The 57,671-nt window shown below is 34.6% G+C and carries 46 protein-coding genes, 2 tRNA genes and 2 rRNA genes (2 of these 50 only partly in view); 30 read left to right on the forward strand and 20 right to left on the reverse strand.

All coding sequences use genetic code 11. From position 1 onward, the window contains the following. The 4 genes from gldG to CLU83_RS05110 all read right to left on the reverse strand — a co-directional run. On the reverse strand, positions 1–1,470 hold the 5' portion of the coding sequence (gldG, locus tag CLU83_RS05095; protein WP_100430613.1) for a gliding motility-associated ABC transporter substrate-binding protein GldG. Its footprint begins 216 nt before the window's first position; the window shows 1,470 of its 1,686 coding nt (coding positions 1–1,470); its start codon is at positions 1,468–1,470; its stop codon lies off the left edge, out of view. Continuing rightward, positions 1,470–2,195: a gliding motility-associated ABC transporter permease subunit GldF gene (gldF, locus tag CLU83_RS05100; protein ID WP_100430614.1), complete on the reverse strand. Its 726-nt coding sequence runs from the start codon at positions 2,193–2,195 to the stop codon at positions 1,470–1,472. Before gldF ends, gldG begins: the two co-directional genes overlap by 1 nt. 120 nt (positions 2,196–2,315) lie before the next feature. After that, on the reverse strand, positions 2,316–2,612 hold the full coding sequence (locus tag CLU83_RS05105) for a putative quinol monooxygenase (RefSeq protein ID WP_100430615.1): 297 nt from the start codon (positions 2,610–2,612) through the stop codon (positions 2,316–2,318). A gap of 121 nt (positions 2,613–2,733) precedes the next feature. After that, positions 2,734–3,564 carry an S-adenosyl-l-methionine hydroxide adenosyltransferase family protein gene (locus CLU83_RS05110; RefSeq protein ID WP_100430616.1) on the reverse strand — a complete coding sequence of 277 codons (831 nt, stop codon included), beginning with the start codon at positions 3,562–3,564 and terminating at the stop codon, positions 2,734–2,736. 129 nt (positions 3,565–3,693) lie between these two features. Between CLU83_RS05110 and CLU83_RS05115 the strand changes: the two genes are divergently transcribed. The 4 genes from CLU83_RS05115 (at position 3,694) to CLU83_RS05130 (ending at position 7,199) form a co-directional block, all read left to right on the forward strand. After that, positions 3,694–3,966 carry a hypothetical protein gene (locus CLU83_RS05115; RefSeq protein ID WP_100430617.1) on the forward strand — a complete coding sequence of 91 codons (273 nt, stop codon included), beginning with the start codon at positions 3,694–3,696 and terminating at the stop codon, positions 3,964–3,966. Positions 3,967–4,110: 144 nt separating this feature from the next. Then, positions 4,111–5,064: a PhoH family protein gene (locus CLU83_RS05120; RefSeq protein WP_100430618.1), complete on the forward strand. Its 954-nt coding sequence runs from the start codon at positions 4,111–4,113 to the stop codon at positions 5,062–5,064. A 217-nt stretch (positions 5,065–5,281) separates the two neighbouring features. Beyond that, positions 5,282–6,121 (forward strand): Cof-type HAD-IIB family hydrolase, encoded by an 840-nt coding sequence (locus CLU83_RS05125; RefSeq protein ID WP_100430619.1) that lies wholly within the window; start codon positions 5,282–5,284, stop codon positions 6,119–6,121. Between the two features lie 124 nt (positions 6,122–6,245). Then, the gene (locus CLU83_RS05130) at positions 6,246–7,199 is read left to right on the forward strand and encodes a phosphoribosylaminoimidazolesuccinocarboxamide synthase (RefSeq protein WP_100430620.1); all 954 of its coding nucleotides are present in this window, start codon (positions 6,246–6,248) and stop codon (positions 7,197–7,199) included. A gap of 342 nt (positions 7,200–7,541) precedes the next feature. On the opposite strand, the gene CLU83_RS05135 is transcribed toward CLU83_RS05130, so the two are convergent. The 5 genes from CLU83_RS05135 to CLU83_RS05155 all read right to left on the reverse strand — a co-directional run bounded on the left by CLU83_RS05135 (position 7,542) and on the right by CLU83_RS05155 (position 12,005). Further along, complete coding sequence (locus tag CLU83_RS05135; RefSeq protein ID WP_100430621.1) at positions 7,542–7,916, reverse strand: DUF4258 domain-containing protein; 375 nt, start codon at positions 7,914–7,916, stop codon at positions 7,542–7,544. A 35-nt stretch (positions 7,917–7,951) separates the two neighbouring features. After that, positions 7,952–9,145 carry an alanine dehydrogenase gene (locus tag CLU83_RS05140; RefSeq protein ID WP_100433623.1) on the reverse strand — a complete coding sequence of 398 codons (1,194 nt, stop codon included), beginning with the start codon at positions 9,143–9,145 and terminating at the stop codon, positions 7,952–7,954. Between the two features lie 254 nt (positions 9,146–9,399). Beyond that, complete coding sequence (locus CLU83_RS05145; protein ID WP_100430622.1) at positions 9,400–9,876, reverse strand: GNAT family N-acetyltransferase; 477 nt, start codon at positions 9,874–9,876, stop codon at positions 9,400–9,402. 7 nt (positions 9,877–9,883) lie between these two features. Beyond that, positions 9,884–10,291, reverse strand: a complete 408-nt coding sequence (tsaE, locus tag CLU83_RS05150) for a tRNA (adenosine(37)-N6)-threonylcarbamoyltransferase complex ATPase subunit type 1 TsaE (RefSeq protein WP_100430623.1) — start codon at positions 10,289–10,291, stop codon at positions 9,884–9,886. Between the two features lie 160 nt (positions 10,292–10,451). After that, positions 10,452–12,005, reverse strand: a complete 1,554-nt coding sequence (locus CLU83_RS05155; protein WP_100430624.1) for a bifunctional response regulator/alkaline phosphatase family protein — start codon at positions 12,003–12,005, stop codon at positions 10,452–10,454. Positions 12,006–12,363: 358 nt separating this feature from the next. Between CLU83_RS05155 and CLU83_RS05160 the strand changes: the two genes are divergently transcribed. The 5 genes from CLU83_RS05160 (at position 12,364) to CLU83_RS05180 (ending at position 18,306) form a co-directional block, all read left to right on the forward strand. Then, a complete protein-coding gene (locus CLU83_RS05160; RefSeq protein WP_100430625.1) occupies positions 12,364–13,218 on the forward strand; it encodes an EamA family transporter in 855 nt (284 codons plus the stop codon). A gap of 281 nt (positions 13,219–13,499) precedes the next feature. Then, a complete protein-coding gene (gene fabG, locus CLU83_RS05165; protein WP_100430626.1) occupies positions 13,500–14,246 on the forward strand; it encodes a 3-oxoacyl-[acyl-carrier-protein] reductase in 747 nt (248 codons plus the stop codon). 74 nt (positions 14,247–14,320) lie between these two features. Continuing rightward, a complete protein-coding gene (locus CLU83_RS05170) occupies positions 14,321–16,348 on the forward strand; it encodes a hypothetical protein (protein ID WP_100430627.1) in 2,028 nt (675 codons plus the stop codon). 27 nt (positions 16,349–16,375) lie between these two features. Then, positions 16,376–17,272 (forward strand): LysR family transcriptional regulator, encoded by an 897-nt coding sequence (locus CLU83_RS05175; RefSeq protein WP_100430628.1) that lies wholly within the window; start codon positions 16,376–16,378, stop codon positions 17,270–17,272. 71 nt (positions 17,273–17,343) lie between these two features. Then, a complete protein-coding gene (locus CLU83_RS05180) occupies positions 17,344–18,306 on the forward strand; it encodes a YeiH family protein (RefSeq protein WP_100430629.1) in 963 nt (320 codons plus the stop codon). Here the strand turns inward: CLU83_RS05180 and CLU83_RS05185 are convergent. After that, a complete protein-coding gene (locus CLU83_RS05185; protein WP_100430630.1) occupies positions 18,303–19,034 on the reverse strand; it encodes a YoaK family protein in 732 nt (243 codons plus the stop codon). The genes CLU83_RS05180 and CLU83_RS05185 overlap by 4 nt on opposite strands. Positions 19,035–19,129: 95 nt before the next feature. Here CLU83_RS05185 and CLU83_RS05190 point away from each other — a divergent pair, with 95 nt between their 5' ends. After that, a complete protein-coding gene (locus CLU83_RS05190; RefSeq protein WP_100430631.1) occupies positions 19,130–20,131 on the forward strand; it encodes a zinc dependent phospholipase C family protein in 1,002 nt (333 codons plus the stop codon). A gap of 76 nt (positions 20,132–20,207) precedes the next feature. Here the strand turns inward: CLU83_RS05190 and CLU83_RS05195 are convergent, their stop codons facing one another. The 5 genes from CLU83_RS05195 to CLU83_RS05215 form a co-directional block, all read right to left on the reverse strand. Beyond that, positions 20,208–22,307 (reverse strand): LTA synthase family protein, encoded by a 2,100-nt coding sequence (locus CLU83_RS05195; RefSeq protein WP_100430632.1) that lies wholly within the window; start codon positions 22,305–22,307, stop codon positions 20,208–20,210. Positions 22,308–22,582: 275 nt separating this feature from the next. After that, the gene (locus tag CLU83_RS05200) at positions 22,583–23,773 is read right to left on the reverse strand and encodes a DUF3570 domain-containing protein (protein WP_100430633.1); all 1,191 of its coding nucleotides are present in this window, start codon (positions 23,771–23,773) and stop codon (positions 22,583–22,585) included. A gap of 17 nt (positions 23,774–23,790) precedes the next feature. Continuing rightward, positions 23,791–23,973: a DUF4266 domain-containing protein gene (locus CLU83_RS05205; protein WP_304529161.1), complete on the reverse strand. Its 183-nt coding sequence runs from the start codon at positions 23,971–23,973 to the stop codon at positions 23,791–23,793. Positions 23,974–24,020: 47 nt separating this feature from the next. Beyond that, the gene (locus CLU83_RS05210; RefSeq protein WP_100430635.1) at positions 24,021–24,914 is read right to left on the reverse strand and encodes an FAD:protein FMN transferase; all 894 of its coding nucleotides are present in this window, start codon (positions 24,912–24,914) and stop codon (positions 24,021–24,023) included. 34 nt (positions 24,915–24,948) lie between these two features. After that, the gene (locus CLU83_RS05215) at positions 24,949–25,383 is read right to left on the reverse strand and encodes a thioredoxin family protein (RefSeq protein WP_100433624.1); all 435 of its coding nucleotides are present in this window, start codon (positions 25,381–25,383) and stop codon (positions 24,949–24,951) included. 340 nt (positions 25,384–25,723) lie between these two features. On the opposite strand from CLU83_RS05215, the gene CLU83_RS05220 reads away from it, so the two are divergent. The 6 genes from CLU83_RS05220 to CLU83_RS05245 all read left to right on the forward strand — a co-directional run bounded on the left by CLU83_RS05220 (position 25,724) and on the right by CLU83_RS05245 (position 34,398). Then, entirely contained in the window at positions 25,724–26,155 is a 432-nt protein-coding gene (locus CLU83_RS05220; RefSeq protein WP_100430636.1) for a thioredoxin family protein, read from the forward strand. Then, positions 26,152–26,820, forward strand: coding sequence for a response regulator transcription factor (locus tag CLU83_RS05225; protein WP_100430637.1), 669 nt, complete (start codon positions 26,152–26,154; stop codon positions 26,818–26,820). The genes CLU83_RS05220 and CLU83_RS05225 overlap by 4 nt, the downstream gene beginning before the upstream one ends. 4 nt (positions 26,821–26,824) lie before the next feature. Continuing rightward, a complete protein-coding gene (locus CLU83_RS05230; protein WP_100430638.1) occupies positions 26,825–28,204 on the forward strand; it encodes a HAMP domain-containing sensor histidine kinase in 1,380 nt (459 codons plus the stop codon). 150 nt (positions 28,205–28,354) lie between these two features. After that, on the forward strand, positions 28,355–32,689 hold the full coding sequence (locus tag CLU83_RS05235) for a CusA/CzcA family heavy metal efflux RND transporter (RefSeq protein ID WP_100430639.1): 4,335 nt from the start codon (positions 28,355–28,357) through the stop codon (positions 32,687–32,689). Between the two features lie 10 nt (positions 32,690–32,699). After that, the gene (locus CLU83_RS05240) at positions 32,700–33,815 is read left to right on the forward strand and encodes an efflux RND transporter periplasmic adaptor subunit (RefSeq protein WP_100430640.1); all 1,116 of its coding nucleotides are present in this window, start codon (positions 32,700–32,702) and stop codon (positions 33,813–33,815) included. 88 nt (positions 33,816–33,903) lie between these two features. Further along, positions 33,904–34,398 carry a hypothetical protein gene (locus tag CLU83_RS05245; protein WP_100430641.1) on the forward strand — a complete coding sequence of 165 codons (495 nt, stop codon included), beginning with the start codon at positions 33,904–33,906 and terminating at the stop codon, positions 34,396–34,398. Between the two features lie 77 nt (positions 34,399–34,475). Here CLU83_RS05245 and CLU83_RS05250 read toward each other — a convergent pair whose 3' ends face one another. Then, positions 34,476–36,020, reverse strand: a complete 1,545-nt coding sequence (locus tag CLU83_RS05250; protein ID WP_100430642.1) for a hypothetical protein — start codon at positions 36,018–36,020, stop codon at positions 34,476–34,478. 154 nt (positions 36,021–36,174) lie between these two features. Between CLU83_RS05250 and CLU83_RS05255 the strand changes: the two genes are divergently transcribed. The 9 genes from CLU83_RS05255 to CLU83_RS05295 all read left to right on the forward strand — a co-directional run bounded on the left by CLU83_RS05255 (position 36,175) and on the right by CLU83_RS05295 (position 47,952). Then, complete coding sequence (locus tag CLU83_RS05255) at positions 36,175–37,338, forward strand: 2-isopropylmalate synthase (RefSeq protein WP_100430643.1); 1,164 nt, start codon at positions 36,175–36,177, stop codon at positions 37,336–37,338. Positions 37,339–37,371: 33 nt separating this feature from the next. Beyond that, entirely contained in the window at positions 37,372–38,487 is a 1,116-nt protein-coding gene (gene leuB, locus CLU83_RS05260) for a 3-isopropylmalate dehydrogenase (protein ID WP_100430644.1), read from the forward strand. Positions 38,488–38,762: 275 nt separating this feature from the next. Beyond that, the gene (ilvD, locus tag CLU83_RS05265; protein ID WP_100430645.1) at positions 38,763–40,436 is read left to right on the forward strand and encodes a dihydroxy-acid dehydratase; all 1,674 of its coding nucleotides are present in this window, start codon (positions 38,763–38,765) and stop codon (positions 40,434–40,436) included. 81 nt (positions 40,437–40,517) lie between these two features. Then, complete coding sequence (gene ilvB / locus CLU83_RS05270; RefSeq protein WP_100430646.1) at positions 40,518–42,215, forward strand: biosynthetic-type acetolactate synthase large subunit; 1,698 nt, start codon at positions 40,518–40,520, stop codon at positions 42,213–42,215. Between the two features lie 5 nt (positions 42,216–42,220). Next, on the forward strand, positions 42,221–42,742 hold the full coding sequence (gene ilvN / locus CLU83_RS05275; RefSeq protein WP_100430647.1) for an acetolactate synthase small subunit: 522 nt from the start codon (positions 42,221–42,223) through the stop codon (positions 42,740–42,742). An 86-nt stretch (positions 42,743–42,828) separates the two neighbouring features. Then, the gene (gene ilvC / locus CLU83_RS05280; protein WP_100430648.1) at positions 42,829–44,301 is read left to right on the forward strand and encodes a ketol-acid reductoisomerase; all 1,473 of its coding nucleotides are present in this window, start codon (positions 42,829–42,831) and stop codon (positions 44,299–44,301) included. Between the two features lie 404 nt (positions 44,302–44,705). After that, positions 44,706–46,616 carry an acetate--CoA ligase gene (gene acs, locus CLU83_RS05285; protein WP_100430649.1) on the forward strand — a complete coding sequence of 637 codons (1,911 nt, stop codon included), beginning with the start codon at positions 44,706–44,708 and terminating at the stop codon, positions 46,614–46,616. A 339-nt stretch (positions 46,617–46,955) separates the two neighbouring features. Next, positions 46,956–47,333 (forward strand): ankyrin repeat domain-containing protein, encoded by a 378-nt coding sequence (locus tag CLU83_RS05290; protein ID WP_100430650.1) that lies wholly within the window; start codon positions 46,956–46,958, stop codon positions 47,331–47,333. An 82-nt stretch (positions 47,334–47,415) separates the two neighbouring features. Then, positions 47,416–47,952, forward strand: a complete 537-nt coding sequence (locus tag CLU83_RS05295; protein ID WP_100430651.1) for a hypothetical protein — start codon at positions 47,416–47,418, stop codon at positions 47,950–47,952. 72 nt (positions 47,953–48,024) lie between these two features. Here the strand turns inward: CLU83_RS05295 and CLU83_RS05300 are convergent, their stop codons facing one another. The 4 genes from CLU83_RS05300 to CLU83_RS05315 form a co-directional block, all read right to left on the reverse strand. Beyond that, positions 48,025–48,621, reverse strand: a complete 597-nt coding sequence (locus CLU83_RS05300; RefSeq protein ID WP_100430652.1) for a DUF2238 domain-containing protein — start codon at positions 48,619–48,621, stop codon at positions 48,025–48,027. 27 nt (positions 48,622–48,648) lie between these two features. After that, positions 48,649–49,686 carry a cytochrome d ubiquinol oxidase subunit II gene (gene cydB / locus CLU83_RS05305; protein WP_100430653.1) on the reverse strand — a complete coding sequence of 346 codons (1,038 nt, stop codon included), beginning with the start codon at positions 49,684–49,686 and terminating at the stop codon, positions 48,649–48,651. 11 nt (positions 49,687–49,697) lie between these two features. After that, positions 49,698–51,050 (reverse strand): cytochrome ubiquinol oxidase subunit I, encoded by a 1,353-nt coding sequence (locus CLU83_RS05310; protein ID WP_100430654.1) that lies wholly within the window; start codon positions 51,048–51,050, stop codon positions 49,698–49,700. A 182-nt stretch (positions 51,051–51,232) separates the two neighbouring features. After that, positions 51,233–52,321, reverse strand: a complete 1,089-nt coding sequence (locus CLU83_RS05315) for a M42 family metallopeptidase (protein ID WP_100430655.1) — start codon at positions 52,319–52,321, stop codon at positions 51,233–51,235. An 83-nt stretch (positions 52,322–52,404) separates the two neighbouring features. On the opposite strand from CLU83_RS05315, the gene CLU83_RS05320 reads away from it, so the two are divergent. From CLU83_RS05320 to CLU83_RS05340, 5 genes are all read left to right on the forward strand, one after another. After that, on the forward strand, positions 52,405–53,064 hold the full coding sequence (locus tag CLU83_RS05320) for a DUF4294 domain-containing protein (RefSeq protein ID WP_232726987.1): 660 nt from the start codon (positions 52,405–52,407) through the stop codon (positions 53,062–53,064). Positions 53,065–53,941: 877 nt separating this feature from the next. After that, positions 53,942–55,455: ribosomal RNA gene (locus CLU83_RS05325) — 16S ribosomal RNA — on the forward strand. A 199-nt stretch (positions 55,456–55,654) separates the two neighbouring features. After that, a tRNA-Ile gene (locus tag CLU83_RS05330) sits at positions 55,655–55,731 on the forward strand. Positions 55,732–55,866: 135 nt separating this feature from the next. Continuing rightward, positions 55,867–55,940 (forward strand) — tRNA-Ala (locus tag CLU83_RS05335). 206 nt (positions 55,941–56,146) lie between these two features. Further along, positions 56,147–57,671 (forward strand): 23S ribosomal RNA (locus CLU83_RS05340) (it continues 1,359 nt past the right edge of the window). Together the 16S and 23S rRNA genes with 2 tRNA genes alongside form the textbook arrangement of a ribosomal RNA operon.

A 57,671-nucleotide genomic window follows, 5' to 3' on the forward strand; every position in this document is an offset into this window, starting at 1 on the left:
GTTGTCGTATAAATTCCCAGATCGTTGGTCATAGCCTAATTCTACGGACTGCCCTGCTTTATCCAATTGATTTTTTATAATGTCTCCATCCGCAATCACAATCATTTTGCTTTCTTTTCCTTTGACTGCGAATGATTTTTCTTCAAAAGGCAAAACACGGTTCTCAAACATAGAATGAAAAGATCCTTCCAGTAAAACCGCCATAGGAATATTTCCTTTATTGAGGTAATCAGCTGGTGAAGTTTGCTCAGAGACCATATTTAGGCTGATTTGGACAGGAGTTCCTATTTTTTTCGAATAAGGAGAAGACTGCAATAAAACCGTTTTCTTGATTCCGTTTTTCAAAGTATCCATTGCATTGGCAAAATCAAATTTGATGCCTCCAAGGTTTTTTACAATCGGATGTTTGCTGATAGGATACACCTGAGGCGCAAATTTCCAGTTGAAATCCTGATATTGTGTCCCGCTTCCTTGTTCTCCGCTGGCGAGTTTTATAGGGCTTCCTTGCTCGTCTTTTACCAAATCAGGATTGATGCGCACTCCATATTTGAAGAACATATCATTTAGGTTCAAATCTTTTGGAAAAGCTAAAGTTGCTCCAGTTGGGTTGTAAAGACTGTCCATTTCTGCATTGACCTGATCGATAAGCCAGAGGGTTTTTCCTCCATGGATAATAAATTGATCCAGAACCAGTTTTTCTTCATCGGTAAAAGCTTCGGTTGGTTTGGCAATGACGGCCAAATCATAATTCTGCAATGATTTTAAAGTCCCTTCAGGATTTTTTGCAACTGAATCTAAAGTAAAAGGACCTATGAAATAACTTTCGCGCACCTGCATCAGAAATTTGGCAATATGTCTTTCTTCCAGTTCGCCGTTTCCTTTTATGATGGCAACTTTCTTTTGTTTGCCTTTAGAAATTTTATTGATTCCGTCAGATATTGAATATTCAAGATGCTGAACAGAACCAATTACTTTTTGGGTGGTATTAGTTCCCATAATGTTTTTCAGCAATGGGATATTGACTTCTTTGTTGTTGTAAACTGCAATTGCCCAAGGAAAAACCATTGATTGGGATTGTTTCCCTTTATCGTCAACGGTTATGTTTATTGGCGTTAAGCCTTTTCGGTACAATTCCTTAATTTTATCCATGCTTTCGTCCTTGTTCTCTAAAGGATCTACAAATTCGATAATAATATTAGAATTATACGCTTGAAATTCTTCCAAAAGCTGTTTGGATTCCAGCTGTAATCGCTTGAATTCAGCTGGTAATTCCCCTTGCAGATATACTTTTATGGATAAAGGAGCTTTTACCTCTTTGATGATTTTTAAAGTGGTTGGCGAAAGAGTATAGCGATGATCTTGCGTTAAATCAAAACGATGAAAAAAGAAATTGCTGATGATGTTCAAAAGCAAAACTGCTGCAACAGTAATCAATAATGATTTGGCGTTTTTTATGTTAAATGCTTTCATTACGATTTGATAGATTTTAAATTAAAGACTGTGAAAGAAAGGAACAGCATGGCAATACTAACAAAATAGATGACATCTCTAGTGTCTATAACGCCCCGGCTCATACTCTTGTAATGATCCTGCATTCCGAAATGCGAAATGATAGAAGAAAAACCAGGTAAAATAGAAGCCAATCCCTGAAATCCAAAATAGAAAAAGAAGCACAGAAAAACGGCAATGATAAACGATACAATCTGATTCTCGGAAACTGATGAAGTGAAAATTCCAATAGCAGAATATGCCCCGATTAAAAACAATAATCCGAAATAAGAACCAAGAGTACTGCCTAAATCCAGATTTCCTTCAGGCGAACCTAAACTCCAAATCACTTCCACATAAATAAAAGTCGGGATGATCGCCATTATAATTAATAAAAAAGCGCCCAAAAATTTTCCGTTTACAATTTCCCAAAGACTGATAGGTTTTGTAAGTAATAATTCAAGTGTTCCTTGTTTTTTTTCATCAGAAAAACTGCGCATGGTTACGGCTGGAATCAGGAATATTAAAATCCAAGGAGCTAAAGTAAAAAATGGTGTTAAATCGGCAAAACCTGTGTTTAAAATATTATAATCTCCTTCAAAAACCCAAAGGAATAAGCCGTTTCCAATTAAGAAAAGAGCAATTACTAAATATCCGATTGGGGAACCAAAAAAGGATTTTATTTCGCGAAATACGATTGATTTCATTTGTGTCTTTGTTTAATCGTTTATTTGTTCATTTGTTCATTTGCTGCAAAGGCGCAAATATACTAAGTATTTTAATCAGCTTCAGTTTCTGAAGTCTGAAAACTGCGATCTGCCGACAGGTTATTGCAAGCTTACTAATTTATCTACACTCCAAGCCTCCGGTTTTGCATTGAATAATTGTTTGGTAAATGTCCAAACGGTATTAAAAAGTTCAGAATTGCGGTAGTTTTCTAAATCCGCTTCGGTTTCCCAATAACTATAGGTAAAGAAAATGCTTTTATTGTTTTTATCCTGATACAGTTCGAGAAAACGGTTTCCGGGTGCATTCCGTATTTTATCTTTCATTAATTCGAAGTTTTCCAAAAAGGCAGGAATATTTTCCTCATGAAAACTCAGTTTTACTATTCGTACAAACATGTTTATATTATTATTTAATGCAAAAACAATTATACTTTCAATGGGCAATATCAAAAATCTATTTTCTCTTCTCTATATTCTTTTTTCTAAATCCTAAATTGTTAATCAACAATCTAAAATCTTAATTCTTAAATTGTATAGAAACAACATCTCTATAATTAAGCCCTAATAAAGTGCTTGCTGAACCAACGGTTAATGGATTGCTCCTGAAAATGGCAATTTCGAGAAAACCGGCTTCGTTGAAAATGGCTAATTTTTGACCTTCATAATATTTTACAGGATATTTATCAGAACTGGCAATAGCCGAATAATAAGGTAAAATAGTCTTGATGGTCTGGTTTCGGTATACAATTTCATAATCTCTTCCTTTGGCAGACTCTAAAAATTGTTTCTTGGAAATATTAGTCACCACATTTCCAAAATGGTCTATATAAATTACGTTTCCTTTTAGCAGGCTTCCATCTTCTGATAAAATAACCTGCAAATCGGTCACTTGTTTTAGATTATTTATTTCTTTGCCAATAACATTAAGAACGCCACCTTTTGCGACATGACAGGCGACTGTAACAAAAACATCCAAATCGGTAGCTTCGCTATGAAGCCGATCGTGAATGGTTATGGCGACTATTTTTTGCGGCATTATTTTTTGCGAAAGCATACTTAGAATGCCGTTATCAGCCGCAATGAAGAAATGATCGTTCCATTGCATCACAATATGCTGGTTTTCTTTGTTGGATTCTAAATCAACTCCAATAATATGAACAGTCCCTTTTGGAAAACTGTCATAGGAGGCCGAAATAATGTAACTGGCTTCTGCTGTGTTGAATGGGTCGATGTAATGTGAAATATCAACAATTGATACATCAGAATACTCAGACAATATCTTTCCCTTCAGCGCACCGACAAAGTGGTCTTTCAAGCCATAATCGGTAGTAAGGGTAATTATTGACATAAAATTGTTTATAACTATTGGGTTTTGCAGTAACCGAAACTTATTTTTTCTTAAATTTGAGAAATGCAAAGCTAAAGTATTTTATACTTTATTTGAACAGAATTTAATTAGAATTAAAAACAAAAATTTATGCCTAAGTTTATTGTTATTTTATTTTTTTTCTTTTGTAGCCTGCATTGTTTTAGCCAGAACGGTTTGTCAAATACCACAACAGATAAATCGAATTTTTCAGGTAAATCAGGTAAAATTGAAAAAGAAAAAATAAAAGCTGTTACAGTCAGAGACATAAGCGGAACAGAGATTGAGTTGCTTCTTAACAACAATCTTTGTGAGATTTTATCAATTAAGCCTTCTGATTTATTGAGTGAAAAAATGTTAAAAAAATTAAAAGCTAACGTATAATTAGAACTAGAATTGCTCAAATTCTGGAAAAGATGTTTTTTAGTGTTATTTACCTATTTAGAAATTAAAAACTGCGGTATAATAAATTGCAGCGTAAAAATTGATTAGTTTAATATCAATTAATTAACTTAAAAACTTCTTATTTTGAACGAAAGAATCATCGAGCTCATCGACATTGCTCCCAAAGATTTCTGGGGCACACACGACTCTCATTTGGAGTCAATCAAGAAATATTATCCAAAACTAAAAATTGTTGCAAGAGGCACAACTCTAAAAGCATTTGGCGACAAAGATGTTTTAGATGAATTTGAAATGCGGTTTCAGCGCTTGATGTTACATTTTACCAGATACAATACTATAGATGATAATGTAATTGAGCGAGTTATTCAAAGCGATTCCCAAGAAGAAACCCGAGTATTTGGACACGACAAGATTTTAGTTCATGGTGTAGGCGGAAAAATCATTAAAGCTATGACTGCTAATCAGCAATTGCTGGTTGATACTATGGAGAAAAATGATATGGTCTTTGCTGTTGGTCCTGCCGGAACCGGTAAAACCTATACTGGTGTTGCCATGGCGGTAAAAGCTCTTAAGGAAAAACAAGTCAAACGTATTATCCTTACTAGACCTGCTGTTGAAGCTGGCGAGAATCTCGGTTTTCTTCCCGGCGACATGAAAGAAAAACTGGATCCATACATGCAGCCTTTATATGATGCATTGCGGGATATGCTGCCTAATGAAAAACTGGAGGATTTTATCTTGAAAGGAATTATTCAAATTGCACCTTTAGCTTTTATGAGAGGAAGAACTTTAGATCATGCTTTTGTAATTTTGGACGAAGCACAAAACACTACGCATTCGCAAATGAAAATGTTTTTGACGCGTATGGGTAAAAATGCTAAGTTCATGATAACCGGAGATCCAGGTCAGGTCGATTTACCGCGAAGAACAATATCAGGGCTCAAAGAAGCTTTGTTGGTTTTAAAGGATGTAGAAGGTATTGGTATTATTTATCTTGATGATAAAGATATTGTTCGCCATCGATTAGTGAAAAAAGTAATTGATGCTTACAAACAAATCGAAAACAATGATTATTAAAGTTAAAAGACGAAATAATTAAAAATATAAGGAGAAGCTCGCAATTGAGGTTCTCCTTTTTGTATATAATAAATAGAAATTCCTGTTTGTTTTTGCTAATTAAAGTTAACAGATCTATATAATTAAGTTGAATGCATTTCATGAGAAAATGACTTTTTGGGTATGTTATTGAAAAGCAATAAATTTGCAGTGATTAAAATGAAATTGAAATTTGAAAATGCCGAAACAAAAAATAAAAGTAGTAATAAGCGATTTAGACGGAACATTACTCAATTCAGACCACACGATATCAGCCTATACCAAATCTGTTTTTCAAGAACTGCACAAACAAAATTATTTGATTATTGTTGCCACTGGTCGTCATCACTTGGATGCCATGGCAATAGTTAATAATTTAGGTTTTCCTGTTTATCTGGTAACATCAAATGGAGCAAGAATTCATTCCCCGCAAAGAGAACTATTGTATTCTTTTGATATGAATGGGGATTCGGTGAAATCCGTTTTAGCATTGGATATTGACCCAGAGATTACAACCGTTTTATTTAGAGAAACTGTTTGGCAAACTTCCAAAACGAATAATAAGCTCAATGCTTTTCAGAAAGATTTAGTCTATCCGCCTCAAGTTGTAAATTTTGCCGAGCTGGACGATTTTAATGCCATAAAAATATTTTTTACTCATGATAACCATCAAAAATTAGTTGATTTAAAAGAGAAAATTCTAGAAACTCATGCCGATGATTTTCATCACGCCTTTAGTCTGCCTATTTGTTTGGAGTTTATGGACAAATCCGTTGATAAAAGTGCTGCTATTGCTAAGATTTTGGAGCAAGAGGGGTATTCTTTTGAGGAGGCTATATCTTTTGGAGATGGTTTTAACGATGAAAAAATGCTGAATGCAGCAGGAATTGGTTTGATTATGGGGAATGCTCCAGAAAATTTAAAAGAAAAATTGCCTCATTTGGAAGTGATTTCAAGTAATAATGAAGACGGGGTCGCCAGATATTTGTCTTTGAATTTAGACGGAATTGAAACTAAGCTAAAGAAAATAAAAGCATAGGAAAATGACAAAAAATAGTAAGGAAGAGGTTTTTAGCTAGTAAATAGAACTTTTGGTTTTCCTTGCGTTCTCTATTAATTAGTTTTAAATTTGCATTCATAAAAATAACAACAACACACTACTAATGAGCAATACAATTACCACTACCAATTTTAATTTTCCGAATCAAAAATCAGTGTATCGCGGAAAAGTAAGGGAAGTTTATAATATAAATGATGATTTACTTGTGATGATAGCCACTGACAGGCTTTCGGCATTTGATGTGGTTTTACCAAAAGGAATTCCATACAAAGGTCAGATTCTAAATCAGATTGCTACAAAATTCATGGAATTGACTCAGGATATTGTACCAAATTGGTTAATTGCAACTCCAGATCCAAGTGTGGCTGTTGGTCATTTATGTGAGCCTTTCAAAGTTGAAATGGTAATTAGAGGTTATGTTTCCGGACATGCAGCGCGTGAATATGCTCTTGGCAAAAGACAAATTTGCGGCGTTACAATGGTCGAAGGTTTGAAAGAAAACGATAAATTTCCAGAACCGATTATCACGCCAACAACCAAAGCTGATAATGGTTCTCATGATGAAGATATTTCTCGTGAAGACATTTTGGCTAAAGGTATAGTTACCGAAGAAGATTATTTAGTTCTGGAAAAATACACCCGTGCTTTATTTCAAAGAGGGACTGAAATTGCTGCCAGCCGTGGTTTGATTTTGGTAGATACTAAATATGAATTTGGTAAAACCAAAGATGATGTTATTGTATTGATTGACGAAATTCATACTCCGGATTCTTCCCGTTATTTTTATTCAGAAGGGTATCAGGAAAGACAAGACAAAGGCGAAGAGCAAAAACAATTGTCTAAAGAATTTGTAAGACGCTGGCTGATTCAAAACGGTTTTCAAGGTTTTGAAGGACAAAGTATTCCAGACATGACAGATGAATATATTGAAACGGTTTCGGACAGATATATAGAATTATACGAAAATATTCTTGGAGAAAAGTTTGTGAAAGCTGATATTTCGAATATTAATGAGCGTATTGAGAAAAATGTTTTAGCTTATTTGGCACAACGATAATTTGAGTCAAATCGCTAAACAGCGATATTATTTATAAACCATAATTCATTGATTTGAGTTATGGTTTTTTTTATGCGGTTTTTTAATCTATCGTCTCCAATGGTTGAAACCGCTGTCTATGGTAAATTGTCGTTGTTTTTTATTTCCAAAATAGAAACTTTGCTGGCTCTTTTAGCCCCGATAGAAGTGAAAATCCTTTTTATTTTTCCTTTAAAAATAAAAAGATTGAAACGGATAGCGGGAACCCATACTTGCTAAAAAAGCCTATTGCTTCGCTCTTTGTTTTTTATATTGAAAATTTTTTAAGCAAAAAAACTCTTCACGAGGAAGAGTTTAGGATGATTATTTTTTGGTAATGTCTTCAAGAACAGCTTTGTTTTCGTAATTAATCACTTTGATTATGATTTCCTGATTTTTTCTTGTTTTACCTTCGATAACGTATAATTTTCCTTTTTTGAAAGGGACATTACTTTTATCAAAATCAACATCTCCAAGTTTTAGAGTAGTTTTGATATCGGTGGTATCAACCCACTTTTGGGATAAAATAAGGGAAGCTTTATCGGAATAGAAAAAGGGTTTAGTGCTTAAATCATTCAAAACCCTTGCATTTGGGAAATAATTGCAACGGGTATCTTTTCCGCTGAATATAGCGGCTACAATAAATCCTCCCATTATTAAACCTATTAAATAGTAGGCAAAACGCTGTATAAAATTCATATTTATTTTTTCGGCAAAGGTATGGGAAAGTTTAGTTAAAAAACAATTAAATTGATGTCGTTATCGGGTAAATCAAACCAATCGCCAATGGCTTTGTTGGTAAGTATGCCATGATACAGATAAACACCGTTTTTTAGGCCTGAGTTGCAGCGGATAGCGCTTTCAATTCCACCATCTTCAGCAATCTGCAGTAAATAAGGAGTGATAATATTGCTTATGGAAAGAGAAGCTGTTTTTGAATAACGTGACGGAATATTAGGAACACAATAGTGTAAAACATTGCTTTTAATGAACGTTGGTTTTTCGTGAGTTGTAACTTCTGATGTTTCGAAACAGCCACCAGTGTCAATGCTTATGTCAACAATTACGGCACCTTTTTTCATGTGCTCGACCATGGTTTCACTCACTACAACTGGGCATCGTTCAGCTCCTCTCATAGCACCGATAGCTACATCACAGCGTCTTAGTGCTTTGAGTAATGCTTTTTGCTGAATGGTTGAAGTGAAAATACGCTGGTTTAAGTTGTTTTGCAGACGGCGGAGTTTGGTAATTGAGTTGTCAAAAACTTTTACGCTGGCTCCAAGCCCAATGGCAGTTCTGGCGGCAAATTCACCAGCAGTTCCTGCTCCAATAATTACAACTTCGGTAGGTGCTACTCCTGTAATGTTGCCAAATAACAGTCCTTTTCCGAATTCATTGGTAATCATTAATTCGGCGGCAATTAATATGGAAGCGGTTCCGGCAATTTCGCTCAATGCTTTTACGGCAGGGTAGGAGCCGTCGGTGTCTTTCAGGTATTCAAATGCGAGTGCAGTAATTTTTTTACGGGATAAAGTTTCGAAGTATGATTTTTTTCTGGTTTTTAATTGAATGGCCGATAAAACAATTGTTTTGGAATGCATCATTTCGATTTCGGCAATTGTCGGCGGTTCGACTTTTAAGATCATAGGACAGCCAAAAACTTTTTTGGTGTCTTGAGTTATTTCGGCACCAGCTTCACTGTATTCTTTATCGCTGTAACTGGAACTTACTCCAGCCCCGGCTTCAATCATTACTCTATGACCTTGATAGGTAAGGGAATTCACCGCATCAGGTGTGAGACAAATGCGTCTTTCTTGGTAACTGTTCTCTTTTGGGATTCCTATAAAAAGTTGGCTTTTGTGTCTAGCGATTTCTAGTTTCTCTTCTTGAGGCAGTAATTGTTCTTTTGTGAATGGGCTTAGAGACATTGATTTCATGTAATTAGTGGTACAATTTACAAAAAAGATTCTTAATTATTTCGTTAGTTTTTAGTTTTCAGTCACAGTTTTCAGTCAGAAAAGAGTGCTAATTTTAAAAACTGCACAAAAAAGGATTTATTATTTTGCAAATGATTTTAAAAAAGTTAATTACAATATTCATAGTGAATACTGCAAACTGCGACTGAAAATTGGGTATTAATATTTTTAAGAAAGCTACAATTCGATTACTTAAATTATTTGGCTTAAGATAGTATTTTCTCCATTTTAATATCGGCTCTTTCATAAACGCCTGCTTCGACAGGAATTTCGATAAAACCAAAACTTTCATATAAATGTATTGCAGGCTTTAATTTACGATTGGAATACAGAATTAATTTTTGAATTCCTTTTTCTTTTGCCTCATTCAAACAATGTTCCATTAGTTTTTTACCTATGCCTAATCCTTGATTTCCATCTGATACGGCCATTTTTGTTAATTCAAATGTGATGTCGTCGATTTTCAATAAAGAAACCGTGCCTATAATTTGACTGTTGTATTGGGCGTAAAAAATCATTCCGCCTTTGTCTATTATTTCACCTTGAGGGTCAGATAATACTTTTTTATCTTTGGGTTCAATCTTAAAGTATTTTTGAAGCCATTCCAAATTTAAGGTTTTAATAGGTTCTTTTAATTCGATTGTAAAAGGGATGATTTTAACTTTATTGGTTTCTAAGCTCATAATTTTGTTACTTTAATTCCAATAAACGCTCTCTGCTTGGCAGTAATTCAATTGTAATTACGGTATGCTGTTGCGGAATCAAACCTGCAATTTTTTCAGACCATTCGATGAAACACCAATTTCCGGAATACAAATAATCATCAACGCCCATATCCAAAGCTTCTGTTTCTTTGTTTAATCGGTAAAAATCAAAATGATAAACCGTTTGATTTGTGTCAGTTTGGTATTCATTCACCAATGAAAATGTTGGACTGCTGGTTGCATCTTGTACGCCTAGTGTTTTGCAAAGCTGTTTGATTAAGGTTGTTTTGCCTACGCCCATATCCCCATTGAAAAGGATTACTTTATTTGGGTTTTGATCTAAAACTTGTTGAGCAACTTCTGCAAGTTGTTCTATAGAAAATGTGATAGTCATTTTTTTAAATATTCTGTTATGCGTTTTGTTTATTGATTTAGACCTAACAGGTTTTTAAAACCTGTTAGGTCTGTATTAAGCTATAATTATTAATAGTGGTCTGATGTTTATTCATTAGCATAATAACTGCTCAATAAAAACTGAAAACTGACCACTTCTTTTACTTCGGATTGAAAACCAAAAACGGAATGATCATTTCCTCTAATGAGATTCCGCCGTGCTGATAGGTGTTTTTGTAATAACTCACATAATGATTGTAGTTGTTTACATAAGCTAAAAACAAATCATTTTTTGCAAAAATATATGAACTGCTCATATTTATGGCAGGCAAACCGATAAGTTTTGGCTCTTTTACGGCATAAACATCTTTTTGTTCATAAGTTAGACTGCGTCCGGTTTTGTAACGTAAATTCAGACTGGTGTTTTTGTCGCCGACTACTTTTGAAGGGTTTTTTACATTGATAGTACCGTGATCTGTGGTTAGGATTAATTTGAAACCCAGTTTTTGTGCCTGCTGAATAATTTCCAGTAAAGGCGAGTTTTTAAACCAGCTTAAAGTCAAGGAACGATACGCTTTATCATCAGAAGCGAGTTCTTTTACCACATCCATTTCGGTTTTGGCATGCGAAAGCATATCGACAAAATTATAAACTACTGTAACAAGATCATTGTCTTTTAGTGATTTAAAGCTTTCGGCAAGTTTTTTCCCTCCTGCTAAATTGGTGATTTTAAAATAATCTTCTTTTAAATCAAGTCTTAAACGCTTAATTTGAGCCGTTAGAAATTCGGCTTCAAACAAGTTTTTACCGCCTTCTTCGGGGTCATTTTTCCAATATTGCGGAAACTGTTTTTCCATTTCAAGTGGCGTTAATCCAGAGAAAATAGCGTTTCTGGCGTATTGTGTTGCCGTAGGAAGTATCGAGAAATAGGGAACTTCTTTTTCAAGCTTGTAATAATTGCCTACTACACTTTCAAATACTTTCCATTGATCATAGCGCAAATTGTCAATTACGACAAAAAGTATAGGTTTGTCTTTTTTAAGAATCTCAGGAACGACTAACTCTTTAAATAAAGTATGGGATTGTATCGGTTTGTCAGCTTTTGGTACAAACCAATCTTCATAATTACGTTCTATAAATTTTCCAAATTGTGAATTGGCTTCCACTTTTTGGGATTCCAAAATTTCAATCATTCCTTGGTCGTCAATATTCTCGAGTTCCAGTTCCCAGAAAATAAGTTTTTTATATAACTCAACCCAGTCTTCATAGGAGTTGACCATCGCCATTTCCATAGTGATTTTGCGGAACTCTTTTTGGTAATCCAAAGTCGTTTTTTGCGAAATCAGTCTCGAATGGTCTAAGTTTTTCTTCAAACTCAACAAAATCTGATTTGGATTTACGGGCTTGATAAGGTAATCGGCGATTTTGGAACCAATGGCTTCTTCCATAATATATTCCTCTTCGCTTTTGGTAATCATAATCATCGGAATCGAAGATTTTTTCTCTTTCATCTCCGATAATGTTTCCAAACCGCTCATTCCGGGCATATTTTCGTCAAGAAAAACAATGTCAAAATTATTTTCGTCAAAAATATCGATGGCATCTCGGCCATTATTGCAGGTAGTTACGCTGTAATTTTTTTTCTCCAGAAATAATATGTGTGGTTTGAGCAAATCAATTTCATCATCAACCCAAAGTATTTTTATGTTCTCCATTTCAATTTATTTTAGTGCAATTTAGTTTTATAGAACTTAAATAATATTAAAAATAGTATAAAATTGATTAAAAATAATTCGGTGTAGCTATATTTGTTGCTGGGAACAGAATTTAATCCGAATAAGCACATTGGAAAAAAAATAACCGCAGATTCGCAGATTAACTTCTTGAAATGCTAAATTTTCTAATTTTAAAAAAATTAATTTGCGCAAATTTTACTGAAAGTATTTAATTTATTTTGATGAAATATTCATAAAAATCTGCGAATCTGCGGTAAAAATAAAACATATGTTTGCTTTGAGAATTTAATGCGCATTCTAGGTTTAAACAGTATTTTTGCACCAATAAAAAAGAACTATGTTATTTCTTATTCTGTCTGTTATTTGCAGTGTAACTGTTGGGGTGATTTTCAAAATTTCACGTCGTTATCAAGTGATTTCTACACAAATTGTTGGATATAATTATGTATTTGCTTTAGCGTTGTGTTACTTGGTTTTCAGTCCCGATTTAATGGTTTTGAATGATTCTTCGCCTTGGGGAATCTTTATTTTACTAGGTATTTTGTTGCCTGTTGTATTTCTTTTTCTGGCGACTTCCATAAAACATAGGGGTATCGTAAAAACCGATGTCGCCCAGCGATTATCACTGATTATTTCCATTTTGGGAGCTTGGCTATTTTTTGGAGAGCAATTTAGCGGACTTAAATTGACTGCTCTTTTGTTTGGATTTCCTGCAATTATCCTTATTTTGGATAAACCCACCGAAAACAAAGAGAATAAATGGATTTACCCAACACTCGTATTGCTTGGTTTTGGAGTGATAGACCTTCTTTTTAAACAAATTGCGCTGACTTCTACATTGCCTTTTACCACTTCATTGTTTGTTCTTTTCTCGATAGCGCTTGTTATAATGATTCTTTTTAATGCTTATGAAATACTTTTTAGAAAGACCAAAATGGATTTCAAGAGTGTTATTTTTGGAGGTTTGGTTGGGGTTTTTAATTTTGGGAACATCTTGTTTTATCTAAAGGCGCATCAGGCATTTGCCAAGAATCCCTCTACCGTTTTTGCCGGGATGAATATGGGAGTTATAGTGATTGGCAGTCTCGTCGGTATTTTTATTTTCAAGGAAAAAGTAACCAAGCTGAATATAACAGGTCTTTTGCTGGCCTTGATTGCAGTAGTTTTTATTGTGGTTTCTCAATTGAATTAGAAGTTAAAATTTTTGATTGAATTCAAGGCGAAGCAATCTGCGGTTGTTTTTTAACTTATGTATTTGTCTTGTTAATTGAAATTGTAATTTTTTTCATTCCGCATTTTTATTATATATTTGACCTTTGTAAACTAGCCCCGATAGCAGTGAAATCCTTTTTGTGTTTTTTTTAAACACAAAAGATTACTTCACCAATTTAATAATTATTTTGGTGTTCAGTGAATTACATTTGCAACGAATAGCGGGAATAGCTCCTAATAAAAATAAACTAATTTTAGAATATGAAATTACTAGAAGGAAAAGTAGCCATTATTACTGGCGCGAGTCGTGGAATTGGAAAAGGAATTGCAGAAGTTTTTGCAAAAAATGGAGCAAATGTTGCCTTTACTTATAGCTCATCTGTAGAGTCTGCACAGGCTTTGGAAAATGAATTGAATGCTTTGGGAATTAAAGCCAAAGGATACAAATCTAATGCGGCTGATTTTAATGAAGCACAAACTTTTGTTGATGCTGTTTTGGCCGAATTTGGAACAGTAGATATTTTGATAAACAACGCTGGAATTACTAAAGATAATTTGTTAATGAGAATGTCTGAGGCTGATTTTGACCAAGTTATTGATGTTAACTTGAAGTCAGTTTTTAATATGACTAAAGCGATTCAAAGAACATTTTTGAAACAGCGTTCGGGTTCAATTATCAATATTAGTTCAGTAGTTGGTGTGTCTGGTAATGCTGGTCAAACGAATTATGCAGCTTCGAAAGCTGGTGCTATTGGGTTTACTAAATCGGTAGCTTTGGAGTTGGGTTCACGTAATATTCGTTGTAATGCTATTGCTCCAGGGTTTATTGAAACTGAAATGACAGCCAAATTAAGCGAGGATGTTGTAAAAGGCTGGAGAGAAGGTATTCCTTTGAAACGCGGCGGTACTACAGAAGACGTTGCAAATGCTTGCTTGTTCTTGGCTTCTGACATGAGTGCTTATATCACAGGACAAGTATTGAATGTTTGTGGAGGAATGCTTACCTAAAATAATTATGAATTATAAATGATGAATTTTGAATGTAGAAATAATTCAAAATTTATCATTTAAAATATAAAAATATGACAGCAAGCACGATTCTATTACTACTACTTTCTTTATTAATAGCGGGAGGTTTGTCGTTTTTTCAATATTTATACAAAGTCAAAAACAAATCGAAAGTGTATTTGTTTTTGACTTTTTTGCGTTGTTTAAGTGTTTTTTTAATTCTATTGCTTCTGATAAATCCTATTATCACAACTAGTAAGCTTGAAATTATCAAAACGCCGTTGCCTATCGTTGTTGATAATTCAGGCTCAATTTCTTTTTTGAATGCAAAGGGAAAAGCTTTAGAATTAGCTCAAAAATTGACTTCAAATAAAGCTATTCAAGAAAAGTTTGAAGTGCAATCTTATCTTTTTGATTCCGATTTTAAACAATCGGACAGTTTAACTTTTAAAGGAAACCAAACTAATTTGGATTTGGTTGCCAAAAACTTGAAGAGTATTTATAAAAACGCATTTTATCCAACGGTAATCATCACCGACGGGAATCAAACTTCCGGGAATGATTATGTCTATAGCTTTAATGAAAACAATAAAGTTTATCCTTTGGTTTTGGGTGATACGGTCAAAGTTTTGGATTTGAAAATTAATCAGCTAAACGTAAACAGATATGCGTTCCTGAAGAATAAATTTCCGGTTGAAGTGTTTTTGCAATATTCAGGTGATAAAAGCATAACTGCCAATTTTAGCATTGCCCAAGGAAATGAAGTGCTAAGCAAACAAAATGTTTCGTTTTCGGCATCCAAAAGAACAGCAACCTTGAATATGCTTTTGCCTGCGAATAAAGTAGGATTACATGTTTATAAAGCGAAAATTGAATCGAAGGAAAGTGAAAAAAACACTTTCAATAATATTAAGAATTTTGCTGTTGAAGTTATTGATCAAAAAACTACTGTTGCTATTGTTTCAGCAATCAGCCATCCTGATCTTGCAGTTTTTAAAAGAGCTATTGAATCTAATCTGCAGCATAAGGCTGTATTGGTAAAACCAAATGAAGTAAAGTCTTTGCAGGATTACAATGTACTTATCTTGTATCAGCCAACGGCAGCTTTCAAATCGGTTTTTGAAGCCAATAAAAAAGCCAATCTAAATACATTTATCATAACAGGAACTGCTACCGATTTTTCTTTTTTGAATCAGGAGCAGAATAATTTTGTTTTTAAAATGAGCGGTCAGGAAGAAGATTATTTGGCTCATTTTGATTCTCAGTTTAATCTTTTTGCGGTGGATAATTTAGGTTTTGAAAATTTTCCTCCTTTACAGAATAATTTTGGCACAATAACTGCCAATGGAGAAGTGAATGTATTGCTTTCTGCCAAAATCAGAAATATAGATACCAAAGCTCCTTTGTTATCTTTTACTGAAAGTCAAGGAAGAAGATCAGCTTATTTATTTGGTGAAAACAGCTGGAAATGGAGTCTGCAGAGTCATATCGATACACAGTCTTTTGAGAAATATGATGTTTTTATCAATAAAATTATACAATATTTGGCTTCCAATAATGCTAAGAAATCATTGGTTGTTAATCACGAAAGTTTTTATAATTCTGGTGAAACTATTGAAATCATTGCTCAATATTTCAATAAAAATTATGATTTTGATGAGAAAGCGCGTTTGACAATTGCAGTTACTAATGTCAAAACCAAACAGACCAAAAACTTTGATCTTTTAAAAGGAAACAATATTTACAAAGTAAATCTAGACGGACTTGTTGCCGGAAGTTATAATTTTTCGGTAAAAGAATTGAATTCTAATAATACTTATTCCAGTCATTTTGAGATTCTGGATTTTGATATTGAAAAGCAGTTTGTAAATCCGGATGTTCAGAAATTGAAACAATTGGCCGTTCAAACGAAAGGGGTAGCTTTTTACCCAAACCAAATCGATGCGCTGATAAAAACACTTTTGGAAAATGAGGAATACAAAGCCATTCAGAAAGATGTAGTAACCAAATCACCTTTGATCGATTGGAAATGGCTGTTGGTTTTGATTGTTGTTTTCCTTTCTACGGAATGGTTTGTTAGGAAGTATAATGGGATGTTGTAGGTTTTAATTTAGACAAAAATACAAATAATGGATTTTAGACTAAAAGTATTTTTCACTGTCGCAACCCGATTGAGCTTTACCAAAGCGGCTTCCGAATTATTTATTACGCAGCCCGCCATTTCCAAACACATTCAGGAGCTGGAGGAAGAATATAAAATCAAGCTTTTTGAAAGAAACGGTTCTAAAATAGCACTTACGAATGCGGGAGAAGTGTTGTTGAAGCATACCAAAAATATCTTTGAGATTTACAGGGAAATCGACTTTGATATGAGCACGTTTATTAATGAACGAAAAGGTTTGCTGCGGTTGGGGGCAAGTACTACGATTTCACAATATATTATTCCGCCGCTATTGGCTCGTTTTCATCAAAAACTGGAATCCGTCAAAGTAAATTTGTTAAATGGCAATACGGAACAAATCGAAAATGCTTTGCTAAATAAAGAAATTGAAATTGGAATTGTAGAAGGACAATCCAAAAATCAATCGATAAAATATACGCAATTCATTAGAGATGAACTGGTTTTGGTCTGCAGTTCCAATAATCCATTAGTCAGAAAAAAAGAAATTACTCCTGATGATCTAAAATCTTTGCGGTTTCTTGTACGGGAACAAGGTTCTGGAACACTTGAAGTTATTGAATATGCCTTAAAACCTTTCAATATCAAAATCGACCATTTACAGATTGAAATGCAGTTGGGAAGCACCGAAAGTATAAAATCGTATTTGATGAATTCCGATTGCGTTGCTTTTATGTCAATACACGCGGTAGATAAGGAGTTGAAAAGTAAAGAACTGCAAATAATTGACGTTGATAATTTGACAATTGAGCGTTATTTTTATATCATTACGCTACAAGGGAAATCGGATTCCCTTTGCGAATTATTCATAAAAAACATATCAAGCTATTATAACTTAAAGTTATAGTAGATTATTTTTAACGATTAGCCTTTCTAGGCCTTTCAAGCGATCTTTGCTGTGTTAAAAATGATAAAGAAATGAAAACGGATAGTGTTAATGCTCCAATTTTTTTTAGAATCAATACTACAGCGCAGCAAATTATTTTTGTTTTGCTGTTGCTTCTTTGTTTATTCCCGATAATTTCTCCACCTATAGCATTGCTGTTGGGTTTGGTTGTTGCTAATCTTTCGGGACATCCTTTTTTGCATTTAAATCATAAAGCGACTAACATGTTATTGCAGGTTTCGGTTGTTGGACTGGGTTTTGGTATGAATGTTCATAGTGCCGTTGCGGCGGGTAAGGAAGGCTTTATTTTTACAGTTGCTTCTATTATAGGGACAATAGCATTGGGAACTTTATTGGGAAAATGGTTTAAGATTCAAAAGAAAACTTCACATCTTATTTCTTGCGGTACAGCTATCTGTGGAGGAAGTGCGATTGCTGCGATAGCTCCCGTGATACAATCTGATGAAAAGCAGACTTCGGTGGCTTTGGGTGTGATTTTTATTCTTAATTCAATTGCTTTGTTTGTTTTTCCTGTTGTTGGGCATTTTTTGAATATGTCGCAAAACGATTTTGGCTTATGGTGTGCTATTGCGATTCACGATACGAGTTCGGTAGTGGGAGCGGCGAATAAATATGGGGCAGAAGCTTTGCAGGTTGCCACAACGGTAAAATTAGCAAGAGCTTTGTGGATCATTCCTATTGCTTTGATTACGGCAGTCGTTTTTAAAAATAAAACGAGCAAAGTTAAAATTCCTTATTTCATCGGATTATTTATTTTGGCAATGATCTGTAATACTTATTTCTCTCCTGTTGCGAATTTTGCTCCGCATTTGGTTTCAATTGCCAAAACAGGTCTTACTGTTACTCTATTTTTGATAGGAGCAGGGCTGAACCGTTCTGTTTTGAAATCGGTGGGGTTATTGCCTTTGGTTCAAGGCGTACTGCTTTGGGTAAGTATTGCTGTTGGAACTTTATTAGCAATTTTGTATTTCTAAAATGTTTTTTTCTTTCGCTTAATCGCAATGAAATACAATCGGATGTAATCATAATATAGGGCAACCAAAAGAAAAGCCGCAGCGATTAGCAGTGTTTTTAGTGCCAAATATCCGTATATAAATCCGCCGGCAAAACAGCCTAGAAAGAAGAAAGAAATGATAGACAGTCTTAAATAAATACTGGTTTTTAAGGCTTTTCGCTCTTCCGGTTTTTTGTAGAAAAACAATTGGGACAATTCAATCCCTAAATCCGTGAAGAGTCCTGTTAAATGCGTAGTTCTAACGGTTGACTGCGAAATTTTGGTCACCATTGCATTTTGGATTCCCATTGCAAAAAGAAGACCAAAGGCAATCCATTTTCCTTCTAATAAATTAAAATCGGGGTGCATGTCAAAAAGCCCCAAAGTGACTAAAATAAGAAATTCGATGGCTATTGCGGGCAAATGAGAAAGTTCTTGCTTTTTTTCAGAAACCAGTTCGGCCAAAAAATTAGATGTAAATGCTCCCGCCAAAAAGAACAGCGTATAAATTAAAAAAACGATGGCGGCTTGATAGTCTTTTTTTGTTACTTCTTCTGCAAAATAGGCAAAATGCCCAGTAACATTAGTGGTTAATGTTTTTACTGCCAAAACTCCTGTTACATTTACAATTCCGGCTACAAATGATAATAATATAGCAAGCCGTAAATTATGTTTAGAAGTTCTGCTTTTGCCTTGATGTCTAAACATTTTAATTTAATTTCTTTGGATTAACATAAATTTAAACTCAAATCGTTTAAATTATCTTTTAAAAAATACTTTTGTAATTCAATAAAATAAATATAATGAAAAAATTTAAATTAAAACGAACAGCGCTTACTTTTTCGATAATTGGTATTGCTTTTATTACATTGTCATGGGGAATTTTTGGTCATGAGCATATTAATAACGCTGCAGTTATGGCTTTGCCAAAACCGATGCAGACTTTTTTTTACAATCATTTAGATTTTATTACGCAGGAATCGACTGTTCCGGATTTGCGTAAATACACATTACGCGATAAGGCCGAAAATCCGCGTCATTTTATGGATATGGAGAATTTTGGTGCTGTAGATTCTATTCCGCTGCCTTTTGATGAAGCAAAGAAAAAATACAATGAGAAATTTTTAGCAGATAATGGTATTCTGCCTTGGTATATCCAGGAAGTAATGACCAAGTTAACAAAAGCCATGAAAGACAAAAGAAAAACTGAAATTTTGTTTTTGGCAGCTGATTTGGCTCATTACATAGGTGATGCGCACATGCCTTTGCATACTGCTGTCAATCATGACGGACAATTGACTAATCAAAAAGGAATTCATTCTTTATGGGAATCCCGTCTTCCGGAATTGTTTGGAAAAAATTATAATTTTTATACGGGAGAAGCAAAGTATGTGGAAAATGTAGAAAAAGCGACTTGGGATATGCTGAAAGACACACACAGCCAAGTTGAGCCTCTTTTATTGGCTGACAGTAAACTGCGTGCAGCTTTTACTGCTGAGACGATGTTTGAGAAAGATGAAAAGGGAAATGTTGCTAAAAACAAGTTTGGTGATTTGATTTATTCCAAAGAGTATGTGACTCAATTTCATGCAGCATTGAACGGAATGGTTGAAAAGCAAATGAGAAAAGCAATTGTTGCGACAACCAATTTTTGGTACACAGCATGGGTAAATGCTGGAAAACCTAATCTTGATGAATTGGATTCAAAAGAATTGACTGAACGTAATAAAAAGAATTTGAAAAATGATTTGAAACTTTGGAAAACTGGAAAACTTTTTGGTTTAGAAAGTGAGAACGATTTTTAGACCAAATTATAATGAAACACAAAAAAAGCCTGTAAACTCAATATTTACAGGCTTTTTTGTGTTTCTAAATTTAGAATTACTTTAATTTTTGATAGCTCTTTTTCTTTAATATGTCTGAAGCTGTCTGATAATAAGAGATCGTTTCATTAACAAGATCGGTTCTTTCATTTTTTAAGGGAACTTGGTCGTAGTAGATTTGAAACTCCGGAGCCACTTTTTGATCTGGTTTTAATGACAATTGGAATTGTTTTACGGCTTGTTTAGGAGAAATAATGGTCAAAATATTATCTTTTATTAGCCCTAAATCCTGATAAGTAGCAATTAATGCTCTCGGTTTGTAATCGGGTTTCAAAACATCCTGACCATAAAATTTACTTTGGTAATTAAAATTTAATAAACCAAAAAGTGTTGGCATAAGATCGATTTGCGACATTACATTCGTATACTTTTGAGGTTGGATAAATCCCGGACTGTAAATCATTGCAGGAATTCTGTATTTATCCACAGGGAGTTCTGTTTTCCCGGCACTTGAAGCGCAGTGATCAGCAACGATAACAAATACGGTATTTTTGTACCAAGGCTGTTTACTGGCCATATCAAAGAATTTTCTCAAAGCATAATCGGTATATTTTACACCGCCATCTCTGGATTTTGCATCTCCGGGAATATCAATTTTATCGTTTGGATATGTAAATGGACGGTGGTTACTCACGGTCATCCAGTGATTAAAGAAAGGTTTGCCAGTTTTAGCCTCTATATTCATCGTTTTTATAGCTTTATTGGCCATATCTTCGTCACAAACTCCCCAAATATTGGCAAAAGTAATTTCTTCGGGAGTGAATGATTTTTTGTCGACAATGCCATAGCCATTTCCGGTAAAAAAGTCTTCCATATTGTCAAAAAAAGCATCTCCGCCATAAAGATATTTCACGTTGTATCCTTTTTGTTTAAAAATTGAACCGGTAGAAAATTTGTCTTTATTGTCTTTTCGTTTTACAACACTTTCGCCGGCAGTTGGCGGAAAACATAACGTTACGGCTTCAAGTCCGCGAACTGTTCTGTTTCCAACGGCATATAAATTAGTAAACAATAAGCTTTTTTGTGCCAAATCGTCTAAAAATGGAGTGATGTTTTGATCATTACCATACATTTTCATAAAATCGGCACTGTAACTTTCAATAGTGATTAAAACCACATTTTTTGGTGTTTCAGCAACATCACTTTTTATTGATCTTAAAGTCGATACACCAGTAATAGAGGGAATCTGTTTTCCCAGTAAAGCAAAAGCTTCATTCTCGGGTAAAGTTTTATAAAATTTGAAATAATCCAATTCACTGTTCATAAATGCCAAATAGAAACGATACATTCCATTAGATTGCAATTCATTGGTAAAAACATTTTGAGAGTTTTCTTTTTTTGCTAATGAAGGAACTGCGTATAAAGCGATACCAAATAACGCAAGATAAATCACTGATATCTTTAATTTCTCAGGAAATGTCGGAATATCATCAATATAATTTCTAGATTTTCTGACAATAAAATAAGTCACAATTCCAGCAATTAAAAACAATGCCGAAAACAACGGAATCACAGGGTACGATTCCATTATATTCCCGATTACCTCATTAGTGTAAACCAAATAATTTACCGCGATGAAATTATATTTTACCCCAAATTCATTCCAAAAGAAATATTCGCTGATTCCGTTTTGAAGAATAAGAACAACATATAAAAACATCACAAAAGCGAACAGCCAGAATCTGATTTTGTCTCTGTGCTTTGGTAAAAACAGAAGAAGTCCGAACAAAAGCGTTTTAAGCCCCACGAAAATCATTCCGATTTTTGGCAAAGCTCCGCCATATTCATTCAGAATCGTTTTGCCGGAAGCTATATAAAGCAATAATGCCACAAATAATCCAAAAATGATATAACCGTAGGGTTTATAATATTTGGAATTGGATATAAAAATGAGATACAACCACAAGAATCCTGTTGCTACAACAAATACAAAAAGATCTGAAATTAATCCTATAGAGAAGATTTTTAAGCTATCTATAAAAACAAAATTTGTCTGCGTGATAGGATGAAACATCAACACAATTCGCAGAACGAAACTTACAAGGATATAGAAAAATGCTAGATTGTAAAAAGGGGAAAACTTTTTAAGAAAATTCATATTGGATTTATTTTTCGGTAAAAATACAAAAAAGAGATTTACAAAAAAGTCTGTTCAAGAATGTTTTGAATCCTAAATTTGACTTAGGATTCAGCAGTTAATTTATTTGCTATTCTTTCTATTTTTATTCAGGACATGCTTTTAATTTTTTTTTGAATTTCACTTATGAAACACGAGTATAAATGATTGATAGTCAATCATGTATTTTGTGTATTAGCAACAAAAAGAGGCTGTGTGAAAATTAGTTTTCCAACTGCCTCTTTTTAACTTATTTTTTATTTGTATTTAATGTTTAAACTAATAATATCAGAGGTCATATTTGTTGTTCTTGTGTAATGTCCATATCTAATTTCAACAGTATTCCAATGCTTAAGACCAAAGACACCATTAGGCGGTGTGAATTTCATTCCCATTCCAAAGAAACTGCTGTCAAACTTAGATAAATCATAATTACTGGTGTAATACTCATCAGCTGCAGTATGTTCACCGTACGGTTTGAAATATTTGGTTCCTGTCTGTGTATAATATCTGTAAAACGGACTCAAAGAAAATGCCTGTGATAATTTTACAGGGATTTCAATATCGGCGGTATGCGCTTTTAAACTCCAGTCATCAGAATAATATCTATAATAAGCTCTAATAATAAAATTATCGCCTAAAAAATAACTAGCTCTGAATCCAAGAGGAATTTTTAATCTGGTATCAGGCATTTTTTCCTGATGCACAGATCCGTCGGCGAAATATACTCTGTGAAAAGGAAGACTTAAATAACCATTTTGACTGATGATATCACCAACAATCATTACCTGAAGTCTTTGGTTTACAACTTGAGAATAACTTAAAGTTCCTGCAAAAGTATTTCGATTAGCACTGCCATAACCTTCACTTCTATAAGTACGAAGTTCAATAGGTTCAATTAGTTTTAACTGATCTATATAAGTTTGGATTTTAGCGGTAAATTCTCCGTTTTTATTTTTAGTTTTTTGAGAGAAACTTAGATTTCCTCCAAAAGACTGATAATCAAATTCAGATGATGATGAAACGCCCGCGGAAAATGTTCTTCCCTTTTCTTCATTTTCTCTGATATAACTTAAAGATGGGTAAAAACGAATGTCTGAAGATGATGCAGAAGAATTAGCACTCAAATCAATCATATCCGAAGAAGCTGAAGTATAATGATCAATTCCAGCTTCAATGTCAAAGGTGTGTTTGATTCCGTTTTCTCCGTATTTAATCAATTTAACATCGATGGTATTTGCAATATCTGTCAGATGTTCAGAGCCAATACCTCCTGTCACAGCCGAATTGTCTCCATCTTGTTTGTAATAACTCGAAATTAAATTTACTTCTTCAACCTTTAATTTTTTGTTTTGATAGTTGGTAGAATCTGAAACAACATTTTGCGCTCTTAATTGGTATTGAAACAACCCCAATAAAGCAAGTCCTGTAATAAATATTCTTTTCATTTTACTTGTTATAAATGTTAGTTACAGCCACAGCCACCACCGCTTTTTCCTGCATTTGCTCCGGAAGCGCCTTCACGGTAGGATTGAAAACTAAGTTCTGTCTTCTCGATTTTTCTATTTGCCAATACCATTTCAGAATCATTAATTCTTCCTTTTTGATATTCTTTCACAGGAGAACAAGAAGTAAAGAGCATGCTCATAAAAGCAATACTGTATAACACTAAGAAAATTTTTTGTTTGGGCTTTTTCATTTCAAGTTGATATTTTTTGAAGTGTAAATTTTATTGTTATCGTCAATAATAATACAATGTAAATCAGGTATTTGGTCAATTAAATATAAGCCTGCCTTGATTCCCATTACGGCAATTGGAGTTGCCATTGCATCTGCAAATTCGGCATTCGAAGTAATAATAGTAACGCTCTTAATTCCGGTTATTGGCAATCCTGTTTTTGGGTCAATGGTATGCGAATATTTTTTACCATTGATAATTACAAATTTTTCATAGTTCCCAGAAGTAGCAACAGCCTTATTGGATATTTCCATAAAAGAAAATGCAGCAGCAGGGGATTCCGGATCAGCTACTCCGATGGTCCATTTTTTGCCATTTGGCTGAAAGCCCCATGCCGAAAGATCGCCGCTGGCATTAATAATACCGCTTTTTACGTTATGTTTTATAAGTAATTGTTTTGCCATTTCAGCAGCATAGCCTTTTCCGATACCTCCAAAGCCAATTCGCATTCCTTCTTTTTTTAGAAAAACGGTTGTGTTTTCTTTGTTCAGAATTATATTTCTATAATCAATAAGGTGTATCATTTTTAAAGCTGTTCCAGCATCAGGCAGTTTAGTCATTGCTTTGTCAAAATTCCAAAGGCTTTTATCAATACTGCCGTATGAAATATCAAATGCTCCTTGCGTAATTTTTGAAATACCAATACATCTTTCGATGAGATTAAAAACTTCCTGATCTACCTTGACAGGCTGTATCCCTGCGTTATTATTAATCATATTGGTTTGACTGTCATCTTTATAAGTAGTTAAAAGAGTTTCAATTCTTCTGATTTCGGCAATGGCAAGATTAATATTTGCATTTGCAGTCTTCTCATTTTGGGCGACAACAGTTATAGTAAAGTTGTTTCCCATCAGTTTTAGTGACTGCGAATATTTTTGTTCTATGTTATTTTTTGCTATCACAAATTGCTTTTATTTCTGCTGTCCATTGTTCCGGTGTACTCTCTGGTTTTCCCTGCCAGATTTTCAGTACTTTACCATCGGAATCAAGCAGCAAAGTGAGCGGAAAACTTCCTTCTTTATTGTATATTTCGGCAAGTCCTTCGTTACGTTTAACTTGCTCAGGTGTGCTGATGTTTACCTTTTTTCGCGGAAAATCAGCATTAACCATTACTAAATTTTCTTTTGCCATATCTGTGAATGCCTGACTTTCGAGATAATTTTTTCGGAGTACAATACAAGGACCGCACCAGTCAGAACCTGAGAAGTTCAATAAGATTAATTCACTTTTTTCCTTTGCAATTTTTTTTGCATTATTAAAGTCAGGCTCCCATTGTATTGGAAGAACTGCTAGTAACCATATCATTATAATTAGTTTCATCTGCATTCTGTTTTAGATATATACGAAATAACGAATTGTTATACTTCTAATTGCTTTTGATAGCTTAAGATTCGATTAATATTAAACACTATAACGTTTCTTAGAAATGAGCCTGTACTTAAATCTTTGCAATAATGATTTTATTCTTAAATTTGACTTAAGACCTTCTTTTGTATCTAATGCAGCGGGGTATTTTGAGTTAGATTTGTTAAATAATAATCATGACTTTATAAAAAAATAATTTCAGATAAATAGAAAAGTGTTTTTTGAAAGAATATAAAACGACATTAACAGGTACAACTTTTAGTTTTTTTCTTAACACGATTAACAAAATGTAAAAATGAAATATCTAATCTATTTTATATTTTTGATTTCAACTGCTTTTGGATATTCCCAAAACTGGAATACCAATTTCGAGGAAGCAAAAGCAAAAGCCGAAAAAGAAAATAAAAATATTTTATTAGTCTTTTCAGGCTCTGATTGGTGTGGACCTTGTATAAAACTAGAAAAAGTAGTTTGGAAATCTCCAGAATTTCAAGTCGAAGCTGACAAAAATTGGGTTATTTATCGAGCGGATTTTCCAAATAAAAGAAAGAATCAGCTTGCTCCTGATATGGTCGAGACTAATAACAAATTAGCGGAGAAATACAATAAAAATGGGATTTTTCCCCTTGTTATGCTTTTAAATCCAAAAGGAAAAGTAATTGGAATGACAGGTTTTAAAAACGTTTCTGCACAAGATTATATTAAACTTATTCATTCATTCAAATGAAAATTCTAGTAGTTGAAGACGAAATTGGAATTGCCAATTTTCTAAAGCAGGGGTTGGAAGAGGAAGGCTATGAGGTCGTGGTTGCCAATGATGGCAAAACTGGTCTAGGAATAGCTCAGAGCCAAAAAGCAGATATTATTTTGCTGGATTGGATTTTGCCTCAAATGTTAGGGATTGATGTGTGCAAAGAAATCCGAAAGGAAGATTCCAAGACGCCTATTCTATTTTTAACGGCCAAAGATACCATTCAGGAAACAATTGAAGGCCTGAAAGCTGGAGCTAATGATTATATCAAAAAGCCATTTAGCTTTGACGAATTGGTAGAACGCATAAAAATTCATTTCAGAAATGAAAATCAAAATGATGTTCTTTCACTTGGAAAAATTAAAATCATTCCTTCAAAACACCAAGTAATTTCAAGTGGACAGGAAGTTTCGCTTACGCAAAGAGAATACGAATTGTTATTTTATTTAATAAAAAATAAAGGAAGAGTATGCACCAGAAATGAAATTATTAATGATGTTTGGGATATTCATTTTGAGTACGATACGGGTGTAATTGATGTTTTTATGAATGCTATTCGTAAAAAACTGAATTTGAATAAAGATGAAGATCTCATAAAAACCATCCGTGGTGTAGGCTATATTGCAAATGATATAAATTAATTAAATGTTTTCATTCTCATATAGAAACAGAATTGCCTTCAATTACATTCTCAGCACCGCGCTATTGATTTCGGTAGTGTTTTGTACTATATATGGAATCACTTTATTCAGTATTAACAAACATATAAATGATGATATTTTACAGGAATCTAGTGAATATTTGGAGCAGATAGAAGTTGACAACAATAATGCCTATCTGATTCAAGTTGATCAATGGAGAGAAAGCGACAATAATAGAGTCAATGTAAATCCAGTTTTTGTACAGTTTTTTGACAATGATAATAAATTAATTGATAAATCGCCCAATCTGAAAGGATTTCAGCTTAAATTGCACAAACATGAAAAAGACAATCAATTCGTGGATTCCTATTTGAATAAAAAACCAATCAGGCAAATTCAAATTCCGCTTTTTGATAAAAAGAAAAAAGTAGGATATCTTTTTGTAGCGATGTCCTTGGATGAGGCTACATTGATATTGACCAATCTTAGAAATACACTTTTTATAACATTTCCATTAATTTTATTGCTGCTATTTTTTATTGCCAGGTTTATTGCCGGACGAAGTATTAAACCAGTAGCTCTAATTACCGAAACCTCGAGTAGAATTACTACTGACAATTTAAAAGACAGAATAATTTTGCCTCAAAATAAGGATGAATTATTTGTACTTTCCAAAACAATCAATGATTTACTGGATCGAATTGAAAATGCAGTCGAACGGGAAAAACAATTCACCTCCGATGCTTCTCACGAATTGAGAACTCCCTTGACGGTTTTGAAAGGAACTTTGGAAGTTTTGGTGAGAAAACCAAGAAGCCAGTCCGAATATGAAGAGAAAATTAATTTCAGCATTTCGGAAGTGAACCGTTTGAATAATTTAGTGGATCAATTGCTTTTGTTGGCAAGATTCGAAAATCATAAGCAAAGTTTACGGATTGAGAAAATTTACCTGAATGCCATAATTCTCGATGTTCTTACTTTATATTCGAATAAAATAAATGATAAAAATATAGGAATAGAACATAATTTTTCAAAAGATTATTTTATTAATTCTGATAATTATTTAGTGAGTATAATTATTAGTAATGTGATTTCTAATGCGATAAAGTATTCCAAACACAATGGCAAAATTTCAATAAATGTTTCCAAAAAAAAATCGAAAACCATCTGTTCTATATCGGACAGCGGAATTGGAATTGCCACAGAAGACTTAGACAAGATTTTCAACCCATTTTATCGATCAGACGCAACAAGTAATCCCAATATAAAAGGATCTGGATTAGGATTGTCAATAGTGAAAAAGATTTCACAGCTGCTGAATATCAGTATTGATGTTCTCAGTAAAAAAAATGAAGGCACAACTGTAGTTCTGACTTTTGATTAAGATATTATCCCTTATTTGAATGCGGAAAAAACATTTCTTTTTTACTTATTTAAGCACCTTAAATTAAGCTGTTACTAAGATTATTTTAATTTGTTGTTAAGTTTTTCCTTATCATTTTGACTTATTTTTGTTAAAATAAATAAGGTTAAAATGCTAGAAAAAATTATAGCTTTCAGTTTAAAAAATAAAGCAGTTGTTTTGCTTTTTACAGCTTCTGTATTGGGATTTGGATTATTTTCGGTTTTCCAAATTTCTATTGGAGCTGTTCCTGATGTTACCAATAATCAGGTTCAGGTAATCACAACTTCACGAAATCTTTCAACACAAGATATTGAGCAGTTTATTACCTACCCGGTTGAAATTGAAATGGCTAATTTGCCAGGCGTCGAAGAGATTCGTTCGATATCAAAATTTGGGCTGTCGGTCGTAACCATTGTTTTTAATGATGATATCGGAACCTATCTTCCCCGACAATTGATTGCCGAAAAAATTAAATCCGCTTCCGAAAAGATTCCACAAGGTTTTGGTGTTCCCGAGATGGGACCCATTACAACAGGTTTGGGGGAGATTTATCAATATACTTTGGAGGTAAAACCGGAATATAAAAATCAATATTCGGTTACAGATTTAAGAATACTGCAGGATTGGGTTGTAAAAAGACAGCTTTCAGGAATAAAAGGCGTTGTTGAGATTAATACATGGGGCGGTTTCTTAAAACAATATGAAGTAGCTATTGTTCCTTCCCGTTTGAAGGCAATGAATATCACTATGACTGACGTTTTTACCGCATTGGAAAAAAACAACAGTATTGCGGGCGGTGCCTACATCGAAAAAGTGAACCAAAGTTATTTTATACGCGGTGAAGGAAAGGTGAATTCAATTGCTGATATAGAAAATATTGTAGTAAACAATGCTAATGGCATTCCTATTTATATCAAAAACGTGGCTCAGGTTCGTTTTAGTCATGCCAACCGTTTTGGGGCTATTACTGGTAATGGTGAGGGAGAAAAAGTTCTTGGTCAAGTAATGATGCTAAAAGATGCCAATTCAAAACAAGTGATAAGCGCTGTAAAAGAGAGAGTAGTCCAAATTCAAAAAACATTGCCAAAAGGAGTTTATATAAATGGTTTTTTGGAACGCAGCGAATTGGTGGGCAAAACTACTTTCACAGTTGCCGAAAATTTGATTTTGGGCTGTCTTATCGTAATTTTTGTTGTGGTTCTTTTGTTAGGGAATTGGCGGTCAGGTTTGGTAGTTGCATCGGTAATTCCGTTGTGTCTGCTATTTGCGATCTCATTTATGAATGTTTTCGGGATTGATGCAAACTTGATGAGTTTGGGAGCTATTGACTTCGGAATTATTATTGATGGAGCTGTTATTATAGTCGAATTTATTGCTTTTCAAATAGCGGGTAAATCAGGAAGTTTGGTTGGTTTGACAAAAGAAGATCGACAATTGGAAATTGATCAAATCACGTTTAAGAGCGCTTCCAAGATGATGAATTCTGCTATTTTTGGCCAGCTTATTATTTTAATTGTATTTATTCCCATTTTATCTTTAACAGGAATTGAAGGAAAAATGTTTAAACCAATGGCAATGACTTTCAGCTTTGCATTATTGGGAGCTATGATTTTCTGTTTTACTTATGTTCCAGTGATTTCTTCTTTGTTTTTGAAACCTACAAAAGATAATCCAAATTCAATATCCTCAAAATTGATTCAAAAATTAAATTTTTGGTATGTACCTGTAATCACTTGGGCATTGCATAACACCAAAAAAGTGCTTTATGGCTCTGTAGCGCTTTTGGTTTTTGCGATAGCATTATTTTCTACAATGGGAGCTGAGTTTATTCCAACGCTTGATGAGGGGGATTTTGTGATACAGCCCGTTTTGAAAACAGGGACATCTTTGTCTAAAACTATTGCCACAACAACTAAAATAGAAAAAATTATCTTGAAAAACTTCCCAGAGGTGGATCAAGTAGTAAGCAGGATAGGAGCAGCCGAAGTTCCAACAGACCCAATGTCTATGGAGGAAAGCGATATTATTGTAAAATTAAAACCTAAATCAGAATGGGTTTCGGCATCGAGTAAAGATGAACTGGCCGATAAAATAAAAGCAGCAATTACGGCTCAAATTCCAAATATGGAAGTTGAATTTACGCAGCCTATTGAAATGCGGTTCAACGAATTGGTATCTGGAACACGTTCGGATGTAGCTATTAAAGTTTTTGGTGAAGATTTGAATGTTTTGGCTCAAAAAGCACACGAAATTGAGAAAGCAATTAAAAATATAGACGGTGCCTCGGATGTTATTATCGAAAAAACTGCAGGCTTACCGCAAATGTTTGTACAATATGACCGATCCAAAATTGCCCGTTATGGGCTCAATATTGCCGATTTGAATGATATGATTGCATTGAGTTTTGCAGGGAAAACCGTTGGTAATGTTTTTGAAGGGGAAAAACGATTTGATATGGTGGTTCGTTTGGCCGAGTCCAATCGTCATGATATTGAGGACTTGAGAAATTTATATGTTTCGGTTCCAAATGGACAGCAAATTCCATTGAGTGAATTGGCCAAAATCGAATATACTGAAGGTCCCGCTAAAATTTCAAGAGATAATACTAATAGAAGAATTGTAGTGGGTGTAAATGTTAGAAATCGTGATTTGCAAAGTGTAGTAACCGATATCCAGAAAATTGTTGACACAAAAATTAAACTTCCGTTGGGATATTATGTGGAGTATGGAGGACAATTTGAAAACCTGAATAGTGCTAAGACCCGTTTGGCAATTGCTGTTCCTATCGCTTTAGTTCTGATATTTATACTCCTGCATTTTGCTTTTGGCTCAGTTAAAGAAGCTATGATGGTTTATTCTGCGATTCCGCTTTCGGCCGTTGGAGGAATATTATTTTTATGGATTCGAAATTTACCTTTTAGTATTTCTGCTGGGGTAGGTTTTATTGCGCTTTTCGGAATTGCTGTACTAAACGGTATAGTGCTTATTGAACATTTTAAAGAACTCAAACATAAAGGTATGACAGATTTGGATGAATTGATTTTAAAAGGAACTACCGACAGATTACGACCCGTTTTGTTAACAGCAGCGGCAGCGGCTTTAGGTTTTTTACCGATGGCTGTATCGTCTTCAGCTGGAGCCGAGGTTCAAAAACCACTAGCGACGGTTGTTATTGGCGGACTATTCACTGCAACAATATTAACGATGATTGTTTTGCCAATTTTATATAAGGTTTTGGATGAAAAAGAAGGTAAAAAGCCAAAGTTCAAATTACACCATAAATCAACTCTTATACTCTTATTGCTGTTGAGTACTTCAATGTCTTTTTCTCAAAACAATAATCCCGAATTAGATAGCTTGGTAGCAAAAGCCTTGAAAAACAATAAGGATGTTAAAGTTGCCCAACTGCATGTCCAGCGCATGGAGGAGAATACAAGAACTGCATATTCCTTTGATAAAACCAATGTGTACTATAGTTATGACCAAAATAATTTAGCTGTTAATAATGTCCCGTTAAAAGTATTCGGAGTACAGCAAAAATTTGAATTTCCGACCGTTTACGGCGCTCAAAAAAAGGTTTATAATTCGGAATATGAAAAGGAAAAAGCCAGTTATGATATTCAAAAGATGAAACTTTCCTTGGAGGTTTCAAAAGTGTATCAGCATATCGTTTTTCTGCAAAATCAAGCAAAAATGTATGTGTATTTGGATAGTTTGTACCAAAATTTTTCGAATGCAAGCGGAAGAAAGTTTGAATTGGGAGAAACTAATTATCTTGAAAAAATTACGGCCGAATCAAAATTCAGGCATATTAGATCAAAACTTTCCCAAATCGAGAGTGATAAAAGAGCGCAGTATGAAATTTTGTATTCATTGATACAGAATGATGAGAAAATTGAAATTAAGAATAAAAAAATAGAACCGCTTGAAAAACAAACAAACGATGCTGTCAAAAGCTATTACAATACTTATTTGAATAGCGTTACCAGTGTTTATGAAAACCAAGTGAAACTCAGAAAACAAAATTGGTTACCAGACATTAATGTTGATTATTTTCAAGGAAAAAATCGTGGATTAACTCAGTCTTTGTATGGGTTTCAGGTAGGTTTGGCAGTTCCGCTTTTATTTTCCGGCACGGTGTCTAAAACGAAAGTTGCCCAGCTCGAACTGCAAAGCTGGGAACAAAAGAAACAAAACGAAGAACGAAAAATGGGCACTTATATGTCCCAGAAAAATAATGAACTGACAAAACATCAAGAAGCAATTAATTATTATAATCAATACGGAAAAAAGCTATCTGAAGAGATTCTTAAAGTAGCCAATAGAAGCTATAAACAAGGAGAAATTGACTTTTTTCAATACATTCAAAGTTTAGAAAATGCAACCAGCATTCAGATTGAACATCTTGATACCGTTTTGCAGTTCAATATAACCCAATTGGATTTACAATATCTTAATTTTTAAATTTAAATACATGAAAAAAATCATATACGCTCTACTATTTGTATCATTGCTTTTCTCTTGTAAGGAAGCAAAAAAAGAAGAAGAAACATCAAAAGATAATGGATTAATAACAGTAACCAAGCAACAATTTCAATCGTCTGGGATGCAAATCGCTTCACCAGCCGAACAGGATTTCAATGTAGTTGTTAAATGTTCTGGAAAGATTGATGTTCCTCCGCAAAACCGAGCACAAATCACTTCATTTATTGGAGGTTATGTTAAGTCAACCCATCTTTTAGTTGGAGATAAAGTAACCAAAGGACAAGCTTTATTGACTTTGCAGAACACTGAATTTTTGGATATTCAAAAAGAATATCTGGAAGTCGCGGAACAAATCAATTACTTGAAATCGGAATACGAACGTCAAAAAACATTGTATGATGAGAAAATTTCCTCACAAAAAAACTATTTGAAAGCAGAGAGTGATTACCGGAAAACAAAAGCAATGTATCAAAGCTTACGTGAAAAATTACTGATGCTTAACATTAATCCTGTTCAAGTTGAAAAAGGAAAATTAACTTCGGTGATTACTATTTATTCACCAATTTCAGGCGATATTGTCATTATGAATGCAAATGTTGGAATGCCAATTGCACCTTCTGATGTAATATTGGAAATTGTGGATACCCAGCATTTACATTTGGAATTGGCAGTTTTTGAAAAAGATATTCTGAAGATTAAAATAGGTCAGAAAATTGAGTTTACTGTGCCTGAAGCGACAAAAGAAGTGTTTAATGCAGAAGTTCATTTGGTTGGAAAATCTATAGAAGGTAATGACAGAACCATAAATGTGCATGGACATTTGGAAGATAAAATTAGACAAAAGTTATTGACAGGCATGTTTGTAGAGGCAGGAATATTAGTTGACACAAAAAAAGGTTTGGCAATTCCTGCGGAGGCATTAATTACAGAAAGTAATAAAAATTTCGTACTTTTATTAGATAGCTCTAAAAAGGACTATTCCTTCAAAAAAGTCAAGGTTTTAATTGGTGAAAAATCCGAAAAATATATTGAAATAATTCCTGATAGTGAAATTAATGTTTCTTCAAAAATTTTGACCAGAGGGGTTTTTGATATTGCAAATTGATAGTAATCACAACTATATGGCAGAAAAATATTCTGTATTATTCCATATATTCATTTAAATTTTTTTAACCATTAAATCAAAATATATTATGAACGATGCACATTTACACATGGTAGTAAACCATTTTCCAATTATCGGAACCATTTTTGGATTTGGAATCTTAATTGTTGGCTTGGTTTTGAAAAATAAAATACTGATAAATACATCTTATGTGTTATTTATAGTTGCAGGTATTTTTGGAGCAATTAGTATGGGAACCGGCGAGGGAGCAGAGGAATTGGTTGAAGATATGCCAAATATTGGAAAACAGATTATTCACGAACACGAAGAGCTGGCCGAAAAATTAGCAGTTTTACTTTATGTTTTAAGCGGTATGTCTCTTGCGGGCTTGTATTTGAATTTTAAAAATCATGTAAAAGCAAAAGTGGTTTCCTTTTTGATACTTGGTATCGCAACTGCTGGATTGTTTTTAGTTCAAAAAGTTGGTACTTCAGGTGGTAAAATTCGCCATACCGAAATTCGGGCAAATGCGGATGTAACTGTTAATGGTTCTGTAAAACAATCAGAAGAGCATGAAGATTAAGTTTCCGATTTGAAAATTACAAAAGAAAAGCGATTCAATACGAATCGCTTTTCTTTTGACGGGCTTGTATTGAAAAATTATCGATTAATCAATTTTGCTTTTTCTTTAATAATATCGCTTATTTTTCGATTTTCGATTTTGCTTTCCAGCCAAGAAATAATATCAAGATATAAAAAAGCTCTTTTTTCATAAGTGTTTTTCTCTAATTCAATGAAACGCTCCCTCATTTTGATAAACTCTTTCTTAATGTCACTCGGATATAAGTTACTTAAGTTTTTTAGAAAACGAATAATCTCTTTTTGCACCTCATGTAAATCATTCATTTTGATTAAAAATTTATAAGTACTCAATAGCTGACTTTCTAAATTAAAATCTTTACCTGATTCATAATGTGCGATTAAACACAATAATCGTGCAAAACAAGCCAAATCTTCTCGAACATAAAGATTTTTGTTATTGATGATTTTTTCCAAATAAATGATACATTCTCGGTACTTTTCATTTCCGAAATAAATACTCGCAATTTTGTAATAAAACATCATTTCGTGATGCTCATCCAAATGTTCACTGTGAACTTTTATTTTGTTTAAAATCTCAGGAATGAGGTATTCGCTTTCGGCAAAAGTGCCTTCTAAAATATGATAGTTTAATTTGTTGTTATAAATATAGAGAAATGATAGCGAAGCAATGTTGTCATTGACAGGGAATCGAGGATCACTGATGGTTTCTTCTAAAAGATTTAAATATTTTTTAAAATTGGTTTTGTATTTCAACATGAATAGGGATTCCAATAAATAATGATTTCCTTTTAGAAAGAAAACAGGATTTAGGAAAATCATATTCTTATTGTCATAAAATAAAGTTACCCATTTAGTCGCATACTTATAACAGGAAAGAAAGTCCTGCACTAAGAAACTTCTCCATAAGTTAGCGTTATAGAACCAATATTTTTCTCTGAAACCAAATTTTGACTGATCCAAACGCGCAATGTGTTTAACAAAGTAATCATCGATGTATTTGTATTCAGCATCACTTTTTACATATCCTGTTTTAAGCATGATTCCATATAGCTGAAGCGATAAATTGGATAATTTGCTGGAAATTGTATTGCGATAGTTTAATTCTTTGGCTTGAATGACCAATTCATCGGCTCGGCCTTGAATACTCCTTGTAATGTATTGTGATTCAATTAGTTTTTCAAATTCGACAATTTCAAAAGCCATGTATTTTTCATCATTTTCAATGGCTTGCTGTTTTGTTTTGTCAAGTATTTTTAGACTTTGTTTGTAAAGGCCTTTATTGTATAGTATTGCGGCAAAGTCAATTTGTTCGCGGAGCTGATACCTAATGTTTTGACTAGGAATATTCAAGCGAATGCTTACTAAGATTTGTTTGTAGAGGTAGGATTTTAAATTAGACAGCTGTACTTTTTTAATTAAGCCATTCTTAAGTATTAGTTTCTCATCATATACTTCCGATTTATCTAAAATATTAAATAACTCGATAAATTTTGTATTAGAACTAGTCTCTAATCGGCTGGCAAAAATTTTAAATTGTCTTTTTTCAGATTTGGAAAGGGATTTTATTAATACAAATAAAAAATCTTTTTGATGGTTAGCCATTGTATTATAAAAGTATTTAACTTATTGATTTTCAGACTTATGATTTGTTTTTTTTTACTTTATAAATAGTATATTTACCTAAAAGCAGGTTTAGTTTTAAGTAAATGAAAACTATTTTTGTTTTAAGATGTGAAATTACATTAAATAAATTAAAATGAATAGAGAGAAAGTCCAAATTTTTGATACCACTTTAAGAGACGGTGAACAGGTCCCAGGATGTAAATTAGACACCAATCAAAAACTCGTTATAGCCAACCGCCTTGACGAAATGGGAGTAGACATCATTGAAGCTGGTTTTCCTGTTTCTAGTCCAGGTGATTTTTTATCTGTTTCTGAAATATGTAAAATTGTAAAAAACGCAACTGTTTGTGGTCTTACTAGAGCTGTTAAAAATGATATTGATGTAGCGGCACAAGCTTTGAAGCATGCTGTTAGACCTAGAATTCATACAGGAATAGGAACTTCTGATTCTCATATTATCCATAAACTTCAGACTACTCCGGAAGATGTGATTGGAAGAGCGAAATATGCTGTTGCTCACGCTAAATCTTATGTTGAAGACGTAGAATTTTATGCAGAGGATGCTGGTAGAACAGATAATGCTTTTTTGGCAAGAGTTTGTGAAGAAGTAATCAAATCTGGAGCTACCGTACTTAATATTCCAGATACTACAGGATATTGTTTGCCAGAGGAATATGGTGCAAAAATAAAATACCTTAGAGAAAATGTAAAAGGGATTGAGAATGTTATTCTTTCTTGCCATTGTCATAACGACTTAGGAATGGCAACTGCCAACTCAATTTCGGGAGCTATAAATGGAGCTCGTCAAATAGAATGCACAATCAACGGAATAGGAGAGAGAGCTGGAAATACGGCTCTTGAAGAAGTTGTTATGATTTTCAAACAGCATCCTTATTTAAATTTATATACAGACATTGACAGCAAACAATTGAATGAAATGAGCCGTTTGGTTTCTGAAAGTATGGGAATGATTGTACAGCCGAACAAAGCTATTGTTGGTGCTAATGCTTTTGCTCACAGTTCTGGAATTCACCAAGATGGTGTGATTAAAAATAGAGCGACCTATGAAATCATGGATCCTTTGGATGTTGGTGTCAATGAGTCTTCTATTATTCTTACAGCGAGAAGCGGTAGAGCAGCTTTGGCTTACAGAGCTAAGAAAGTTGGTTATGAGCTTACCAAAACACAATTGGATATCGTGTATATTGAGTTTTTAAAGTTTGCTGATATCAAAAAAGAAGTTCTTGATAATGATATTCATCAAATTATTGAAGCCAGCAATATATATGTCAACTAATTTTTAGCAGAAATAATATAAAAAATAAATGATATGAACTTAAAAATAGCAGTACTTTCAGGTGATGGTGTAGGGCCAGAGGTTATCTTACAAGCTAAGAAAGCGCTGTATGCAATTAGTGTTGCCTATGATCATGAATTTATTTTTGAAGATGCTTTAATTGGAGCTGTCGCAATAGAGAAAACGAGAAATCCTTTACCAGAACAGACTTTAAATCTTTGTTTGAATACTGATGCTGTTTTGTTTGGTGCTATTGGAAATCCTAAATATGATAATAATCCTGAATCAAAAATTCGTCCAGAGCAGGGATTATTAAAGTTGAGACAAGAATTAGGACTGTTTGCTAATATCAGACCTATAAAACCGTTCAAAAACCTTTTGGATGCTTCTCCGATAAAAAAGGAGGTAATCGAAAATGTTGATTTTGTAATTTACAGAGAATTAACAGGAGGATCGTATTATGGCGATAAAGTCATAAACGAAGAAGGAACTTTTGCTTCGGATATATGCGAATATTCTGAAAATGAAATTAACCGCATTACACATCAGGCTTTTAAAGCCGCTCAAGGCAGAAGAAAAAAAGTGACATTAGTTGATAAAGCTAATGTGTTGGAAACGTCTAGGTTGTGGAGAAAATTAGTTAAAGGAATTGCTAAGCAGTATCCAGATGTAAAATTAGAATGTCAGTATATTGATAATGTAGCCATGCAAATAATTACTGATCCTAAACAATATGATGTAATCTTAACAGAGAATTTATTTGGCGACATATTGTCAGATGAGGCTTGTGCGATTATGGGATCAATAGGATTGATGGCATCTGCTTCAGTTGGAGAAAACAAAGCTCTTTTTGAGCCTATTCACGGTTCTTACCCACAGGCAAAAGGGAAGAATATTGCTAATCCAATTGCCTCAATTTTATCGGCAGCTATGCTGTTAGATCACTTTGGTTTGGCAAAAGAAGCCAAGAAAGTTTATGAAGCTGTAGAAAAAGCTATTGAATATAAAGTAGTTACTATTGATTTAAATCCGGGTTCAAGATTTGGAACCAATGATGTTGGAGATTTTATTTCAAATGTCATATTGAGTAAAGATGATTTATATTTTAAAAACGATAATGTTCAAATAGGACAGTCGACTATCGTTTAACTAATAAAAATCATAAAATGTTACGTTATATCACTAATTGCTGTTAGTTTGTTGGTAAATTTTTTTTTATTTTAGATTTGTTTTGTACTTTCGCAAAGTCAAAAAAATGAAAAAATGAAACACATTATCAACGTCCTTTTAGTATTAAGTGTCATTGTGATTATCACATATGAAAAGGGATTGGTATAAATATAAGTGAAAGCATATATAAAACCTCCCATAATTTTGGGAGGTTTTTTTTTAAATAAAAAATTAAATACACAAATTAATACAGAATGGAATTAAATAAATACAGCAAGACAATTACACAAGATGTAACGCAACCAGCAGCTCAGGCAATGTTATACGGAATTGGCTTAACTGAAGAGGATTTGAAAAAAGCACAAGTTGGAATTGTTAGTATGGGCTATGAAGGAAATACTTGTAATATGCATTTGAATGACTTGGCCAAAGACGTCAAGAAAGGAGTCTGGAATGCTGATCTTGTTGGATTGATATTTAATACTATAGGTGTTAGTGATGGAATTTCAAATGGAACGGAAGGAATGCGTTATTCATTAGTTTCCCGTGATGTAATAGCTGATTCTATTGAAACTGTTATGGGAGCACAATGGTATGATAGTTTGATTGCTATCCCTGGATGCGACAAAAATATGCCCGGAGCCTTAATTGCAATGGGAAGAGTTAATCGTCCTGCTCTTATGGTTTATGGAGGAACTATTCACTCAGGAAAATGGAAAGGAGAAAGTCTTAATATTGTTTCTGCTTTTGAAGCATTGGGGAAAAAGTTCCAAAATACGATTTCTGATGAAGATTTTAACGGAGTGATTAAAAATTCCTGTCCCGGTCCTGGAGCATGTGGCGGAATGTATACTGCTAATACTATGTCTTCAGCTATTGAAGCTTTAGGAATGAGTTTGCCATACAGTTCATCAAACCCAGCTTTGAGTGAAGAAAAAAGAAGAGAATGTGATAATGCAGGAAAAGCAATCCGAATATTGCTGGAAAAAGATATCAAGCCAAGAGATATTATGACCCGCAAAGCTTTTGAAAATGCTATTGCAATTGTAGCTGTTCTAGGAGGGTCAACAAATGCGGTTATGCACTTAATTGCTATGGCACATTCAGTAGATATTGAAATAACTTTGGATGATTTTCAGGCAATAAATGATAAAACACCTGTTCTTGCTGACTTGAAACCAAGCGGTAAATATATGATGGAGGATTTGCATGCTGTAGGTGGTGTGCCTGCGGTAATGAAATATTTACTGAAAGTAGGTCTTATTCATGGAGATTGTTTAACTGTTACTGGAAAAACAATAGCAGAAAACTTAGAAAGTGTTCCTGATTTACAGGATGGACAAGAAGTAGTATTTGAAATTCAAAAAGCATTAAAATCTACAGGAAATATACAAGTTTTATACGGTAATCTTGCAGAAGAAGGCGCAGTGGCTAAAATTAGCGGAAAAGAAGGGGAATACTTTGAAGGTACAGCTGTTGTATTTGAGAGCGAATTTGAAGTTATTCCGGGTATAGAAAAAGGATTAGTGAAACCGGGTAATGTAGTCGTCATCAGGTATTGTGGGCCAAAAGGTGGTCCAGGGATGCCTGAAATGCTAAAACCTACATCAGCTATTATTGGTGCAGGCTTAGGTAGCAGCGTTGCTTTGATTACTGATGGCAGATTCTCTGGAGGTTCACATGGTTTTGTGGTAGGTCACGTTACACCAGAAGCTTATGATGGTGGTGGAATTGCTTTAGTTGAAAATGGTGATGTAATTACTATTGATGCGGTTAAGAACACCATCAATTTGAAGATTAGTGAAGAAGAATTTGCAAAAAGACGATCCAATTGGGTGCAGCCACCTTTAAAAGCAACAAAAGGTGTTCTTTTGAAATATGCAAGATCTGTGTCAAGCGCATCTACAGGATGTGTTACCGATAAGTAATAAAAATCCACTTTGGTGGGCAGAAAATAGATATAAAGCTATGGCAAAATAAAAATTTGCAAAAAGCTAAAAAAATATAAAATGGAAAATAATAAAATATCAGGGGCAGAAGCCGTTATCAGATGTTTATTGGCAGAAGGAGTTGACTTGGTTTATGGTTATCCGGGTGGAGCTATTATGCCGGTTTACGATGAATTATATAAATTTCAAGATCAACTGCACCATGTTTTGGTGCGTCACGAACAAGGTGCGGCTCATGCTGCACAGGGTTTTGCAAGAGCTACGGGTAAAGTAGGTGTTGCAATTGCAACTTCAGGACCAGGAGCAACTAATTTAGTAACTGGTATTGCCGATGCTCAAATTGATTCTACACCTTTAGTGTGTATTACAGGTCAAGTTGGTAAACATTTATTGGGCTCCGATGCTTTTCAGGAAACGGATATTATTGGAATTTCAACTCCGGTTACCAAATGGAATTATCAAATTACAGAGGCTCACGAGATTCCAGAAATTATCGCAAGAGCTTTTTATATCGCCAGATCAGGCCGTCCAGGTCCAGTTTTGATTGATATAACAAAAAATGCTCAATTTGATGAATTGGATTTTAGTTATGAAAAATGTACTGGTATTAGAAGTTATCATCCAAGACCTGTCTTAGATCTTAAAAAAGTACAAGATGCAGCAGATATAATTAATAATGCCAAAAAACCATATATTATTTTTGGTCAAGGCATCATATTAAGTCAAGCAGAAGAGCAATTGAAAAGATTGGTTGAAAAATCAGGGATTCCTGCAGCTTGGACTATTTTAGGACTTTCAGCTTTGCCAACAGATCATCCTTTAAATGTAGGTATGGTGGGGATGCACGGTAATTATGGCCCGAATCTTTTGACTAATGAATGTGATGTTTTAATTGCTTTAGGAATGCGTTTTGATGACCGCGTTACTGGAAACTTAGCAACTTATGCTAAACAAGCCAAAGTAATTCATTTCGAAATTGATCCAGCAGAAGTTGATAAAAATGTAAAGACCGAAATTGCAGTTTTGGCCGATGTGAAAGAAGCATTGACTGCTTTGATTCCATTAATTGACAAGAAATCACATGAATCTTGGCATAATGAATTCAAAGAAAAATATAAGATTGAATTAGATGCAGTTATCAATGAAGAATTAGCTCCAACGAATGGAAAAGGAATTTCGATGGGTGAAACTATGGAAATGATTAATAAACATTCAAAAGGAGACGCAATTATAGTATCGGATGTAGGACAGCATCAAATGTTTGCCTGTCGTTATGCTAAATTCAATTCGACTAAAAGTAATGTTACTTCTGGAGGTTTGGGAACCATGGGCTTTGCTTTGCCTGCCGCTATTGGTGCCAAAATGGGAAGACCGGATCGTGAAGTTGTTGCTATTATTGGTGATGGCGGTTTTCAAATGAACATTCAGGAGTTAGGAACTATTTTTCAATCACAAGTTCCTGTAAAAATTGTGGTGATGAATAATGAATTTTTGGGAATGGTTCGCCAATGGCAGGAATTATTTTTTGATAATCGTTATGCATCAACCAAAATGATTAATCCAAACTTTATTGCTATTGCAGAAGGATATCATATCAAGTCTAAAAAAGTAATTAATAGAGAAGATTTGGATGGTGCTGTCGCCGAAATGATGGCTTCTAAAGATTCTTATTTCTTAGAAGTTATGGTAGAAAAAGAAAACAACGTATTCCCAATGATTCCAACAGGAGCTTCGGTTTCTGATATGAGATTAAGCTAAAAATTATGGAAAATAAAATGTTCACCATTTCTGTTTATTCAGAAAATAACGTTGGCTTATTAAATAGGATATCAGGTATCTTCTTAAAACGCCATATAAACATATTGAGCCTAAATGTTTCAGAATCTGAAATTGAAAATGTTTCGAGATTTGTAATTGTTGTAAACACCACTGAAAAATGGGTGCAAAACATTGTTGGGCAAATAGAAAAACAAATTGAAGTCATCAAAGCTTTTTATCATGTTGATGAAGAGACTATCTTTTTGGAAAGCGCAATTTTCAAAATAGCTTCCAGTCTGCTTTTTGACGAAAGACAGATTCAGAATATCATAAAAGATAGTAAATCTGAAATTGTTACGGTATCAAGAGAGTTTTTTGTGATTTCAAAATCCGGCAAGCGTTCAGAAATTGAAGAATTATATGCAAAACTGAAACCTTTTGGAATCATGCAGTTTGTTCGTTCCGGAAGAATCTCAATTTCAAAAGAAAAAATGGAAATTTCAGCAATACTGGAAGCATTTAAATAAAAAAAAACTATCTGCAATAGAACAAAGCGAAATGCAGATTACAATTTTCAATTATTAAATTTTACATTCATTAAATATTAAAAAAAATGGCAAATTATTTCAATTCATTACCACTTAGATTACAATTAGAACAATTAGGAGTTTGCGAATTCATGGATCAATCAGAATTTGCAAATGGAATAGATGCATTAGCAGGAAAAAAAGTAGTCATAGTTGGTTGTGGAGCTCAAGGTTTGAACCAAGGCTTAAACATGAGAGATTCAGGTTTAGATATTTCTTATGCGTTACGTGCTGATGCTATTGCAGAGAAAAGAGCTTCTTTTAAAAATGCTACTGATAATGGTTTCAAAGTGGGAACTTATGAGGAATTAATCCCGACAGCTGATTTAGTTTGTAATCTTACACCAGATAAACAGCACACGGCAGTAGTTACAGCTATTATGCCATTAATGAAACAAGGGGCTACTTTGGCTTATTCACATGGATTTAATATTGTTGAAGAAGGAATGCAGATCCGTAAAGACATAACTGTTATTATGTGTGCTCCTAAATGTCCTGGATCTGAAGTTCGTGAAGAATATAAAAGAGGTTTTGGTGTACCAACTCTTATCGCGGTTCACCCAGAAAATGACCCTAATGGTTTAGGTTTGGATCAGGCAAAAGCTTATGCAGTTGCTACAGGAGGAAATAGAGCAGGAGTTTTAAGATCTTCTTTCGTTGCCGAAGTTAAATCTGATTTAATGGGCGAGCAGACTATTCTTTGCGGTTTATTGCAGACTGGATCAATCTTATGTTTTGACAAAATGGTTGCTGAAGGTATAGATGCAGGATATGCTTCTAAATTAATCCAATACGGATGGGAAACTATCACCGAAGGATTAAAATACGGTGGAATCACAAACATGATGGACAGATTGTCTAATCCAGCTAAAATTGCTGCATTCAATGCTGCTGAAGAGTTAAAAGACATTATGCGTCCATTATTCCAAAAGCACATGGATGATATTATCTCTGGTCACTTTTCTAAAACAATGATGGAAGACTGGGCTAATGATGATAAAAATTTATTGGCTTGGAGAGAAGCTACAGGAAATACGAATTTCGAAAAAACACCTGCTGGGAATGTTGAAATTTCTGAGCAAGAATACTACGATAATGGTGTATTAATGGTTGCAATGGTAAAAGCGGGTGTTGAATTAGCTTTCGAAGCAATGACAGATTCTGGAATTATTGAAGAATCGGCATATTATGAATCATTACACGAAACTCCGCTAATTGCTAACACAATTGCGAGAAAGAAATTATTCGAAATGAACCGTGTAATTTCTGATACTGCTGAATACGGATGCTATTTATTTGATCATGCATGTAAGCCATTAATCGCTGAGTATGTGAAAAATGCACCAAGCAATTTGGTAGGTCGTCCATTTAACGACGGAAGCAACGGAGTAGATAATAAAGAGTTAATTGAAGTTAATTCAATTATCAGAAATCACCCTGTTGAAGAAGTGGGAGCTTGGTTGAGAGAGTCTATGACTGCAATGAAAAAAATCGTATAATAAAAATAAAAAATCAGGAATTATCACACATGAGGGTGTGCAGGGATTTGCATAATATCACAAAGGTTTAAATATTTTGAATTAGTAAGCACTTATTGGACAATTGAAAAAGATATTTATGCATAATTACATTCACTTAACTTCGAATAACCTGTAAGTTAAGTGAAGTAATCCCTAGGTGTTTTGTTTCTTAAGAAGAATAAAAATTATTGTTAAATATTTGTTAATGAAAGGGCGTTTTAGTTACTACTATGCCCTTTTCTTGTTTTAAATTGAGTAAAAAATCTAAAATGTTATGAAAAAATCATTAAAAATTATAGAAGAGCAATTTTTTATTATTATTTTACAAATTAAAAGTTTTGAAAACCGAAGAGATTTAATACTTTTATAAAAAATTAAAAAAGATGAGTTATTTTAAAATTGATAGTCTAGAACAATACTTTAAACATTATAATAAATCGATACGTGAGCCTCGGAAATTTTGGGGAAAAATTGCTGAAGAGAATTTCACATGGTATCAATACTGGGACAAAGTTGTCGATTTTAATATGGCTGATGCCGAAGTAAAATGGTTTGTTGATGCAAAAGTTAACATTACTAAGAACTGTATCGACAGACACTTGGCTAAGAAAGGTGAAAAAACTGCAATAATTTTTGAGCCAAATGATCCTTCTGAAGAAGCTTTGCACATAAGCTATAATGAGCTTTATGAGCGTGTTTCTAAAATGGCCAATGTTTTAAGAGAACAAGGAATTACTAAAGGTGATCGTGTTTGCATTTATTTGCCAATGATACCAGAATTGGCAATTGCTATTTTGGCTTGTGCTAGGATTGGAGCGATACATTCTGTTATTTTTGCAGGTTTTTCTGCATCGGCAGTTGCTTCAAGAATAAACGACAGCCAATGTAAAATGGTAATTACTTCTGATGGTGGTTACCGAGGTAATAAAACGATTGATTTAAAAGTGATAATTGATGAGGCTTTGCAAAATTGTCCAAGTGTCACTTCTGTTTTAGTTGCTAAAAGAACAAATGCTGATATTCAAATGAAAGCTGGTCGTGACCAATGGTTGGCGCCGCTTCTTGAAAACGCAATTAACAATAGTGTTGCCGAGATTATGGATGCCGAAGATCCGTTATTTATACTATATACTTCGGGATCTACTGGTAAACCTAAGGGTATGGTTCATACAACGGCCGGATACATGGTTTATACAGCCTATACTTTTAAGAATGTTTTCAATTATGAAGAGAACGATATATTTTGGTGTACAGCAGATATTGGATGGATTACTGGACATTCTTATATATTATACGGCCCATTATTAAATGGAGCAACTACTGTAATCTATGAAGGAATTCCTTCTTATCCGGATTTTAGCCGTTTTTGGGAAACTATTGAGAAGCATAAAGTAACTCAATTTTATACAGCGCCAACAGCCATACGTGCATTGGCAAAAGAGAATTTATCTTATGTACAAAAATTTCCTTTAAAATCATTGAAAGTAATTGGTTCAGTTGGAGAACCAATTAATGAGGAAGCTTGGCACTGGTATAATGACCACGTAGGAGGAAAACGTTGCCCGGTAGTTGATACTTGGTGGCAAACAGAGACGGGGGGAATTATGATTGCGCCATTAGCATTTACAACTCCAACAAAACCAACTTATGCTACATTACCATTGCCAGGTATTCAGCCTGTTTTAATGGATGATAAGCGCAATGAAATAGAAGGAAATCAAGTTGATGGCAGTTTATGTATCAAATTTCCATGGCCAGGTATTGCCAGAACCATTTGGGGAGATCACCAAAGATATAAAGATACTTATTTTTCAGCTTTTCCAGGGAAGTATTTCACAGGAGACGGTGCATTACGTGACGAGGTAGGCTATTACAGAATAACTGGACGCGTTGATGATGTAGTGATTGTATCGGGGCATAATTTAGGTACGGCTCCAATTGAGGATGCAATTAATGAACATCCCGCTGTTGCAGAGTCAGCAATTGTTGGTTTCCCACATGATATTAAAGGAAATGCATTATATGGTTATGTTATCTTAAAAGAATCAGGTGAATATAGAGATAGAGACAACTTGATCAAAGAGATCAACCAGCATGTGGCTGATCACATTGGACCAATTGCCAAACTTGACAAAATTCAGTTTGTGACTGGATTACCAAAAACAAGATCAGGGAAAATTATGCGTCGTATATTGCGTAAGATAGCTGAAGGTGATTATTCAAATTTTGGAGATATTACCACGCTGTTAAATCCTGAAATTGTGGATGAAATTGTAAAAGGTAAAATAGTGTAACACTATAAAAGTTAAGGTTCTACAGAAACTGCTTCAAATTTTGAAGCAGTTTTTTTTTGCTCCTCCAAGTAAAGAAAATGTTAATTCTTGACTAATCGTGTAACATTATATCTGAATTAAAGTCTATTGATTATCAGATTTGTATAAATGTTCTTGTATGATACTTCTATTAAATAATTTGCTATTCGTTTTTTTTATAAAACAATCGAAAAAGTTAATTTAATGTTAAAATTAAGTACTATGTGATGCATGATACCTTTTTTAAGACATATATTTGCATAGGATATTATTATATGATCCAAGTTTAATTAATCAATCATCAATTAAAAATCAATTATTATGAAAAAATCAATCATTTATTTAGGAGTAGCTTTAGTAGCTTTCGCAAATGTTTCTTTAGCCACAAATGTGAATACATTTTCAAATACTTCTCACGGAGTTGAATTTAATGAAACAGTAACACCATTAGGATTTGCTATCAGCAAAGGAGATCTGGAAACTGTTAAAAAGTTTGTTGAATACGGTGCAGATATAAATGAATTATCAAACGGCATGACTCCGTTAATGATTGCGGCACGTTACAATAAGGTAGAAATTATCAAATATTTATTGTCTAAAGGAGCAAATGTTAATAAAAAAGATGAAAATGGATTTACTGCATTAAAGTATGCAGAATTGTCTAATGCAAATGAAGCTATTCAGCTTTTGAAAAAATAATATCAAAATTCAAAATGAGACTTCATATATGATGAAGTCTCATTTTAAAAAATTAATCAAAAATCAATCAAAAAATATAATCATGAAAAATTCAGTTTTAATCTTAGGAATTGCATTAGTTTCATTTTCAAATATTTGTAATGCAAAAAACAGTTTAAGTTTTCAGTACAATTTGTTTCAAAATACCATTTTGTCAAGTGAAACCGAAATACAAAATGATGGGACTGCAAAATTTGCAAAACCTTCTTTAGCAGAAGAAGCAGAAGTATTCAATCCAGAAACAGTTATTGCTTTTAGCCGTAAAACAGTAAAAGAGATTATTGAAGAAGGAGATAAAATTGTTGAAACTAGAGTTCTTAATAATTCAGAATTTATGGCTTATGAAGAATCAATGAAAGAAATAATAGCTCAATCTGAACTAACTATTGAAAGCAATGTTTCGAATGAGACGCATCCTCTTTATTCTGAAAGAACAATAGAAGATGAAATAGCAGAACTGGAATTGATCATAGAAAGTAATAGTAGTAATGAGGTAAGCCCGTTAGATTTTAAAAAAAATGACAGTAACTCTATCATGACAAATACATTCAATTCTAAAAAATTCATTGGAATGAATTAATTTTTTAGATAAGCTTTACGGGACTTTTGAAAGAACACCATTATGAAAAGTATAATGAGGCTTTTTTTTCAATTATATCTTTATGAGCTGTTTGTCCTGTGTTTTTGAAAACAGTAATAAAGCTGTAATAGCTCCAATAGTTGCGAACAGCATATCCGACTGAGTATCCCAAACATATCCTTGTGTTCCTAAAAAGGCATCACCGCCATCTCCTGTGGCGATAGAAACAAACCATTCAATCCATTCATAAGCTGCACTAATTGCCAAACAAATGGATGCAATTATGAAATTGAAAAAACTCTGGTTCGCAATTACTTTTTTTCGAATAAACAGTTCACGAATAATCATTGCTGGAACGAAGCCTTGTGCAAAATGGCCAACTTTGTCATAATTATTCCGGCTTTGATGAAATGCTTCTTTTATATAATCAAAAAAGGGAACTTCGGCATAAGTGTAATGCCCGCCAATGAAGAGAATAATGCAATGAATTAAAATCAAAGTATATGTAAAATTGGTAAATCTGAATTTTTTGAAAGTCAAAGTCAAGATTATAATCCCAATTATAGCTGGAATAATTTCCAGAAAACAAGTAAAAACTTCTTTCGGATTTATAATTGACCAAATTAAGGTTAGTATAAATATTGCTAATAATTTATGAATGTATTTCATTTCTTGATTTTAGGGGATTGGGTTTTTTTAATAACTGGTGTCATCCAGTTTCACTTTTCCATTGAAAGTTCTGTACAAAAAGAAAAAATAAGCAGCTAAAAGAGGTGCGCCTATTGCGACTATTGTCAGCATTATCCCTAATGATTTTTGTGAAGAAGCAGCATTGTAAATAGTAACACTAAACTTTGGGTCAATTGTAGAAATTAAAAGCGTCGGATATAATTGTAAAGCTACTAAAATCAGTAAAAAAGCCATTGTTAAAGAAGAAAATATCAATGCCAGCATGTATTGTTTTTTTGAAACTAATCTTGGTACATTGGCTACAGCCAAAAAAGAAATTATAGGAACAATAAAATAAATCGGATTGGCTCTGAAATTTGCGGTAACTTCTGGAATAAAAATCAATGTATAAAGTGTGGTAATTCCGAAGCTGATAATAAAAAAAATCATTCCATTTTTAAGTAAAAAAGTTAGTCGGGCGTGTAATCTGCCTTCTGTTTTTAATAAAAGGTAAATAGCTCCTTGTGTCATGAAAATAGATAATGTTGTAAAACCAACCATTATGGCATACGGATTTAAGAATGAAAAAAACATGCCGCCCTGATAACTAAAGTTAGGCCCTAAAGCAAAACCCTGTAAAATATTAGCTAAAACAACACCAAGTAAAAAAGCAATTGAAATACTGGAAATACTATAAATAAAGTCCCAGCTTTTTCTCCACCACACCATTTCTTCAACACTTCGGAATTTAATTGCAGCTGCTCTAAGTACATTCAGCATTAAAAACAGCATAAAAGGAACGTACATCGCTGATAGCATCGTTGCGTACATTACCGGAAAACCGGCAAATAATGCACCACCGCCAATGATCAGCCAAACCTGATTGGCATCCCAAACGGGAGCAATTGCGTTTATTGCAATTCTTCGGCTTAAATCCTTTCTTAAAAATAAATGCCAAGCACCAGCACCAAAATCAAAGCCTTCTAAAATCGCATAACCAGAGAATAATAAACCGATTACTAAATACCACAATGTTGGATAATCAATTCCTAAAAAAGTTTCCATACTATAAAAAATTAAAAGGATTTGAAAGTTACAGTTGTTTCAGCTTCATCATAAGGACCATGTTTTATTTTTTTATTGACAGTATATAAAAATAACGCTAGCAACAACGAATACACCACAGTAAACATAACCAATGAAAATACGATTTGATTGGAAGCAACTTCTTGGGAAAAAGCATCGCTAGTTCGTAACTGTCCATAAACAACCCAAGGCTGTCTTCCCATTTCGGCAGTAAACCATCCTACTTGATTGGCTATTTGAGGCAATATGACAGCAAAGGAGAAAATCCACATGAGCCATTTGGTTTCAAATAGCTTTCCTCGCCACCATAAAAAAATCGCGTATAATGTTAGTCCTATTAATGCCATCCCAATAGCAACCATGATATGATAAAACTGAAAAACAGCATTTATCTGGCTCGGCCTGTCTTCAACTGGGAAATTATTTAATCCTTTTATAGGAGTATTAAAATCTTGATGTACCAAGAAAGAAAGCCCGCCTGGGATTCCAATTCCGGTAACTTTTTGATTTTGTTTATCGACCCAACCTAGAAGATATAAATCGGCAGGTTTGTCTTTTTCAAAATGACCTTCCATTGTTGCCAGTTTTGCTGGTTGATTTACAGCAACTCCATCAGCTGTGCTATGACCTGAAATTAATTGGGTAAGTGAAAAAATAGTAGCAACGACCAAAGAAATTTTGAACGCTTTTTTAGATATTTCAACATAACGTCCTTTTCTAATGTAATAGGCATGTACACTTAAAACTAAAAAAGCTCCAGCTAAAATAGCGCCCTGCCAAGTATGAATTATTCGATCAACACTTGAGGGATTGAAAACCATTGCCCAAAAATCGGTTACTTCGGCACGAGCATTTAGTCCTGTGCCAACAATATGATATCCTGCTGGTGTTTGCTGCCAAGAATTAGCAACCACAATCCAAACAGCTGAGAACATAGATCCTAAAAATACTCCTAACGTGGATACAAAATGCACCCAAGGTTTCACCCGATTCCATCCAAAAAGTAATACTCCAAGAAAAGTACTCTCTAAACCAAAGGCAAATAGTCCTTCTGCAGCTAATGCACTTCCAAAAATATCTCCTACATAACGCGAATACACAGCCCAATTGGTTCCAAATTCAAATTCCATTATAATTCCGGTGGCAACACCTATCCCAAAGGTCAAGGCAAATATTTTAATCCAAAAACGAGTCAAAATTTCGTAATCTTTATTGCCTGTTTTAAGGTAAAGTCCTTCCATGATTACCATTATCAAACCAATGCCTATACTTAATGGTGGATAGATGTAATGAAAGGCTATAGTAAAAGCAAACTGTATTCGGGCGAGTATTTCAACATCCATGATGAAAATATTTTATTTAAGAATATGTGTAAATTTACGGCAGAAACATGATTAATGAGGTGTTATAAAATAATTTCATCGATGATTTCTGTAATACTTTGATACTTATCTGTTTTGAAAACGAACGAATGGAATTTTAGTTCTATAAAAAAAAGCACCATTATAAAATGATGCTTTCGTTTTTATTTGAAATAGGAAAAAGTTTCATTGTTTTCTATCTTCAGCAACGTTTCATAGATCAGTTTAATCACGTTTTCGACATCATCACGATGTACCATTTCAACGGTAGTGTGCATGTATCGTAATGGAAGCGAAATCAATGCCGAAGCTACACCGCCATTACTGTAGGCAAACGCATCGGTATCTGTACCCGTAACTCTTGAAGAAGCCAAGCGCTGAAAAGGAATGTTTTTCTCCACAGCAGTATCCAGAATTAATTCTCTCAAATTATTTTGAACCGCCGGAGCATAAGTCACAACAGGACCTTTACCAATTTTAGTTTCTCCTTCAATTTTTTTATCAATCATTGGAGTTGTTGAGTCATGACATACATCGGTCACAATAGCCACATTTGGTTTTATGGTTTGCGTAATCATTTCTGCTCCTCTTAAACCAACTTCTTCTTGAACTGCATTTGTAATGTATAAACCAAAAGGCAGTTTGATGTTGTTTTCGTGCAATAAGCGGGCAACTTCCGCAATCATAAATCCGCCCATTCTGTTATCTATGGCACGGCAAACGAATTTATTCTCGTTCATAATCATGAATTCGTCAGGATACGTAATGACACAGCCCACATGAACTCCCATTTTTTCTACCTGCTCTTTGGTTTCGCATCCCAAATCAATAAATATATTGCTGATTTTAGGATTTTCTTCCTTGTCTCTGTTTCGGGTATGTATAGCTGGCCATCCAAAAACGCCTTTTACAATGCCGTTTTTAGTGTGAATGTTTACACGCTTCGATGGAGCAATTTGATGGTCAGAGCCACCATTTCTAATAACATATACTAATCCGTCCTCAGTGATATAGTTTACATACCATGCAATTTCATCAGCATGACCTTCTATTACTACTTTGTATGAAGCATCAGGATTAATGACTCCAACAACAGTCCCGTAAGTGTCGGTAATAAATGTATCTACATAAGGTTTTAAGTAATTCATCCATATTTTTTGTCCTTCGCTTTCAAAGCCGGTAGGAGAGGCGTTATTTAAATATTCCTCTAAAAAAGTTAATGATGATGCATTCAATATTGATTCAGTACTCATATAAAATATTTTTTCGCTAAATTAAAAATTTGTCTTTATAGTTCTATATTTAATGTATAATTTTGTGTTAAAAATATTTCCCCATGAAGCTTTATAGAATTTTATTTTTCTGTTTTTTAACATCACTATCTGTTCATGCCCAGGAACCTAAAAAAGACAATGTTCCTATGGGTTATGTGCTTACAGAGGCCGATAGTATATTTGGTGACACTATAGTGCTTCCTGAATTAGTAATTGAAACTCACAAAATGAGCGATGAGGATAAAAAACAGTTTTTATTACTGCAGAGAAGGGTTTATGCGACGTATCCTTATGCTAGAATCGCTGCCGAAAGATTGACTTCTTTAAATAGAGGCATGGAAAAGTTTACTAATAACAGAGATAAAAAAAGATATTTCAAAATAGTTGAAGATTATTTAAGCGATGAGTTTGAAGCCCGATTAAAAAAGCTTTCCAAAAAACAGGGGCAAATCTTAGTCAAATTAATAGACAGGCAGACAGGAACCACAACGTACGAACTAATTCGGAATCTTAAAAGCGGATGGAAAGCATTTTGGTCCAACACAACTGCCAGTATGTTTAATATTGATTTAAAAATGAAATACCAGCCTTTTGAGGTTAATGAAGATTATTTAATTGAAACAATATTGGTCAGGGGCTTCGAATCAGGTAGGCTTAGAAAACAAGACGCTGCAAAGCCAATAGATTATGATAAGCTAGACGATGCTTGGATTAAAAAATAAAGCATATTGTTTAATGTATATAGGAGAGGGATAATTATTAAGATGATTGTTTCTCTTTTTCGCTTTTACAGTATAGTTAGTAGCTATTTCCTGCTATTCGCTTCAATCTTGTGGACCGAACCCGGTCCGCAAGGATTTCCACTTCTATCAGGGCTATGGCATCAGGTTTTTATAAGGGAGATTTGTTATTATATATATGTATAGGTTTTTCAGCAGTATAAACCGTGCAGAATTGACAAACAGACCTCCAAAAACTTGCCAAAACCGATAAATAGCCCAGAAAAAGCCCCTCCAAATTAAAAACTCTGCAAAATCGGGTATTGTAACGAACGACAAACCAATACATTAAAAAATAAACAAAAAATAGTTAAGAAAAGCTATTGTTTAAACGAATAAACTATCTACTTTTGCACCCGCAACAACGCGGACGTTCATAGAAATCCTGACAAGCCCACTAAATCGAAACGAAAATTTATTTTCAAAAAAGATTAAAAAAAGCTTGTGAGATTTAAAAACGGATGTTACTTTTGCACCCCGCTAAATGGGCAAAGTTATTTGAAATACTGATGAGAAAAAGAGAAGAAAGGGAAAATAAATTTTTCCAAAAAAACTTCAAAAAATTCTTGCCAGTTAGAAATAAATTGCTACTTTTGCACCCGCTTTGAGAAACAAACGAAAGGCGAAAAGCGTAGAGATTCACTGTTGTGAATCTTAACAAAAAAAGAGAAGACAACGTTCCTAGACATATTGAATTGACAGCCGTTTTGGTCGAAAGATCAGAACAAAAGAAATAAGAGTAATAGAATCGGAAGATTTGAGAAAAGACCACTAGAATTTGAGTCGCATAAAACAGCTTAATTTATTAAGCGCACAATATACGATGAAGAGTTTGATCCTGGCTCAGGATGAACGCTAGCGGCAGGCTTAACACATGCAAGTCGAGGGGTATGCTTCTTCGGGAGCAGAGACCGGCGCACGGGTGCGTAACGCGTATGCAATCTACCTTTTGCAGAGGGATAGCCCAGAGAAATTTGGATTAATACCTCATAGTATTATGACTCGGCATCGAGATATAATTAAAGTCACAACGGCAAAAGATGAGCATGCGTCCCATTAGCTAGATGGTAAGGTAACGGCTTACCATGGCTACGATGGGTAGGGGTCCTGAGAGGGAGATCCCCCACACTGGTACTGAGACACGGACCAGACTCCTACGGGAGGCAGCAGTGAGGAATATTGGACAATGGGCGCAAGCCTGATCCAGCCATGCCGCGTGCAGGATGACGGTCCTATGGATTGTAAACTGCTTTTGCACAGGAAGAAACAACATTACGTGTAATGTCTTGACGGTACTGTGAGAATAAGGATCGGCTAACTCCGTGCCAGCAGCCGCGGTAATACGGAGGATCCAAGCGTTATCCGGAATCATTGGGTTTAAAGGGTCCGTAGGCGGTTTGGTAAGTCAGTGGTGAAAGCCCATCGCTCAACGGTGGAACGGCCATTGATACTGCCAGACTTGAATTATTAGGAAGTAACTAGAATATGTAGTGTAGCGGTGAAATGCTTAGAGATTACATGGAATACCAATTGCGAAGGCAGGTTACTACTAATTGATTGACGCTGATGGACGAAAGCGTGGGTAGCGAACAGGATTAGATACCCTGGTAGTCCACGCCGTAAACGATGGATACTAGCTGTTGGGAGCGATCTCAGTGGCTAAGCGAAAGTGATAAGTATCCCACCTGGGGAGTACGTTCGCAAGAATGAAACTCAAAGGAATTGACGGGGGCCCGCACAAGCGGTGGAGCATGTGGTTTAATTCGATGATACGCGAGGAACCTTACCAAGGCTTAAATGTAGATTGACCGGACTGGAAACAGTTTTTTCGCAAGACAATTTACAAGGTGCTGCATGGTTGTCGTCAGCTCGTGCCGTGAGGTGTCAGGTTAAGTCCTATAACGAGCGCAACCCCTGTTGTTAGTTGCCAGCGAGTCATGTCGGGAACTCTAACGAGACTGCCAGTGCAAACTGTGAGGAAGGTGGGGATGACGTCAAATCATCACGGCCCTTACGCCTTGGGCTACACACGTGCTACAATGGCCGGTACAGAGAGCAGCCACTGGGCGACCAGGAGCGAATCTACAAAACCGGTCACAGTTCGGATCGGAGTCTGCAACTCGACTCCGTGAAGCTGGAATCGCTAGTAATCGGATATCAGCCATGATCCGGTGAATACGTTCCCGGGCCTTGTACACACCGCCCGTCAAGCCATGGAAGCTGGGGGTGCCTGAAGTCGGTGACCGCAAGGAGCTGCCTAGGGTAAAACTGGTAACTAGGGCTAAGTCGTAACAAGGTAGCCGTACCGGAAGGTGCGGCTGGAACACCTCCTTTCTAGAGCTTTAGTGTTAGCTATATGCACGCTAAGGAAAGAAGACGATCTGACTATTGGTTACAGATAATAAGATTATATTACTCTTGCTGTTAATTTAAAAAAAAGAAAATAAATTATTTTAAATGATGAATTATAAATTATAAATGACGTAAAGGCATTTAAAATAAAAAAATTCAAAATTCAAAACAATTTTAAGAGTGTCTCGTAGCTCAGCTGGTTAGAGTACTACACTGATAATGTAGGGGTCGACAGTTCGAGTCTGTCCGAGACAACCAAAAAAGTATTAAGTACTTAGAATTAAGTATTAAGACAAAAACGTTCATAGAAACAGATTAAAAGGAAATTCTAGGGTTGAAAGATTACGAATTACAACAATTCATAATTCATAATTCACAATTCATAATTAAATTGGGGGATTAGCTCAGCTGGCTAGAGCGCCTGCCTTGCACGCAGGAGGTCAACGGTTCGACTCCGTTATTCTCCACAGGAAAGTATAGAGATAATAGTACAAAGAATTAAGACAAAATCTTAATGCTTAATACAAAAATCTTGATACTTATTAAAGTTCATTGACATATTGAGATAAGAAATAATAAAAAGTAGAAAGAACATGATAGTATCAAGACGGTAGTATCAAGTATTAAGAGTAATCTTGATACTTAATACTTAAATCTTAATACTTTGTAAGTACAATAAGCAAAATAAGGGCGTATGGGGGATGCCTTGGCTCTCAGAGGCGATGAAAGGCGTGATAAGCTGCGAAAAGTTACGGGGACGAGCACACATCGATTGATCCGTAAATACCTGAATGGGGCAACCCGCTATGTTGAAGACATAGCACACCGATAGGTGGGCAAACCCGCTGAACTGAAACATCTAAGTAGGCGGAGGAGAAGAAAACAAAAGTGATTCCGTAAGTAGTGGCGAGCGAACGCGGATTAGCCCAAACCAGTGCTGTTACGGCAGTGCTGGGGTTGTAGGACCACGAGATTTTATGCACAAAGAATTAGAATCTGCTGGAAAGCAGAGCCATAGAGAGTGATAGCCTCGTATAAGTAATAAGTGTAATAGATAGTGGTATCCTGAGTAGGGCGGGGCACGTGAAACCCTGTCTGAATTTGGCGGGACCATCCGCTAAGGCTAAATACTCCTGAGAGACCGATAGTGAACCAGTACCGTGAGGGAAAGGTGAAAAGAACCGTGAATAACGGAGTGAAATAGATCCTGAAACCATACGCTTACAAGCGGTCGGAGCCCTTTAGTGGGGTGACGGCGTGCCTTTTGCATAATGAGCCTACGAGTTAACGTTGCTGGCAAGGATAAATGGTTAAGCCATGGATCCGTAGCGAAAGCGAGTCTGAATAGGGCGCTTTAGTCAGTAGTGTTAGACGCGAAACCGTGTGATCTACCCATGGGCAGGATGAAGCGCTGGTAACACAGTGTGGAGGTCCGAACCGGTTGACGTTGAAAAGTCTTCGGATGACCTGTGGGTAGGGGTGAAAGGCCAATCAAACTCGGAAATAGCTCGTACTCCCCGAAATGCATTTAGGTGCAGCGCTGTGCATAAGTTATATAGAGGTAGAGCTACTGATTGGATGCGGGGGCTTCACCGCCTACCAATTCCTGACAAACTCCGAATGCTATATAATGTTTCACAGCAGTGAGGGCTTGGGTGCTAAGGTCCAAGTCCGAGAGGGAAAGAACCCAGACCATCAGCTAAGGTCCCCAAATATATGTTAAGTTGAAAGAACGAGGTTTGTCTGCCCAGACAGCTAGGATGTTGGCTTGGAAGCAGCCATTCATTTAAAGAGTGCGTAACAGCTCACTAGTCGAGCGGACGAGCATGGATAATAATCGGGCATAAACATATTACCGAAGCTATGGATTTGTATGTAAATACAAGTGGTAGGGGAGCATTCCAGCAGGGTTGAAGGTGTATCGTCAGGTATGCTGGACCGGCTGGAAAAGAAAATGTAGGCATAAGTAACGATAATGCGGGCGAGAAACCCGCACACCGAAAGACTAAGGTTTCCACAGCTATGCTAATCAGCTGTGGGTTAGTCGGGACCTAAGGCGAACCCGAAAGGGACAGTCGATGGCCAACGGGTTAATATTCCCGTACTACTGATTACTGTGATGGGGTGACGGAGTGATGAAAGCGCCGCGAACTGACGGAATAGTTCGTTGAAGTACCTACCTATAAGACCCGCAGGCA

The sequence above is a fragment of the Flavobacterium sp. 1 genome (assembly GCF_002797935.1).
Classification (GTDB): domain Bacteria; phylum Bacteroidota; class Bacteroidia; order Flavobacteriales; family Flavobacteriaceae; genus Flavobacterium.

What these genes read in the sequence shown, in the direction of transcription:
- gldF (WP_100430614.1), bottom strand. Translation starts at nt 2,195, where the DNA reads ATGAAATCAATCGTATTTCGCGAAATAAAATCCTTTTTTGGTTCCCCA.
- CLU83_RS05105 (WP_100430615.1), bottom strand. Translation starts at nt 2,612, where the DNA reads ATGTTTGTACGAATAGTAAAACTGAGTTTTCATGAGGAAAATATTCCT.
- CLU83_RS05110 (WP_100430616.1), bottom strand. Translation starts at nt 3,564, where the DNA reads ATGTCAATAATTACCCTTACTACCGATTATGGCTTGAAAGACCACTTT.
- CLU83_RS05115 (WP_100430617.1), top strand. Translation starts at nt 3,694, where the DNA reads ATGCCTAAGTTTATTGTTATTTTATTTTTTTTCTTTTGTAGCCTGCAT.
- CLU83_RS05125 (WP_100430619.1), top strand. Translation starts at nt 5,282, where the DNA reads ATGCCGAAACAAAAAATAAAAGTAGTAATAAGCGATTTAGACGGAACA.
- CLU83_RS05130 (WP_100430620.1), top strand. Translation starts at nt 6,246, where the DNA reads ATGAGCAATACAATTACCACTACCAATTTTAATTTTCCGAATCAAAAA.
- CLU83_RS05135 (WP_100430621.1), bottom strand. Translation starts at nt 7,916, where the DNA reads ATGAATTTTATACAGCGTTTTGCCTACTATTTAATAGGTTTAATAATG.
- CLU83_RS05140 (WP_100433623.1), bottom strand. Translation starts at nt 9,145, where the DNA reads ATGTCTCTAAGCCCATTCACAAAAGAACAATTACTGCCTCAAGAAGAG.
- CLU83_RS05145 (WP_100430622.1), bottom strand. Translation starts at nt 9,876, where the DNA reads ATGAGCTTAGAAACCAATAAAGTTAAAATCATCCCTTTTACAATCGAA.
- tsaE (WP_100430623.1), bottom strand. Translation starts at nt 10,291, where the DNA reads ATGACTATCACATTTTCTATAGAACAACTTGCAGAAGTTGCTCAACAA.
- CLU83_RS05155 (WP_100430624.1), bottom strand. Translation starts at nt 12,005, where the DNA reads ATGGAGAACATAAAAATACTTTGGGTTGATGATGAAATTGATTTGCTC.
- CLU83_RS05160 (WP_100430625.1), top strand. Translation starts at nt 12,364, where the DNA reads ATGTTATTTCTTATTCTGTCTGTTATTTGCAGTGTAACTGTTGGGGTG.
- fabG (WP_100430626.1), top strand. Translation starts at nt 13,500, where the DNA reads ATGAAATTACTAGAAGGAAAAGTAGCCATTATTACTGGCGCGAGTCGT.
- CLU83_RS05170 (WP_100430627.1), top strand. Translation starts at nt 14,321, where the DNA reads ATGACAGCAAGCACGATTCTATTACTACTACTTTCTTTATTAATAGCG.
- CLU83_RS05175 (WP_100430628.1), top strand. Translation starts at nt 16,376, where the DNA reads ATGGATTTTAGACTAAAAGTATTTTTCACTGTCGCAACCCGATTGAGC.
- CLU83_RS05180 (WP_100430629.1), top strand. Translation starts at nt 17,344, where the DNA reads ATGAAAACGGATAGTGTTAATGCTCCAATTTTTTTTAGAATCAATACT.
- CLU83_RS05185 (WP_100430630.1), bottom strand. Translation starts at nt 19,034, where the DNA reads ATGTTTAGACATCAAGGCAAAAGCAGAACTTCTAAACATAATTTACGG.
- CLU83_RS05190 (WP_100430631.1), top strand. Translation starts at nt 19,130, where the DNA reads ATGAAAAAATTTAAATTAAAACGAACAGCGCTTACTTTTTCGATAATT.
- CLU83_RS05195 (WP_100430632.1), bottom strand. Translation starts at nt 22,307, where the DNA reads ATGAATTTTCTTAAAAAGTTTTCCCCTTTTTACAATCTAGCATTTTTC.
- CLU83_RS05200 (WP_100430633.1), bottom strand. Translation starts at nt 23,773, where the DNA reads ATGAAAAGAATATTTATTACAGGACTTGCTTTATTGGGGTTGTTTCAA.
- CLU83_RS05205 (WP_304529161.1), bottom strand. Translation starts at nt 23,973, where the DNA reads ATGAGCATGCTCTTTACTTCTTGTTCTCCTGTGAAAGAATATCAAAAA.
- CLU83_RS05210 (WP_100430635.1), bottom strand. Translation starts at nt 24,914, where the DNA reads ATGGGAAACAACTTTACTATAACTGTTGTCGCCCAAAATGAGAAGACT.
- CLU83_RS05215 (WP_100433624.1), bottom strand. Translation starts at nt 25,383, where the DNA reads ATGAAACTAATTATAATGATATGGTTACTAGCAGTTCTTCCAATACAA.
- CLU83_RS05220 (WP_100430636.1), top strand. Translation starts at nt 25,724, where the DNA reads ATGAAATATCTAATCTATTTTATATTTTTGATTTCAACTGCTTTTGGA.
- CLU83_RS05225 (WP_100430637.1), top strand. Translation starts at nt 26,152, where the DNA reads ATGAAAATTCTAGTAGTTGAAGACGAAATTGGAATTGCCAATTTTCTA.
- CLU83_RS05230 (WP_100430638.1), top strand. Translation starts at nt 26,825, where the DNA reads ATGTTTTCATTCTCATATAGAAACAGAATTGCCTTCAATTACATTCTC.
- CLU83_RS05235 (WP_100430639.1), top strand. Translation starts at nt 28,355, where the DNA reads ATGCTAGAAAAAATTATAGCTTTCAGTTTAAAAAATAAAGCAGTTGTT.
- CLU83_RS05240 (WP_100430640.1), top strand. Translation starts at nt 32,700, where the DNA reads ATGAAAAAAATCATATACGCTCTACTATTTGTATCATTGCTTTTCTCT.
- CLU83_RS05245 (WP_100430641.1), top strand. Translation starts at nt 33,904, where the DNA reads ATGAACGATGCACATTTACACATGGTAGTAAACCATTTTCCAATTATC.
- CLU83_RS05250 (WP_100430642.1), bottom strand. Translation starts at nt 36,020, where the DNA reads ATGGCTAACCATCAAAAAGATTTTTTATTTGTATTAATAAAATCCCTT.
- CLU83_RS05255 (WP_100430643.1), top strand. Translation starts at nt 36,175, where the DNA reads ATGAATAGAGAGAAAGTCCAAATTTTTGATACCACTTTAAGAGACGGT.
- leuB (WP_100430644.1), top strand. Translation starts at nt 37,372, where the DNA reads ATGAACTTAAAAATAGCAGTACTTTCAGGTGATGGTGTAGGGCCAGAG.
- ilvD (WP_100430645.1), top strand. Translation starts at nt 38,763, where the DNA reads ATGGAATTAAATAAATACAGCAAGACAATTACACAAGATGTAACGCAA.
- ilvB (WP_100430646.1), top strand. Translation starts at nt 40,518, where the DNA reads ATGGAAAATAATAAAATATCAGGGGCAGAAGCCGTTATCAGATGTTTA.
- ilvN (WP_100430647.1), top strand. Translation starts at nt 42,221, where the DNA reads ATGGAAAATAAAATGTTCACCATTTCTGTTTATTCAGAAAATAACGTT.
- ilvC (WP_100430648.1), top strand. Translation starts at nt 42,829, where the DNA reads ATGGCAAATTATTTCAATTCATTACCACTTAGATTACAATTAGAACAA.
- acs (WP_100430649.1), top strand. Translation starts at nt 44,706, where the DNA reads ATGAGTTATTTTAAAATTGATAGTCTAGAACAATACTTTAAACATTAT.
- CLU83_RS05290 (WP_100430650.1), top strand. Translation starts at nt 46,956, where the DNA reads ATGAAAAAATCAATCATTTATTTAGGAGTAGCTTTAGTAGCTTTCGCA.
- CLU83_RS05295 (WP_100430651.1), top strand. Translation starts at nt 47,416, where the DNA reads ATGAAAAATTCAGTTTTAATCTTAGGAATTGCATTAGTTTCATTTTCA.
- CLU83_RS05300 (WP_100430652.1), bottom strand. Translation starts at nt 48,621, where the DNA reads ATGAAATACATTCATAAATTATTAGCAATATTTATACTAACCTTAATT.
- cydB (WP_100430653.1), bottom strand. Translation starts at nt 49,686, where the DNA reads ATGGAAACTTTTTTAGGAATTGATTATCCAACATTGTGGTATTTAGTA.
- CLU83_RS05310 (WP_100430654.1), bottom strand. Translation starts at nt 51,050, where the DNA reads ATGGATGTTGAAATACTCGCCCGAATACAGTTTGCTTTTACTATAGCC.
- CLU83_RS05315 (WP_100430655.1), bottom strand. Translation starts at nt 52,321, where the DNA reads ATGAGTACTGAATCAATATTGAATGCATCATCATTAACTTTTTTAGAG.
- CLU83_RS05320 (WP_232726987.1), top strand. Translation starts at nt 52,405, where the DNA reads ATGAAGCTTTATAGAATTTTATTTTTCTGTTTTTTAACATCACTATCT.